This is a genomic window from Janthinobacterium sp. ROICE36, assembly GCF_002869965.1.
In the GTDB taxonomy this organism is placed as follows: domain Bacteria; phylum Pseudomonadota; class Gammaproteobacteria; order Burkholderiales; family Burkholderiaceae_D; genus Janthinobacterium.
The window spans coordinates 1-57,350 of record NZ_PEBS01000015.1; the positions used below are offsets into that span (position 1 = coordinate 1).

General features: G+C 62.6%; 49 protein-coding genes, 1 tRNA gene and 2 pseudogenes (1 of these 52 running past the window's edge). 11 read left to right on the forward strand and 41 right to left on the reverse strand.

From position 1 onward, the window contains the following. Positions 1-164: 164 nt before the first annotated feature. The 7 genes from hpf to CSZ94_RS08450 all read right to left on the reverse strand — a co-directional run bounded on the left by hpf (position 165) and on the right by CSZ94_RS08450 (position 5,663). Positions 165-524 carry a ribosome hibernation-promoting factor, HPF/YfiA family gene (hpf, locus tag CSZ94_RS08420; RefSeq protein WP_102121097.1) on the reverse strand — a complete coding sequence of 120 codons (360 nt, stop codon included), beginning with the start codon at positions 522-524 and terminating at the stop codon, positions 165-167. A gap of 69 nt (positions 525-593) precedes the next feature. Continuing rightward, entirely contained in the window at positions 594-2,072 is a 1,479-nt protein-coding gene (locus CSZ94_RS08425) for an RNA polymerase factor sigma-54 (protein ID WP_102121098.1), read from the reverse strand. A gap of 4 nt (positions 2,073-2,076) precedes the next feature. Next, entirely contained in the window at positions 2,077-2,832 is a 756-nt protein-coding gene (lptB, locus tag CSZ94_RS08430; protein ID WP_102121099.1) for an LPS export ABC transporter ATP-binding protein, read from the reverse strand. Next, a complete protein-coding gene (gene lptA / locus CSZ94_RS08435) occupies positions 2,832-3,413 on the reverse strand; it encodes a lipopolysaccharide transport periplasmic protein LptA (protein WP_102121100.1) in 582 nt (193 codons plus the stop codon). The genes lptB and lptA overlap by 1 nt, the downstream gene beginning before the upstream one ends. A 25-nt stretch (positions 3,414-3,438) precedes the next feature. Further along, positions 3,439-4,050: an LPS export ABC transporter periplasmic protein LptC gene (lptC, locus tag CSZ94_RS08440; protein WP_258000846.1), complete on the reverse strand. Its 612-nt coding sequence runs from the start codon at positions 4,048-4,050 to the stop codon at positions 3,439-3,441. A 45-nt stretch (positions 4,051-4,095) separates the two neighbouring features. After that, positions 4,096-4,629, reverse strand: coding sequence for a KdsC family phosphatase (locus CSZ94_RS08445; RefSeq protein ID WP_102121102.1), 534 nt, complete (start codon positions 4,627-4,629; stop codon positions 4,096-4,098). After that, a complete protein-coding gene (locus tag CSZ94_RS08450; protein WP_374703569.1) occupies positions 4,629-5,663 on the reverse strand; it encodes a KpsF/GutQ family sugar-phosphate isomerase in 1,035 nt (344 codons plus the stop codon). The genes CSZ94_RS08445 and CSZ94_RS08450 overlap by 1 nt, the downstream gene beginning before the upstream one ends. Positions 5,664-5,747: 84 nt before the next feature. Here CSZ94_RS08450 and CSZ94_RS08455 point away from each other — a divergent pair, with 84 nt between their 5' ends. Beyond that, a complete protein-coding gene (locus CSZ94_RS08455; protein ID WP_102121104.1) occupies positions 5,748-7,727 on the forward strand; it encodes a monovalent cation:proton antiporter family protein in 1,980 nt (659 codons plus the stop codon). Here CSZ94_RS08455 and CSZ94_RS08460 read toward each other — a convergent pair whose 3' ends face one another. The 3 genes from CSZ94_RS08460 to CSZ94_RS08470 form a co-directional block, all read right to left on the reverse strand. After that, the gene (locus tag CSZ94_RS08460; protein ID WP_102121105.1) at positions 7,728-8,888 is read right to left on the reverse strand and encodes a GGDEF domain-containing protein; all 1,161 of its coding nucleotides are present in this window, start codon (positions 8,886-8,888) and stop codon (positions 7,728-7,730) included. A 34-nt stretch (positions 8,889-8,922) separates the two neighbouring features. Next, positions 8,923-9,774 (reverse strand): MOSC domain-containing protein, encoded by an 852-nt coding sequence (locus tag CSZ94_RS08465; RefSeq protein WP_102121106.1) that lies wholly within the window; start codon positions 9,772-9,774, stop codon positions 8,923-8,925. Between the two features lie 128 nt (positions 9,775-9,902). Further along, positions 9,903-10,997: a type II asparaginase gene (locus CSZ94_RS08470; protein ID WP_102121107.1), complete on the reverse strand. Its 1,095-nt coding sequence runs from the start codon at positions 10,995-10,997 to the stop codon at positions 9,903-9,905. Between the two features lie 133 nt (positions 10,998-11,130). Here CSZ94_RS08470 and CSZ94_RS08475 point away from each other — a divergent pair, with 133 nt between their 5' ends. Both CSZ94_RS08475 and CSZ94_RS08480 read left to right on the forward strand, forming a co-directional pair. After that, complete coding sequence (locus tag CSZ94_RS08475) at positions 11,131-11,625, forward strand: hypothetical protein (RefSeq protein ID WP_146009773.1); 495 nt, start codon at positions 11,131-11,133, stop codon at positions 11,623-11,625. Then, positions 11,622-12,458, forward strand: coding sequence for a MipA/OmpV family protein (locus CSZ94_RS08480; RefSeq protein ID WP_102121109.1), 837 nt, complete (start codon positions 11,622-11,624; stop codon positions 12,456-12,458). Before CSZ94_RS08475 ends, CSZ94_RS08480 begins: the two co-directional genes overlap by 4 nt. Positions 12,459-12,463: 5 nt before the next feature. Here the strand turns inward: CSZ94_RS08480 and CSZ94_RS08485 are convergent, their stop codons facing one another. The 12 genes and pseudogenes from CSZ94_RS08485 to CSZ94_RS08540 form a co-directional block, all read right to left on the reverse strand. After that, positions 12,464-14,920 carry a TonB-dependent receptor gene (locus CSZ94_RS08485; protein ID WP_102121110.1) on the reverse strand — a complete coding sequence of 819 codons (2,457 nt, stop codon included), beginning with the start codon at positions 14,918-14,920 and terminating at the stop codon, positions 12,464-12,466. 103 nt (positions 14,921-15,023) lie between these two features. After that, positions 15,024-16,007: pseudogene (locus CSZ94_RS08490) on the reverse strand (siderophore ABC transporter substrate-binding protein). A 1-nt stretch (position 16,008) separates the two neighbouring features. Further along, the gene (locus tag CSZ94_RS08495; protein ID WP_102121111.1) at positions 16,009-16,779 is read right to left on the reverse strand and encodes an iron ABC transporter ATP-binding protein; all 771 of its coding nucleotides are present in this window, start codon (positions 16,777-16,779) and stop codon (positions 16,009-16,011) included. Then, complete coding sequence (locus CSZ94_RS08500) at positions 16,776-17,726, reverse strand: iron chelate uptake ABC transporter family permease subunit (RefSeq protein ID WP_102121112.1); 951 nt, start codon at positions 17,724-17,726, stop codon at positions 16,776-16,778. Before CSZ94_RS08500 ends, CSZ94_RS08495 begins: the two co-directional genes overlap by 4 nt. Beyond that, entirely contained in the window at positions 17,723-18,688 is a 966-nt protein-coding gene (locus CSZ94_RS08505; RefSeq protein WP_102121113.1) for an ABC transporter permease, read from the reverse strand. The genes CSZ94_RS08500 and CSZ94_RS08505 overlap by 4 nt, the downstream gene beginning before the upstream one ends. Beyond that, positions 18,685-20,457: an ABC transporter ATP-binding protein gene (locus CSZ94_RS08510; protein ID WP_102121114.1), complete on the reverse strand. Its 1,773-nt coding sequence runs from the start codon at positions 20,455-20,457 to the stop codon at positions 18,685-18,687. The genes CSZ94_RS08505 and CSZ94_RS08510 overlap by 4 nt, the downstream gene beginning before the upstream one ends. Beyond that, the gene (locus CSZ94_RS08515; protein ID WP_102121115.1) at positions 20,451-22,223 is read right to left on the reverse strand and encodes an ABC transporter ATP-binding protein; all 1,773 of its coding nucleotides are present in this window, start codon (positions 22,221-22,223) and stop codon (positions 20,451-20,453) included. The genes CSZ94_RS08510 and CSZ94_RS08515 overlap by 7 nt, the downstream gene beginning before the upstream one ends. Positions 22,224-22,326: 103 nt before the next feature. Next, positions 22,327-23,307 carry a FecR domain-containing protein gene (locus CSZ94_RS08520; protein ID WP_102121116.1) on the reverse strand — a complete coding sequence of 327 codons (981 nt, stop codon included), beginning with the start codon at positions 23,305-23,307 and terminating at the stop codon, positions 22,327-22,329. A gap of 3 nt (positions 23,308-23,310) precedes the next feature. After that, positions 23,311-23,829: a sigma-70 family RNA polymerase sigma factor gene (locus CSZ94_RS08525; RefSeq protein ID WP_102121117.1), complete on the reverse strand. Its 519-nt coding sequence runs from the start codon at positions 23,827-23,829 to the stop codon at positions 23,311-23,313. A gap of 229 nt (positions 23,830-24,058) precedes the next feature. After that, positions 24,059-25,150: a redox-regulated ATPase YchF gene (ychF, locus tag CSZ94_RS08530; RefSeq protein WP_102121118.1), complete on the reverse strand. Its 1,092-nt coding sequence runs from the start codon at positions 25,148-25,150 to the stop codon at positions 24,059-24,061. 152 nt (positions 25,151-25,302) lie between these two features. Beyond that, a complete protein-coding gene (locus CSZ94_RS08535) occupies positions 25,303-25,536 on the reverse strand; it encodes a helix-turn-helix domain-containing protein (RefSeq protein ID WP_102121119.1) in 234 nt (77 codons plus the stop codon). Next, complete coding sequence (locus CSZ94_RS08540; RefSeq protein ID WP_102121120.1) at positions 25,536-26,111, reverse strand: hypothetical protein; 576 nt, start codon at positions 26,109-26,111, stop codon at positions 25,536-25,538. Before CSZ94_RS08540 ends, CSZ94_RS08535 begins: the two co-directional genes overlap by 1 nt. 118 nt (positions 26,112-26,229) lie before the next feature. Between CSZ94_RS08540 and CSZ94_RS08545 the strand changes: the two genes are divergently transcribed. After that, on the forward strand, positions 26,230-27,327 hold the full coding sequence (locus CSZ94_RS08545) for a serine hydrolase domain-containing protein (RefSeq protein ID WP_102121121.1): 1,098 nt from the start codon (positions 26,230-26,232) through the stop codon (positions 27,325-27,327). Between the two features lie 2 nt (positions 27,328-27,329). On the opposite strand, the gene pth is transcribed toward CSZ94_RS08545, so the two are convergent. The 7 genes from pth to CSZ94_RS08580 all read right to left on the reverse strand — a co-directional run bounded on the left by pth (position 27,330) and on the right by CSZ94_RS08580 (position 33,468). Then, positions 27,330-27,914 (reverse strand): aminoacyl-tRNA hydrolase, encoded by a 585-nt coding sequence (gene pth / locus CSZ94_RS08550; RefSeq protein ID WP_102121122.1) that lies wholly within the window; start codon positions 27,912-27,914, stop codon positions 27,330-27,332. 115 nt (positions 27,915-28,029) lie between these two features. Next, a complete protein-coding gene (locus CSZ94_RS08555; RefSeq protein ID WP_102121123.1) occupies positions 28,030-28,641 on the reverse strand; it encodes a 50S ribosomal protein L25/general stress protein Ctc in 612 nt (203 codons plus the stop codon). A gap of 166 nt (positions 28,642-28,807) precedes the next feature. Beyond that, complete coding sequence (locus CSZ94_RS08560; RefSeq protein WP_102121124.1) at positions 28,808-29,758, reverse strand: ribose-phosphate pyrophosphokinase; 951 nt, start codon at positions 29,756-29,758, stop codon at positions 28,808-28,810. 151 nt (positions 29,759-29,909) lie between these two features. After that, a tRNA-Gln gene (locus CSZ94_RS08565) sits at positions 29,910-29,986 on the reverse strand. A gap of 87 nt (positions 29,987-30,073) precedes the next feature. Beyond that, positions 30,074-30,958: a 4-(cytidine 5'-diphospho)-2-C-methyl-D-erythritol kinase gene (gene ispE, locus CSZ94_RS08570; protein WP_102121125.1), complete on the reverse strand. Its 885-nt coding sequence runs from the start codon at positions 30,956-30,958 to the stop codon at positions 30,074-30,076. Continuing rightward, positions 30,955-31,605 carry an outer membrane lipoprotein LolB gene (locus CSZ94_RS08575; RefSeq protein WP_102121126.1) on the reverse strand — a complete coding sequence of 217 codons (651 nt, stop codon included), beginning with the start codon at positions 31,603-31,605 and terminating at the stop codon, positions 30,955-30,957. Before CSZ94_RS08575 ends, ispE begins: the two co-directional genes overlap by 4 nt. A gap of 72 nt (positions 31,606-31,677) precedes the next feature. Then, a complete protein-coding gene (locus CSZ94_RS08580) occupies positions 31,678-33,468 on the reverse strand; it encodes a tetratricopeptide repeat protein (protein ID WP_102121127.1) in 1,791 nt (596 codons plus the stop codon). Positions 33,469-33,635: 167 nt separating this feature from the next. Between CSZ94_RS08580 and mutM the strand changes: the two genes are divergently transcribed. The 5 genes from mutM to CSZ94_RS08605 are packed head-to-tail and all read left to right on the forward strand — an operon-like array spanning position 33,636 to position 39,982. After that, positions 33,636-34,472 carry a bifunctional DNA-formamidopyrimidine glycosylase/DNA-(apurinic or apyrimidinic site) lyase gene (gene mutM, locus CSZ94_RS08585; RefSeq protein ID WP_102121128.1) on the forward strand — a complete coding sequence of 279 codons (837 nt, stop codon included), beginning with the start codon at positions 33,636-33,638 and terminating at the stop codon, positions 34,470-34,472. 21 nt (positions 34,473-34,493) lie between these two features. After that, positions 34,494-36,395, forward strand: a complete 1,902-nt coding sequence (locus tag CSZ94_RS08590; RefSeq protein ID WP_102121129.1) for a dynamin family protein — start codon at positions 34,494-34,496, stop codon at positions 36,393-36,395. A gap of 19 nt (positions 36,396-36,414) precedes the next feature. Then, positions 36,415-37,578, forward strand: coding sequence for an A/G-specific adenine glycosylase (mutY, locus tag CSZ94_RS08595; RefSeq protein ID WP_102121130.1), 1,164 nt, complete (start codon positions 36,415-36,417; stop codon positions 37,576-37,578). Beyond that, on the forward strand, positions 37,578-39,371 hold the full coding sequence (locus CSZ94_RS08600) for a sensor histidine kinase (protein WP_102121131.1): 1,794 nt from the start codon (positions 37,578-37,580) through the stop codon (positions 39,369-39,371). Before mutY ends, CSZ94_RS08600 begins: the two co-directional genes overlap by 1 nt. Beyond that, a complete protein-coding gene (locus CSZ94_RS08605) occupies positions 39,368-39,982 on the forward strand; it encodes a response regulator transcription factor (RefSeq protein WP_102121132.1) in 615 nt (204 codons plus the stop codon). The genes CSZ94_RS08600 and CSZ94_RS08605 overlap by 4 nt, the downstream gene beginning before the upstream one ends. Here the strand turns inward: CSZ94_RS08605 and CSZ94_RS08610 are convergent. The 10 genes and pseudogenes from CSZ94_RS08610 to pilM all read right to left on the reverse strand — a co-directional run bounded on the left by CSZ94_RS08610 (position 39,979) and on the right by pilM (position 53,943). Next, complete coding sequence (locus tag CSZ94_RS08610; protein ID WP_102121159.1) at positions 39,979-43,200, reverse strand: molybdopterin dinucleotide binding domain-containing protein; 3,222 nt, start codon at positions 43,198-43,200, stop codon at positions 39,979-39,981. The two genes, CSZ94_RS08605 and CSZ94_RS08610, sit on opposite strands and share 4 nt — an antisense overlap. Positions 43,201-43,210: 10 nt before the next feature. Then, positions 43,211-44,323, reverse strand: coding sequence for an NrfD/PsrC family molybdoenzyme membrane anchor subunit (nrfD, locus tag CSZ94_RS08615; protein ID WP_102121133.1), 1,113 nt, complete (start codon positions 44,321-44,323; stop codon positions 43,211-43,213). A gap of 3 nt (positions 44,324-44,326) precedes the next feature. Further along, entirely contained in the window at positions 44,327-45,037 is a 711-nt protein-coding gene (dsrO, locus tag CSZ94_RS08620) for a sulfate reduction electron transfer complex DsrMKJOP subunit DsrO (protein ID WP_102121134.1), read from the reverse strand. A 145-nt stretch (positions 45,038-45,182) separates the two neighbouring features. After that, complete coding sequence (locus CSZ94_RS08625; protein WP_102121135.1) at positions 45,183-46,319, reverse strand: deoxyguanosinetriphosphate triphosphohydrolase; 1,137 nt, start codon at positions 46,317-46,319, stop codon at positions 45,183-45,185. After that, a complete protein-coding gene (gene aroKB / locus CSZ94_RS08630) occupies positions 46,316-47,941 on the reverse strand; it encodes a bifunctional shikimate kinase/3-dehydroquinate synthase AroKB (protein ID WP_374703570.1) in 1,626 nt (541 codons plus the stop codon). The genes CSZ94_RS08625 and aroKB overlap by 4 nt, the downstream gene beginning before the upstream one ends. Before the next feature lie 39 nt (positions 47,942-47,980). Further along, positions 47,981-50,173: a beta strand repeat-containing protein gene (locus tag CSZ94_RS08635; protein WP_258000851.1), complete on the reverse strand. Its 2,193-nt coding sequence runs from the start codon at positions 50,171-50,173 to the stop codon at positions 47,981-47,983. A gap of 97 nt (positions 50,174-50,270) precedes the next feature. Beyond that, positions 50,271-51,596: pseudogene (locus tag CSZ94_RS08640) on the reverse strand (type IV pilus secretin PilQ); the annotation flags it as partial. A gap of 107 nt (positions 51,597-51,703) precedes the next feature. Next, the gene (locus CSZ94_RS08645) at positions 51,704-52,738 is read right to left on the reverse strand and encodes a pilus assembly protein PilP (RefSeq protein WP_146009774.1); all 1,035 of its coding nucleotides are present in this window, start codon (positions 52,736-52,738) and stop codon (positions 51,704-51,706) included. 15 nt (positions 52,739-52,753) lie between these two features. Continuing rightward, the gene (locus tag CSZ94_RS08650) at positions 52,754-53,305 is read right to left on the reverse strand and encodes a PilN domain-containing protein (RefSeq protein ID WP_180977405.1); all 552 of its coding nucleotides are present in this window, start codon (positions 53,303-53,305) and stop codon (positions 52,754-52,756) included. A gap of 5 nt (positions 53,306-53,310) precedes the next feature. Then, positions 53,311-53,943 carry a pilus assembly protein PilM gene (pilM, locus tag CSZ94_RS08655; RefSeq protein ID WP_180977406.1) on the reverse strand — a complete coding sequence of 211 codons (633 nt, stop codon included), beginning with the start codon at positions 53,941-53,943 and terminating at the stop codon, positions 53,311-53,313. 301 nt (positions 53,944-54,244) lie between these two features. On the opposite strand from pilM, the gene CSZ94_RS08660 reads away from it, so the two are divergent. Further along, positions 54,245-56,590 carry a penicillin-binding protein 1A gene (locus CSZ94_RS08660; protein ID WP_102121142.1) on the forward strand — a complete coding sequence of 782 codons (2,346 nt, stop codon included), beginning with the start codon at positions 54,245-54,247 and terminating at the stop codon, positions 56,588-56,590. Positions 56,591-56,654: 64 nt separating this feature from the next. On the opposite strand, the gene cyaY is transcribed toward CSZ94_RS08660, so the two are convergent. Continuing rightward, on the reverse strand, positions 56,655-56,984 hold the full coding sequence (gene cyaY / locus CSZ94_RS08665) for an iron donor protein CyaY (RefSeq protein WP_102121143.1): 330 nt from the start codon (positions 56,982-56,984) through the stop codon (positions 56,655-56,657). Positions 56,985-57,024: 40 nt separating this feature from the next. Between cyaY and lptM the strand changes: the two genes are divergently transcribed. Then, the gene (gene lptM / locus CSZ94_RS08670) at positions 57,025-57,207 is read left to right on the forward strand and encodes an LPS translocon maturation chaperone LptM (protein WP_034778304.1); all 183 of its coding nucleotides are present in this window, start codon (positions 57,025-57,027) and stop codon (positions 57,205-57,207) included. Here the strand turns inward: lptM and CSZ94_RS08675 are convergent. Beyond that, on the reverse strand, positions 57,204-57,350 hold the final stretch of the coding sequence (locus CSZ94_RS08675) for a sulfite oxidase heme-binding subunit YedZ (RefSeq protein WP_102121144.1). The gene runs 507 nt beyond the window's last position; only the last 147 of its 654 coding nucleotides appear in the window; its start codon lies off the right edge, out of view; its stop codon occupies positions 57,204-57,206. The genes lptM and CSZ94_RS08675 overlap by 4 nt on opposite strands.

Here is a 57,350-nt window from a genome sequence, read left to right on the forward strand (position 1 = left end):
ATCCTCGGGCTTCTGGTAGTTGGCCAGCAAGCTGTCGGCCAGTTTGAGCAGTTCCGGGTCGGGCTTGGCCCGCTTGTTACGCTTTACAACGGTCATTGTTTCTCCTTGGTGGCGGCAGTGTCCTGCCAAATGACCGTTTACACAAAATTATTTACACCCTCTTCTTAGGCGGCGGCGAAGTCTTCGTCCGAGTTGTCTGGCAGATGCTTGATCGCCTCTTTACCGTGCCCTTGCACTTTGGTTTTGTACTTCATCACTTGCCTGTCCAGCTTGTCGATCAAGGCATCAATCGCGGCATACAGGTCTTGCGCCAGGCTTTCCACATAGACGGTCTTGCCACTCAGACGCAGGTTGACTTCAGCCTTTTGACGTTTTTCTTTCTCTTTGAGGTTATCCACGGTCAGAATCACGGCAATATCGATGACTTGATCGAAATGACGTTTCACGCGCTCCAGCTTCGTTTGTACGTATTCACGGATGGCTGGTGTGACTTCGAGATGATGTCCGCTGATGGTGAGATTCATACACACTCCTAAAGATGATCGGGTTCGTGCGGTCCATCGACTCCGGCCCGCAGAGGAACCGAAAAAAACTTACAAACACTTACGCAGGCTCACTGGCGGAATTTTCAACGCTTCCCGGTATTTGGCAACAGTACGTCGCGCAATCACCATGCCTTGTTCCCCCAGCATGTCCGCAATCTTACTGTCGGATAAAGGATTTTTAGGGTCTTCTGCTCCTGTCAGTTGCACGATCAATGCCCGTATCGCCGTCGATGACGCTTCGCCCCCCGCTTCGGTGGCGACGTGGCTACCAAAGAAATATTTCAACTCGAACATGCCGTGCGGGGTCAGCATGTACTTTTGAGTTGTTACCCGCGAGATCGTACTCTCGTGTAAACCCAGTGTATCAGCTATTTCACGGAGCACAAGGGGGCGCATGGCAACGGCCCCATGCGAGAAAAAGTTCTTTTGTCTTTCTACTACCGCCTGCGCCACGCGCAGGATGGTGTCGAAACGCTGGCGCATATTCTTGATCAGCCACTTGGCTTCCTGCAACTGTGCGCCCATGGCGCCCTCGCCCTTGCCCTGCTTGAGCAAGTTGGCGTACATGGCGTTCACGCGCAGGCGCGGCATGACGTCGTTGTTCAGTGTGACTTGCCAGCCATTGCGCGCGCGCTTGACGACGACGTCGGGCACCACGTAATCGGACACGTCCGAGGCGAAGACGGCGCCCGGATGCGGATTGCACTGGCGAATCACGGTCTGCGCTTCGCGCAAGTCTTCCTCGTCGCAATCGAGGGCTTTTTTCAGCTTGTTGAAATCGCGCTGGGCAAACCAGGTCAGGTGCTTTTCCACGATAGCGAGGGCCATGCGCCGCGTCACCATGGCGATATGCGGCAAACGCTTGATTTGCAGCGCCAGGCATTCGGACGCATTGCGCGCGCCCACGCCGGGCGGATCGAAACTTTGCAGCAGAGACAAGGCGGTGCGCATCTCGTCGGCGTCGATTTCCAGCTCTTGCGGCAGGCGCGCCAGAATGTCGTCGAGCGTCTCTTCCAGGTAGCCATTGTCGTCGAGCGCGTCGATGATCAGCTCGACCAGCGCGCGGTCGCGCAATTCGAGTACCGTCACGCGCATCTGCTCCATCAAGTGTTCGCGCAGCGTACAGTGATGGGCTTCGAGTTGCGGACGGGAATCTTCGTCGTCGGGCGCCTTGCCCCGGCTCGCCTCGCTCCAATCGCTGTCGCCGCCATCCGCTGCGGCCGGGCTGTCGCCAGCCTCGCCATCAAAGGTTTCCGCCTCGGCCGGCGCTGCGGGCGCCTCCTGGCCTGGCGGCTGGGGCGGTGCTTCGGCCGGCGCGGCCGTGGAACTCAAGGCGCCATCGGACAGCAGGCGCAGCGAACGATCGAGCGGATCGTCGAGGCGTTCGAGCAAGGGATTATCCGTCAGCAATTGCTCTAGCTCCTGGTGCAATTCCAGGGTAGACAATTGCAACAGGCGTATCGATTGCTGCAACTGCGGCGTCAGTGCCAGGTGCTGCGAAGTGCGCAGCTGCAATGATTGTTTCATTGGCTCACATGCGGAAGTGTTCGCCCAGATAGACCCGGCGTACCGACTCGTTCGCGATGATGTCGTCGGGGCGTCCCGACGCCAGCACCGAGCCCTGGTTGATGATGTAGGCACGGTCGCAGATACCCAGCGTCTCGCGCACATTATGATCGGTAATCAGGACGCCGATATTGCGCTCCTTCAAGAAGCGCACGATACGCTGGATCTCGATCACGGCGATGGGGTCGACACCGGCGAACGGCTCGTCGAGCAGCACGAAACGCGGATCGGTGGCCAGCGCGCGGGCGATTTCCACGCGGCGCCGCTCGCCGCCCGACAGGGACAGCGCCTGGTTCTCGCGCAACTTTTCAATCTGCAAGTCGGCCAGCAATTTATTCAGGCGCTCCTCGATCTCAGCCTTCTTCAGGGGACGGCCTTCGACGGTCTGAATTTCCAGCACGGCGCGGATATTGTCTTCCACCGTCAGCTTGCGAAACACGGACGCTTCCTGCGGCAGATACGACAGGCCCATCTGCGCGCGGCGGTGGATGGGCAGGCGGGAAATGTCCACGCCGCTGATATCGATGCTGCCGCCGTCCGACGGCACCAGGCCGACGATCATGTAGAACGAGGTGGTCTTGCCGGCGCCGTTCGGGCCCAGCAAACCCACCACTTCGCCGCATTCGACTTGCAGCGAGACATCATGCACGACTTGCCGCTTGCCATAGGTTTTTTGCAGCCCGCGAACGATCAGGGTGCTGCCGCAACGAGTATTGTCCATTATTTATTTCCTGGCGCGGGCGTGGCCGGCGCTTTCTCCGCCGCCGGTGCCTTGGGCTTCGGCTGGATCACCATGCGCACACTGCCACCATCCGGGGTGCTGGTGCCGCTGTTGGAATTTTCCATCGCAAACTCTTCCTTGCGGCTGTCATACGAGATGAAGGCGCCATTCGCCACGTCGGTGACTTTCGTGCCTTCCAGGCGTGTCAGCTTGGCCTTGGAAAACAGTTTCACCACTTCCGTCTTGTTGTTGTATTCCACGCGCTCCGCCTCGCCTTCCACCCACAGCTCGCCCGCGCCATCGCGCTTCTGGCGGAAGGTGGCCAGCTTGCCGGGATCGGCCCAGAAGGTAATGAACTGGTAGCCTTGCGGGTCTTCCGTGATCAGGGCCCGGCCCGCCTTCATGGTCAGAGTCCCTTTCACCAGCACCACGTCGCCCGTCAGCGTACGCACCTGTTTGACGTCATCGACGTGACCGCTACGTGCCGTGATGACGGCTTCCTTCTCGGAATCGGCCTTCTCGGCATGTGCCACGCCCATCATGGCCAGAGAAAATACGGTCAACAGCAAGATGTTCTTCATAGTATGGTTTCCTTGTTTCATTCTGTCATTTTGCCGCCGCGGCCGGGCGCGGTTTCGGCGGGAGGACCATGCGCAGCGCATTCTGCACTTCCACCGCGCCGGTGGCGTTATTGGCCTTCATGCCGACGCCATTGATGCGCGAGGCGCCCGTCAGGATATCGACAGGCACGTCCGTTTCCATTCTTTCCTCGTCCGGGAACACCGTCAGCGCTTGCGTCTTGACTGTCAGGTTCTGCGCCTTCGGACTGGCCACCCGGTCGATCACGACATTGCGGTGCAGTTGCAGCCGGGTATTGTCCTGGTCGATATGCGCCAGTTCCGCATTCATGTTCATCGGCGGCATGCCTGGCGTGAGCTTGCGCACGAAAGGCTGGTCGATATCGGATGAATCGTCCAGCGGATAATGCGTGAGCTTGATGCCCGACACGATATAACTGGGCTTGCCCGTCAAGTCCATGCGTACCAGGCTGAAATTGGTGATGAAATAGTCGGGTTCATCCTGATGCTTGCTGGCCGTGATGTCCTGGGCATTCTTGTTCATCACTTCCAGCAGCCAAAAACTGCCCAGCGCAAAGACGACTGCCCCCAGCACGGTAAAAATCATGCGCCAGCGATGGGCGCCTCCTGGCTTACGCATAGGGACTCACTCTTTCAAATATCACTGGCGGGGAGGCAATGCGCCTCACTCCAGGAACGGCGCCATGACGCGCGCATAATTATCCTGGGCGCGCAGCAGGAATTCACAGATCTCGCGCACCGCGCCGCGGCCGCCGCCGGCCTGCGTCACATGGTGCGCCAGGCCCAACGCTTCCGGACGCCCGCCCGGCACGCTGACGGCAAAGCCCACGCGGCGCAGGATGGGCGCATCGATGACATCGTCGCCGATATAGCCGCATTGCTCTTCCGTCAAGCCCGTCAGCGCCAGCAGTTCGCGAAACGGCGTCAGCTTGTCGTGACCGCCCTGGTGTACATGGGTAATGCCCAGGTCTTGCGCGCGGCGCGCCGTGATGGCCGAGCGACGCGCACTGATGATGGCCGTCTGCACGCCCGATTCCTGCAGCAGCTTGATGCCCAGGCCATCATACACATTAAACGTTTTCATCATCTCGCCATCGGGGCCGAAATGCAGGCTGCCGTCGGTGAGCACGCCATCGACGTCAAAGATCATCAGTCTGACCTTGGCCGCGCGCGCCAGGTTGTCCGCTACGCTGTCCATCAGATCACCTTCGCTTGCGTCAGATCATGGATATGCAGGGCGCCCACCAGCTTGCCGCCGGCATCGACGACCAGCATCTGGTTGATGCGGAACTGCTCCATCACGGCCACGGCGTCGACGGCCAGGCGCTCGGGCGCAATGCTGCGCGGCTGCGCATGCATGACGTCGCGGATCGCCACTTGCGTGAAATCCTGCACGCGCTCGAACATGCGGCGCAAGTCGCCATCGGTAAACACCCCCAGGGGGCGGTCATCCGCATCGACGACGGCCGTCATGCCCATGCCCTTCTTGGTCATTTCTTCCAGCGCCTGCAGCAAGGAAGCGTCCACGGCTACCTTCGGTACCCGTTCGCCGCTGCGCATGACGTCATACACGTGCGTGAGCAGGCGGCGACCCAGGGAGCCGCCCGGGTGCGAGCGGGCGAAATCTTCTTCCTTGAAGCCGCGCAAGTCGAGCAAGGCCACGGCGATGGCATCGCCCAGGGCCAGGGTCACGGTGGTGCTGGCCGTCGGCGCCAGGTTCAGCGGACAGGCTTCTTTCTCAACAGAAATATCCAGGTGCACGTCGGCCAGCTGGGCCAGGCTGGAGTTCGGTTTACCCGTCATGGAAATGAGCACGCCACCCATGCGCTTGACGACGGGCATGATGGCCATCAGTTCCGACGATTCGCCCGAGTACGATATGGCAATAAAAGCATCGTCCGAGGTGACCATGCCCAAGTCGCCATGGGCCGCTTCGGCCGGATGCACGAACAGGGCCGGCGTGCCGGTAGAAGCGAGGGTGGCGGCAATCTTGCGCGCGATATGGCCGGACTTGCCCATGCCGGAGACGACAACACGTCCCTTGCATTGCAGCAACATCGCCACGGCGCGGCCCACGCTGTCGTCGGTGGCCAGGCGCGCGCGCAGCGCAACGATGGCGTCGGACTCGATCTGCAAGGTGGTGCGGGCCAGCGCGACGGCGCGCTCGGTCGTCGCTTGCATGTCAATTCGATCAAAAGCTTTCAGCATTGTTTTTTCATGGGTTACACTCATGCCCAAAGTATAAACGAATTAGGAAAGCAAAAAACTTGCCAGTCACAACAAACAACGATTTCCATTGACCGCACCGGGCAACCCATGTTTTCCTCGCTTGAACTGACCCTGATGTTACTCGGCAGCGCCGTGCTGGGCGTGGTCGCTTTCAGAATGTTGCATTTGCCGCCCATGCTGGGCTACCTGGCCGTCGGCATCGTCATCGGACCCCACGCGCTGGGCCTGGCAGCGGAAAACGAGGCCAGCCACACCCTGGCCGAGTTCGGCGTCGTCTTCCTGATGTTTTCCATCGGGCTGGAATTTTCTCTGCCCAAGTTCCTCGCCATGCGGCGCATCGTCTTTGGCTTAGGGCTGGCGCAGGTGGTCACCACCATCGTCGCCACCGTCATCTTCGGCTGGTTCGTCGGGCGCTACCTGTCCGCCTACATCCACTTGAGCTGGCAAGCCGCCTTCGCCCTGGGTGGCGCGCTGGCCATGTCGTCGACGGCCATCGTCTCGAAAATGCTCACGGAACGGCTGGAACTGGAAAGCGAACACGGCCGCAAGATCATCGGCATCCTGCTATTCCAGGACTTGGCCGTGGTGCCCCTGCTGATCCTTATTCCCGCCCTCACGCGCGATTCGGACAACCTGGCCGAAACCCTGGCCTGGGCGGGCGGCAAGGCCCTGGTCGTACTCATCTTGCTGCTGTTCATCGGCCAGAAGCTGGTGCGCGGCTGGCTGACCATCGTCGCCAAGCGCCGCTCGCAAGAATTGTTCATGCTCAACCTGCTGCTGATCACCCTGGGCGCGGCCTGGATCACCGAACGGGCCGGGCTGTCACTGGCCCTGGGAGCGTTTGTTGCCGGCATGCTCATTTCCGAGACGGAATTCAAGCACCAGGTGGAAGAGGATATCAAACCCTTCCGCGACGTGCTGCTGGGCCTGTTCTTCATCACCGTCGGCATGCTGCTTAATATTCGCGTGGTACTCGACAACTGGTGGCTGGTCTTGCTGCTGCTGTGCGGCCCCGTGCTGCTGAAATTCGCCCTGATCGCGGGGCTGGCCAGGCTGTTCGGCTCCAGCAACGGCGTGGCCCTGCGCACGGGACTGGGGCTGGCGCAGGCGGGCGAGTTCGGCTTCGTGCTGCTGAACCTGGCGGGCGGCATCAAGCTGATGGACCCGTTCGTCGTGCAGGTGGTGCTGGCCTCGATGGTGCTGTCGATGCTGGTGGCGCCCTTCCTCATCGCCAAGTCCGACGCCATCGTCATGAAACTGGCCGCCAACGACTGGATGATGCAATCGCTGGCCCTGACGAAGATCGCCACGCGCACCATGGCGTCACAGAAACACGTGCTGATCGCCGGCTTCGGGCGCAGCGGGCAAAGCCTGGCCACCCTGCTGGCGGAAGAAAAGATCGAATACCACGCGTTGGACCTGGACCCGGAACGGGTGCAGGAAGCGCAGCTGGCCGGCGCCCACGTCTCGTATGGCGACGCGGGCCGGCGCGAAAGCCTGGTGGCGGCCGGCATCTACCGGGCCAGCGCCGTGGTGATTACCTACGCCGACACACCCTCGGCACTGAAGTTATTGCATTTGCTCAAAGAGATGGCACCGACCTTGCCCGTCATCGTGCGCAGCTACGACGATACCGACCTCGACCAGCTGAAAAGCGCGGGCGCGGCCGAAGTGGTGCCGGAATTGATGGAAGGCAGCCTGATGCTCGCTTCGCACGCGCTGATCACGATGGGCGTGCCCCTGCGCCGCGTGGTGCACCGGGTACAGGCGGCGCGCGAGGAGCGCTACGCGTCCTTGCGCGGCTATTTCCACGGTTCCAGCGACGCGGGCGACGATGCCGAGCTGGAACGCCTGCATACGGTCACCGTCAACGAGGGCGCGCAGTGCGTGGGCTTGCCTTTAAGCACGATCGACATAGCCGGCTGCGGTGCGTTTGTGACGGCCATCCGTCGCGGCCGCAGCCGCCTCGATGTCACACCCGAGACGCAACTGGCCGGCGGCGACGTGGTGGTGCTGCGCGGCACGGCCGACGCCGTGGCCAAGGCCGAAACTTTACTACTAAAATAATTAGCCGAGCTGCGTCTGCCAGCTGACGACCTTGTTGCGTCCGCCCGCCTTGGCCTGGTACAGGGCCTGGTCGGCATGCGCCACCAGTTGCTGCGCCACCGTTTCGATCGGTTGCAGCGCCGCGTCCGCCTCAAGGCTGGCCACGCCGATCGATACGCTGACCCACACTTGCGCGACGCCCGGCAAGTCAAACATGGTGCCGGCGATGCTGGCGCGAATGCGTTCAGCAACAAAGGTCGCGCTGTCGAGGTCGGCGTCGATCAGCAGGACGACGAATTCCTCGCCGCCGAAGCGGCCCAGCGCATCGGAGCGGCGCAATTCCGTGCGTATGCGTTGGGCCACTTCGCGCAGCACTTCATCGCCGCCCTGGTGCCCATGCGTGTCATTGACCCGCTTAAAATGGTCGATATCGATATACATGCAAGAAATGCAATAACTCTGGCGCCGCGCGCGGGCGATTTCTTCCAGCAGCCGGCGGTCGATATAGCGCCGGTTATAGACGCCCGTCAAGGAGTCGGTCAAGCCTATGTATTTCAGCATTTCATTGCTGATCACGTTTTCCAGGCAAATGGCGATGATGGAAGCCATGTGCTTGATGAAATCCGTGCCCAGCGCCGGCGTAAAGCGCGTCACGTCGCCGCTGGCCAGGTTCAGGCTGCCAATCAGGCGCTTGTTGCGCAGCAAGGGCACCAGCGCCACGCTGCGCAAGGGCGCGTTGATCTGTGGAAAGCGCGGGCCATGCATGGACGCGTCGAACTGTCCCAGCAGCGGCAACGGTGGCAAGGCCGCTTCCCCCTCGGCTGCGGGCTTTGGTGCAGCAAAACCCAGTTCCGCCACGGCATGCACGAACAGCAACTGCGGAAAGGTGCTGAAATCGACGCCCAGCTTTTCCATCACCAGCACGATATCGTCATCCTCGTCGAGCAGGCTCAAAGTGACGCCGTCGAGATCGGAAATCACGGGCAAGGTGCGAAAGATGGTGCCGATCAATTCGGGAAAGGTGGACGCGCTGACGATTTCCAGGTCAAACGCCTGATGGCGGCACATGATGTCATGGTTGCGCTCGACCTGTTCCAGCAGGAAAGCCATGCGCGCGCGCAAGGCCTGGTTTTCGGCTTCGAGGCTGGCAATGCGCGGGTCCGGCGGTATTGCTTGATTCATAGAAACCTTAAACCCTTGTGTGCGGGCGCCATGCTTAAAATGCCAGTTCGAAACCGATGTCCTGCCCTACCACGATACGCTCATCGCCGCCTTCGGTGACGATGGCGTTCATGCCGAAGCAGATGGCGCCGTCGAGCTCGGGCTTGGCACGATAACCATGCATGACGTCGAGCGGATCCGGTCCGGGCACGCCCGTGGCCTGGTCCACCGAAGGAATCGGGCAGCGCGAGCATGGCTTGACGGGCTTTAATTTGGTGGCGCCCAATTGCAGGAAGTCGGCGTAGTCTTCCTCGAAGGCGCCGATGTCGCCGATCACCAGATTGGGGCGAAAACGGTTCATCGGCAGCGCCTCGCGACCAGCGGCGCGCAGCTTGTCATTGACATCGGCGAGCGAGGCACTGCCGGCGATCAGCACCGGGTAGCCATCGGCAAACATGGTCGAGGCGGCCACGCCGTCCGTCCAGGTAGTGCTGGTGGCGCGCACCACGTCCGGATGAAAGCGCACCAGGCGGCACGGCACGCCGATGGCGTTGGAAAACCAGGTCGCCGTGACCGCGTCGCAATCGTAGGCGCGCACGGTATCGTCCCACACTTGCACTTCCAGCATGGGCGCGCGCTGCGGATGCGGCAAGCCCAGCTCGATTTCCAGGCGCAGCATGCCCGGCGCGCGCAATTCCAGCGTGGTGGCCTTGATGGACGGCACGATCAGCGCCATGCGTGGATGTTCGCGCTGGGTCAGGAAGCGGCCTTGCGCGTCCACCACCATCCATTCGCGGTCGAACACGTGCTCGCTCATCAGCCCGGAATGCGTGAGCACGGCCTCCTGCAAGTGGATGCCGGCGCACGATTTGATCGGATACAGGATGATGTCGGACAGGATAGCCATGGCCAGGGGACAAGGAACAGTATTGCTGCTTCTGCCAGGAAGTTATTCAGAAGCGCAGTATGGCAGCAAAGCGGACAAGCGTAAATCAGCCAGGCTCAACCAATGAGGCTGGCCTGGCGCAACAAGGATCAATACGTGTAGAAAATGCGCTGGATTTCTTGCGTACTGTTGGTCTTGGTCAAGGCCAACATCAGCAGGATACGGGCTTTTTGCGGGTTCAGGGTGTCGGCGACAACACTGTCGAGTTCATCGTCGTTGGCTTCGCCATTGCGCGCCACGATGCCCTGGCCGACGCGGCTGGCACGCACGATCAGTACGCCCTTCTGGCGCGCTTCCACCAGAGCCGGCTTCATTTGCGCGGCCACGCTGCCATCGCCCACGCCGGCGTGGATGATGCCCTTGGCGCCGGCGGCAATGAAGGCGTCCATGCCGACCCGGTTCATATTGGCGTAGCCATAAACGATGTCCACTTGCGGCAGAGCATCGAGCTTGCTGATGTCAAATTCCGATTCCAAGGTGTGCTTGCGCGTCGACTGGCGGTAGAAAAAGGCCTTGCTGCCCTGGATGTAGCCGAGCATGCCCAGCTCCGGCGACTTGAAGGTGTCGGTCGTCGAGGTATTCGTTTTGGTGACTTCGCGCGCGGCGTTGATCTGGTCGTTCAATGCCACCAGCACGCCCTTGCCCACGGCTTCCTTGCTGCCGGCCAGCATCACGGCGTTGTACAGGTTGATGGGGCCGTCAGCCGAGATGGCGGTCGACGGACGCATGGCGCCCACCACCACCACGGGTTTATGGCTTTTCACGGTCAGGTTCAGGAAATACGCCGTTTCCTCGATGGTGTCGGTGCCGTGCGTGACGACCACGCCATCCACGTCTGGCGAGGCCAGCAGCACGTTGATGCGTTTGGCCAGGGCCAGCCAGTGGCTATTGCCCATGCTTTCGCTGGCGATCTGGAACACTTGCTCGCCTTTGACATTCGCCACTTTTTTCAGTTCCGGCACGGCCGCGATCAGGCGCTCGACGCCCACGGTGGCCGAGGTGTAACCGACGGTGGTGGTGCTGTCGGCGCCGCTGCCGGCGATGGTGCCGCCCGTGGCCAGAATCACCACGTTCGGCAATTTGACGACCGCTTGCTGCGCGCGCGCCGGGGAGGCGGCGATAAAGCCCATCAGCAAGGTAGCCAGCATCAGCTGTGCACAAGAATGGAATTTGCGTGAAAACATGGTGCTCCCGTGAGGTGTACTGTCAAAAATAACAAAGTCGTGTGCAAATTATATGTCATCCATGCCGGGGCAAATCCCGAATTCATGCGTATCGCGCAAACGTGCGCACCTTCCCATGCGCTACAGTGGCGCCATGTCCACACTGCTCCCCTTCCGTTCTTGCCTCGTCCTGCCGCTGATCTTGATGACGCTGGGCGCCTGCGCCACGCAGGTGGAACTGCGCATGGCGGCGCAGCAGGAGCAGTTCGCACGCGAGGCGGCCAGCCAGGGCGACTGGGCGCAAGCCATGCGCAGCTATCAGGCGGCCGTCGACAATGTCGCACTGGGCCGGGGCGACTTCGCTTGGCAGGCGCACCTGCATCACCAGGCGGGACGCGCCGCCAGCGGGGCCTGCCGCTACGATGCGGCCGAGTTTCATTTCCGCCAGGCCATCGCGCTTGCAAAGAAGAGCGAATACTCGAGCGCCCTCAGCTACAAGGCGCTGATCGAGCAATATGAACGCCAGGGCAAGGCGACGCAAGCCCTGGCCGTGCGCAATGAGCTGGGCTTTCATCAATCACGGGCGCTGGGCGCCTTTGCCGACCGGGAATCGCTGCCGGTGGGCAAGCCATGCGGAGTTCCTCGATGAACACCGCACCTACCTTGCTTGCCGCCTGCGCCCTCTTTGCCGCCGTGGCACCGGCGCGCGCCGTCGAAGCACCGCTGCCATTATGGGAAGCGGGCGTGTTTGGCGGCACAGCCGTCACCCCCGCCTATCCCGGCGCCAGCGAGCGCACGACGCGCAGCCTGGCCCTGCCCTATTTGATTTATCGCGGGAAAGTCTTGCGCGCCGACCGCTCCGGCGTGGGCGCCCGCCTGCTCGACACGGAGCGGGTGGAGTTCGACCTGGGTTTCGCCCTGTCCTTGCCGGCCAGGTCCAGCGACGTGCCGGCCAGGCGCGGCATGCCGGACCTGGGCACCCTGGTGGAATTTGGCCCGCGCCTGAAAATCAAGCTGGCCGAGCCGACCCGCAACAGCCGCCTTGGTCTGGAACTGCCCTTGCGCGCCGTCATCGAAGCGCGCGGCGGCCTGCGCCGCCAGGGCGCCACGTTCGAGCCGCGCCTCGTGTACGCGCTGCAAGGTGATCAGCAGGCATGGCACCTGGACGCCAGCGTCGGCGCCGTACTGGGCAATGCCGCCATCAATGATTACTTGTATGGCGTCAGCCCCGCGTTTGCCACCGCTCAGCGCCCGGCGTATGCGGCAAAAAGCGGGCTGATGCTCACGCGCCTGGGCCTGGGCGGTTCCTACCGGCTGCAGCGGGACTGGCGCGCCTTGGCCTTTTTGCGCTACGACAACTACGCAAGCGTCGCCAACCGCGCCAGCCCCCTGCTGCGCCAGAACAGCGGCACCTCGGCCGGCATCAGCCTGATGTGGACGTGGCAACGCTCGGATAGTCTGGCACGCGGCCCGGACGGTTAGCCAGCTTAAAACTCCGTCGTGGCCGACAGCATGAGCGTCCGCGGCGCGCCCAGGCCCAGGCTGGTCCATTGCGGTAGCGCCCAGTACGCCTTGTTGCCGACGTTCGTCATACTGGCGCGCACGGTCAGGGGCCGGCCAACCGCCTTCGTCGCATAGCGGGCGCCCAGGTCAAACACGGTACGGCCCGGCACGGACATCGAGTTGTCGGCATTGATGTATTGCTTCGATGCCGCCGTCGCATTCGCCGTCAGGGTCACGCCGGGGATGGCGGGCGTATCCCATTCGACGCCCAGCTTGGCTTGCAGCTTGGGCACGCCCGCAGCCTGCTTGCCCTGGTTGGCGCCACCCACCGTCTTGCTCAAGACGGGATCGACATACGCCACGCCGCCCATCAGGCGCACGTCGCGCAGGGGCGAACCGAAGAAACCCCAGTCAATGCCGCGGTTGCGCTGTTCGCCGCCGAAGGAAAAAATATTGCTGACGGGATCGACATAACTGCTGGGCCGCTTGATTTCATACACGCTGAGCGTATGCGCGAACTCGCCCAGGTAGACCTTGAAGCCAAGCTCCGCCTGCTTCGACTTGTACGGTGCAAAAACCTCGCCCGAGTTGGCCGCCGTCAATGGCGCCGTGGCGCCCTGGCTCAAGCCTTCGATGTAGTTGCCGTACAGGGAAATCGTCTTGCTGGCCTTGACCAGCAAGGCGACGGCCGGCGTGGTGGCGCCTTCGTCATAACGCGAGGTGTGCGCGCCCGTCTTAATGTTGAAGTTATCGCTGAGCACCTGCTGGTGGCGCAAGCCCACCGTCAGCTGCACCTTGTCTTGCGCAAAGGAAAGCGTGTCGACCAGGCCGACACTGGCCAGGCGCAGTTCCGCCTTGGAAATTTGCGGCGCCTCGAAGCGCGTCGCCGGTCCCCAGACGGGGTGATAGATATTCGTGATCCAGTCTTTCGCCAGGGTATTCCTGCGGCCGTACTGCTTGTCCGTATGCTGATAATGGGTGGCGTTCACGGCCCATTGATGGCCGATATCGCCCGTGCGCAGCTTGCCCCGCAAGCCCACTTCGGCCGACTGCTTTTCCACGTCAAAACCCAGGTCGGCAAGATTGGTGCGGTAGTCGCCAGCCGTGTTGAATACCTGGATCAGGTAAGCACCCGTCGACTGGTAGTCGGCCCGGCTGGCGCCCACGGCCGCGTAGGCCATCACTTGCTCATTCAGGTCCAGCTCGCCGCGCAGCATGGCGCCCTTGTCCTTGGTGTCGTAGAACGCCCAGCTGGGATTGAGCAGGGTTTCCGCTTTCGGCGGACGCGGCACTGGCAAGCCGGCGGCCAGGTTGACGCCCCGGTTCAAGCCATCGGCGCGGTCTTCGCTGCTGTACAGGTCGGCGGACAGGCGCGCGCCTACGCCACGCCAGTCCAGGCCCACGGACGCGAGCCGGGTCTTCTTTTTCTGCTGCTCGATGGCGCCTTCACCATCGCGGTAGACGCCGTTGACGCGGATACCGAATTGTTTATGCTCGCCAAAACGCCGGCCCAGGTCCACGTGGCCGCCCCATTGCGAGTCCGACATATATGATGCCGTCACGCGCGCCAGTGGCGCATCGCCCGCGCGCTTGGGCACCAGATTGATGCTGCCGCCTACCGAACCGCCCGGCGGCATGCCGTTGAGCAAGGCCGACGGTCCCTTCTGCAGGTCGATGCGTTCGAACATTTCGGGCGAGGTGCGGTAATAGGGCGAGATGCCGTACAGCCCGCCAAACGCGACGTCACCGATATTCGAACTGAAGCCCCGTATCGAATAATTCTCGCCGATGATACCCGTCATGCCGCTGCTGAAGACGGTAGGGTCGGTGGCGGAAATCACATCGGTGATATCGCGCGCCTGCCGGTCTTCGATGAATTTATCCGTATAGCTGATGGTGTTGAACGGGGTTTCCATGAAGTCCTTGTCGCCCAGGAATCCCACACGGCCGCCGGACGCCACTTGGCCGCCTGCATAAGCATCCGTCACGCTGTGGCCCTTGCCCCACACCGTCACGGCAGGCATGGTCGCGGCGGCCTCGGCGGCAGCGCTATGCGCCGGTTCGCGGCGCAGCGTGTAACTGCCATTGCCTTCGCGCACGGCCTGCAAGCCGTGTCCGCGCAGCAATTCATAAAAGCCTTCTGGCACGCTATAGCTGCCGGACAAGCCCGCGCTATTCTTGCCCTGCAGCAGGCTAGCCTCGACCGTCAATTCGATCCCCGCCGCCGCCGCGAAAGTGTTGAGTGCCAAGCCCAGTGCACCGGCCGGCACGCTGAACGCTTGCCGGGCTTGCGCTGCTTGCGCCGCTTGTGCAAAGGCTGACGGGGCCGCCACGCCCAGCGCCCCCACGCCCACGCCCGTGATGAGCGCCAGTTGCACGGCGGTGGCGATGCGGCTCAGGTTCAAGCTGGGAAGGTGGCGCGTTGGCATGCGTTGTGTCATAGAGTAAATCCTTTCAGATGGATGATTGCTTGTTCTCACCCTATTTCCCGAACGAAAAGGCAAAACCCCCAATGCAAATACGAATCATTACGAAAATTATTGATTACTGATACCCCTTCAGCACGTCGTTGATCACCAACTTGAGTGACGTCACGCTGGCCGCCGTGATGTACCAGGCGTCCGCATCGACGAAGACCACGCGGCCGTTCTTCCAGGCATTGGTTTGGCGCAGCAGCGGATTGGCCATCTGCTCTGCCGTCATGACGGGACGGTGCTCCATCACAGCCGTGCGGTCCACCACATAGATGATGTCAGGATTGGCTTGCTGAATGAATTCGCTGGAAATGGGTTGCCCATGCAAGCCCGCTTCGATGGCCGAGCTGGCCGGTTTCACACCCAGCGCATCAAAAACAAAACCGTAGCGTGACTGCACGCCGAACGCGCTGAAGGCGCCGTTGTTGTGCAGCACGATCAGCGCTCTCTCGGGACGGTCCTGCGTCACCTTGCGCGCGTCCGCCACCTTCGCGTCGAGCTCAGCGGCTTTCTGGCGAGCAAGGTCTTCCTTGCCGAAGATATGCCCCAGTGTCAGCAAATGTTGCTTGACCACCTCGATGTGCTTGCTTTCGCTGTTCTGGTAATCCACGTCGAAATGCAAGGTGGGCGCGATCTGGCTCAGTTCCTTGTAGTGGTTGGCCTGAATCGACGTCATCAGTATCAGGTCGGGCTTGAGTGCGTGGATATGCTCGAGGTTCGGTTGCACGATGGCGCCCAGGTCGCGGATGGCCTGGTCATCCTTGTAACGGGTGAGGAAATGCGGTACGTAATCCTTCACCATGCCGGCCACGGGCACGCCCAGCTGGTCGAGGAAATCGACTTCGTTCATGTCGAGCACGGCCACGCTCTACGGACGATGTTTGAGCACCGTCGTGCCCAATTTATGCACGATGGTGATGGGAGAAAATGTCTGCTGTGTAGCTGCAGCGGCAACTGCCTTCGGCGCCGTGGCCGCCTTGTCGGTGCAGCCTTGCAAGGCGGTCATGGTGGTGAGCAGCACGGCCAGCGCGCAGCGCGATTTGTTCCAGATCATCTCAAGCTCCTGTGGGGGTAAAGTAATTGCAGACGCAGCCGTGCTCGTTGCGCACGATGTGAAAATCGATGTCGTACAGGGCGCGCAAGCGTGCCTCGGTGACGACCTCGTGCGCGGGCCCACTGAAGCGCACGGCGCCGCCCTGCATGGCCACGATGTGGTCCGAGTAATTGGCGGCGAAGTTGATGTCGTGGATCACCAAAATCACGGTGCGGCCCTGCTCGTCGCACAGACGGCGCAAGGCGCGCATGATCTGCACGGCGTGTTTCATGTCCAGGTTGTTGAGCGGCTCGTCGAGCAGCAAAATGTCCGTCTGCTGGGCAATCGTCATGGCCAGAAAGGCCATCTGGCGCTGGCCGCCGCTCAGCTCATCGACGTAGGCCAGGCGCAAAGGTTGCAGCGACAAAAAGGCGATGGCGTCATCGATGGCCAGCCGGTCCTGCGGCGTCAGCGTGCCGCGGCTGTAGGGGAAGCGGCCGAAGGCGACCAGTTCTTCCACCGTCAGGCGCAGCTTGAAATCAGGCGACTGGCGCAGGGTGGCCACTAGTCGCGCATAGTCCTGGATCTTGATTGCCCCGATATCGCGGCCACCGATCAGGATTTGTCCTCCGCCAGGCTCCAACAGGCGCGCGATCAGCATCAGCAAGGTGGTCTTGCCGGCGCCATTCGGGCCGATCAAGGACGTCACTTTCCCCTTGGGAAACTGCGCGCTGACGTCGTTCAGCACGCGCCTGGCGTCGTAGCTTTTTTCAATCTGTTTGACGTGGATCATGCGGTGCCTCGGGTGCGGACCATGAGCGCGAGGAAATACGCGCCACACACCAGGTTGACGAGGATGCCAACGGTAGTCCGGTAGTTGAAAACATGTTCGACCAGCAGCTGGGCGACGAGGAAGATGGCAATGGCGATGACGCAGCCCAGCGGCAGGATGGCACGGTGGCGCGCCGTGCCGGCCAGGGCATAAGTCGTATTCGCCACAAAGATACCCATGAAGGCCGTCGGTCCCAGCAAGCTGGTCGACACGGCTACCAGCACGGCGATCAGCGCCAGCTGCAACTGCACCATGCGCCGGTAATCGATACCCAGCGAGATGGCTTGCTCGCGGCCCAGCACCAGCACGTCGAGCGCCGGCAAAGTTTTCAGCACGGCCACGCAGGCGGCGCCCACCAGCAGGGCTGCGTACAGTAATTGTGCGGGCTGCGCCTTGTTGAACGATGCCTGGCTGAATCCTTGCAGGATGGCAAATTCGCCGGGACTGATGCGCAGCTGGATGAACTGGGTGAACGTGCCGATCACCAGCGTCAGCACGAATCCCAGCAGCAACAGGAAATACACGTTGTTCTTGCCATCACGAAACAGCCAATAATGGATGGCCCAGGAGTAGGCCAGCATCAGCGCCATCGACAGCACGAAGTTGCCGTTGTGTCCCAGCAGCACCACGCTGTGCATGCCCATCGCAAGGATCAGCAGCGACTGCAGCAGCAGGTACACGGCTTCGTAGCCCATGACGGCCGGCGTCAGAATGCGGTTGCCAGCAATAGTCTGGAAAACAATCGAAGACACGGCCACGCAGACGCCGCCGATGACGATGGCGGCCAGCCGCGCCAGGCGCTTGGGGAGGATGTAATCGACATCGAAGTTTGCGCCCGCGCAAAGGAAAACCAGCGCCAGCGCAACGACGAGCAGCCAGAGCGTGCGCTGCTTGAAGATGCGCTTCATCGCCGCCCCCGGATGATCAATATGAGGAACAGCACCCCGCCCACGCCGCCCGCCGTCAGGCCGATCGGCACCTCGAACGGGTAGATCAGCAAGCGCCCGGCGATGTCGCAGGCCAGCAGCAGCGAGGCGCCGCACAGGGCCACGATGGGCAAGGTACGGCCCAGGTTGTCGCCATGGCGCAAGGCCACCAGGTTCGGAATGGCCAGCCCGACGAACGGGATGGCCCCCACCGTGATCACCGTGGCAGCCACGGTGACGGCCACCAGCATCAGGCCCAGCGCCACCATGCCCGCATAATTCAAGCCCAGGCTGGTGGCCATGCCTTCTCCCATGCCCAGCACGGTAAAGCGTTGCGCGTACAAATACGTAAGGACAACGATGGGCAAGATCAGATAAATGATTTCATAGTTGCCCTGCACGATGCGCGAAAAATCGCCGAGCAGCCAGCCCTGCATGCTTTGCAACATATTGTTACGGTAGGCATAAAACTCGGCCACGGCACTAAGCACGCCGCCATACACGAGACCGATCACGGGGACCAGCATCGTATTCTTGAAGCGGATGCGGCGGATCAGGGCCACATACAGTACGCTGGCGACAAGGCAAAAGGCCAGAGCGAAGGCCATCTTGCCGGCCGTGCCCGCCGCAGGCGCCACGGTCAGCGCAACGAGGATGCCCAGCTTGGCCGCGTCGAGCCCGCCCGAAGTGGCAGGTTCGACAAACTTGTTGCGCACAATGTGCTGCAGGATGACGCCACACACGGACAGGCCCACTCCCGTCAGTACCAGCGCCGCCAAACGGGGCAGCCGACTGGCCGTCAAGGTCAGCCAGGTATCGCCGGACAGCGCGCCGGAAGACGACGATAGCGACAGCAGCTGCGCCCACTCCATTTGCCTGGCGCCGACCAGCAAGGATGCCCAGCACAGCAGCAGGAAGACAAAAAACAGACGTGCGCGTGTCAAATGCCGGACTCCGATCCAGGCTGGCGCGCGCGCGCGGCGATGCGCCAGCCCTTGGCCGCTTGGCGCTGGGCCAGGAAACGGGCATACAGGCCGTCCTGTGTGCGCAAGGTGGCTGGCGCGCCCTGCTCGCGGACCGTGCCGCCATCGAGCACGACAATCTGATCGGCCATGGCCACCGTCGACAACTGGTGGGCGATGACGATCAGCGTGCGCTTGCCGCGCAGCCGCGCCAGCGCCTCGGCGATGGCGGCCTGGTTTTCTGCATCGAGCGCAGCTGTCGCTTCGTCGACCAGCAGGATAGTCGCATCCTTGAGCAGCGCGCGGGCAATCGCGATGCGCTGGCGTTCACCGCCGGACAGGCGCGCGCCACCCTCGCCGACCAAGGTATCTTGTCCCTGCGGCAAGCGGGCGATGATCTCGGCCACGCCAGCCAGGCGCGCCGCTTCCAGCACCTCGGCCTCGCTGGCGTCCGGCTTGCCGAGGCGAATGTTGTCGCCGATGCTGCCCTGGAACAGATAACTATCCTGAAATATCTGGCTGATCTGGCCTGCCAATTGCTCGCTGGACATATCACGCACATCCACGCCGCCCACCAGCACAGCGCCTTGGCTGGCGTCAAAGAAACGCGCGATCAGGCGCATCAGGGTTGTCTTGCCGGAGCCGGAAGCGCCGATCAGTGCCGTCATGCTGCCGGGCACGATCTGCAGATTGATGCCCGTCAATACATCGGGCTGGTCCGGTGCATAGCGGAAACTCAGGTCGCGCAGCTCGACCGCACCATTGCGCGGCGCTTGCGGCGCGGGTGCTTCTGGCAGGGGCTGCGCGGCGAAAATATCGCGCGCTGCGTCGAGCGGGCCGCGCGCGCCGCGCAGCACTTCGCCATAGCTGGCCACTTCCTGCAGCGGGTCGACCAGGCGCACCACCAGCAACAGTGCCACGATGACAGCGATGGCCTCTTCCACAGCGGCTGCACCGCCCTGCAGACTGTTGAACCACAGCGCGGCGGCGGCCAGCAAGGCGGCGAAGATGGCTTGCACGGTCCAGGCATTGAGCACCGACGACAGCGCCGACAGGTAAATCAGGCGTGTACCAGCGTGGCGCTGCCGGGCGATGGCTTGCTGCAGAAAACGCGTGCCGTCGCCACCGAATGCGCGCAGGACGGCTTGCGCTTGCGCAAACTCCACCAGGCGCTGGCTGGTCTGCGCAAAATGCTGGTGGTAGGCGTCGTCGGCGCGCTGGCCCAAGTGCGCCGTCAGCCGCAAGGCGCCGGCCAGCAGGGGCAGCGCCAGCAGCGCCAGCACGCCAAGCTGCCAGTGCAGCGCAAACAGCGCGGCCACGAGCACCACGGGCGTGACGGCGCCGCAGATCACGGGCGTCAGTACATGGGCCGGCAGTTGCGCCACATTCATCATGCCCTGTGTAATGACGTGGCCCAGCTTCGCCGTGTTGTCCGGCGTGAACCAGCCGACGGGCAGGCGCGCCACATGGTCGCCCAGGCGCTGGCGCGCCCCTTGCAGCAGCGTCACGCCCACGCGCACGCCCGCTTTTTCCACCTGACGCCGCCAGGCCCAGCAAGCGACCAGCCCGGCCAGCAGCACGATCAGCCACAGGGCCGCGCCGCCCGTATCGCCGGCCAGCAGCCGCCCCAGGGCCAGCACCAGCGTCGTGATCGTCAAGCCACTGAGCACGCCATACGCGAGCGCCATGGCACAGTAGCGGCGGAACACGGGCGCATCGTCGCCCAGCAGTTGAATCAACGTTTTCAGCATGCTCGCACCGCCTCTTCCTGGATATCCTGATAGCCGCCCAGCGCCCACATTTGCGCATAACGGCCCTTGTCTGCGAGCAAGCCGGCATGGCTACCCTGCTCGACGATGGCACCGTTCTCGACAACAACTATGTGGTCGGCATGCATGACGGTGTCGAGCCGGTGCGCGATCACCAGCAAGGTGCGGCCTTGGGCAAAGCGCGACAGCGCGTCCTGGATCGCCACTTCGTTTTCCGCATCGGCCGCAGCCGTCGCTTCATCGAGCACCAGCACGGATGGATCGAGCAGCACGGCGCGGGCGATGCTGACGCGTTGCAACTCGCCGCCGGACAGTTGCGCATCCTCGCCGATCACGGAATCGTAGCCGCGTGGCAAGGCCAATAGGCGCTCATGGATGTTCGCCAGGCGCGCCGCCTCTTCGATCTCGTGTGCACTGGCCGATGGCCGACCCAGCGCGATGTTTTCGCGCACGCTGGCGTGGATCAGCCGCACTTCCTGCAGCACGAAGCCGATGCGCCGGTACAGTTCGGGCATGGCGATGTGCCGCAGGTCGACGCCACCGAGAGTGATGCGCCCTTCGGTGGGATCAAAAAAACGCAGCAGCAGCCGCGCCAGGGTCGACTTGCCGGAACCGGAGGCGCCAACGATGGCCGTCACCGTGCCGGCTTGCAAAGTGAAACTGATGTCCGACAGCACCTTGGTTTTCCCATCGTAGGCATAGCCCACACGCTCCAGCCGAATCTCGGTGCCGTTAGGCAACTGCTGCTGTTCCGGCGCCGGCTGCGCCAGCACTGGCGTATCAAGCAAGGCTTGCACGCGCTGGGCGGCGCCGGTGGCGTTGTTGAGGTCATGCGTCAGGTAATGCAGTAAAAGCATGGGTGCGGAAATACCGGGCGCCACCAGGGCGAACGGCAGGATATCGACGGGCGCCATCGCGCCCAGGGCCACAAACGCGGTGCCGGCGATCACCACCACGCCCAGCACCGCCACGGGCGCGATCAGCGCATTCGCATTCGCCATGGAGCCCACCAGCGGACGCGTAAACGCGGCGAAAGCGTCGGCAAACGCATCGACGGCGGTGCGGTAGCTGCCGTGCGCGCGGCCCGTGGCGCCAAAGGCCTTGACCACGGGAATGCCATTGACGAACTCCACTACGGCATTGTTGATGCGCCCCATGCCGGCGACGAATTGTTCCATATTGCTCCCGCTGGCCTTCAAGGCGCGGCCGAAGAACAGGAAGAAGCCGGGAAACGGCAGAATGGCGACGAGGGCCAGGCGCCAGTCCATGGCGAACAGGTATAGCACCGAGATGGCGATGGCGCCGACGGCGCGCCCCGTCGTCGTATAGAAGTGGGCCGTGAGGCTGTGCAGGGTATTGATGTCGTCCTGCATCGCCTGCTTGACCTCGCCCGAGGCCCGGCTGGTGAACCAACCCAGCGGCACCTGTCCCAGGCGCTGCATGGCCTGCAGGCGCAGTAGATGGGTGAGGCGATTGTCGGCCAGGTGGGCGGCCAGTTCGCCCAGCGAGATCAGGGCCATGCCGGCAAACAGGCAAGCGACGCTGGCGATGATGAGCTGCCAGACAATGCCTTGCGTCAGCGCAGACGCGGGAACGAGGGCCATTTTCGCCAGCTGCGCGATGCCGGCCAGCGGTACCAAGGTGAGCATGGAGCCCGTACCGGCGAGCAACGCAGCGGCGATCAGGCGTGCGCGGATGGGGTGCAGTATCTGGCTGATCGGACCGGCTTGACGGCTTTTGCTACGCATGAGAAGAATGAGAAATAAGGTGCATAAGTTCAAGGAATAAGGGTGGCTCTCACCCTATATCCCGAACGAGAATGCAAAAACCTCAATCGCGCGCGCGAAATTGTCAGGCAGCAGCCTGGGGCATGGCTTGAAGCGTCACCCAGTAACGCGTGCGCGCAACGATCTGCACCGGCAAGGCCAGCGCCAGGTTATGCAGCGCGCGGTCCGTGTCGCGCAGAGGAAACACGCCGCTGACGGTCAGGCTGGCCAGAGTCGGGTCGCAGCGCAGCAAGCCCGGGCGATAGCGGGCCAGTTCCGCCAGCAGATCGTCCAGGCGCATGTTATCGGCCACCAGCATGCCCTGTGTCCAGGCCGCCGCGCTGGCCGGCACGGGGGCGGCAGATTGCACGATGGCGGCCGAGAAGATGGCACTGTAGCCCGTAGCGATGCCCACGGCGTGACCCGGCGCATGCGCAAGGCGTATTTCGACGGCCCCCTCGAACACGGCCACGCGCGACGTGTATTCATCTTGCCGTAAAGTAAAACGCGTGCCCAGCGCCTGCACCGTGCCGTGGCGGCACAGCACGCGGAAAGGTCGCTGCGTCGGATCGGGATCGTGCGCCGTGGTGACGAGGATTTCGCCGGTGCGCAAGACCAGCAAGCGCTCGCTGGCGTCGAAGCGCACGTCGATGGCGGAAGCGGAAGCGAGCATCACGCGCGTACCGTCAGGCAAGGTAATCTCGCGGATCTCACCCGTGCCGGTGCTATACCCTGCCGTGGCGACCTGCCAGGCATCCGTACCGCGCAGCAGGTACGCCAGGCCGCCCACAGGAAGCAGCACGGCCAGCAACTTCAGGGCACGGCGGCGGTTCAGGTAAGCGGCCGGGGCCGGTTCGCGCAGCGCGTGCCGGGCAACGTCGCGCGGCACGCTGTGCAGCTTGCCCTCGAACGCCTGCAAACGCTGCCAGGCGAGCTCGTGGTGCGGATGGGCGGCGCACCAGCGGGCACACGCAGCCCGGTCTTCGTCGCTAGCGTCATCGGACCACAGGCGCGCCATCCACTGGGCCGCCTGCTGCACGATCGCCGGCGCAATCAGCACCTCCATGGTTCAGGCGTCCGGCGCATACAAGCCCTGGTAGCAGGCCAGCAAACCGGCGGCGATGTATTTTTCGACGGACGAGACGGACACCTGTAATTCGGCAGCGATGTCGCGGTAGCTCATACCATCAAGTTTGCACAGCAGCAAGGCCTTGCGCGCCTTGGTGGGTAGCAGGTGCAGCACCGCATCGATTTGCGTCAGCGCCTCGATCACCAGCGCGCGCTCTTCCTCGGACGGGGCCAGCGCTTCGGGCACCAGAACCAGCACTTCCAGATAGGCCGCCTCGATCTGGCGGCGGCGGTACAGGTCGATGACCATGCCGTTGGCGATCTGCGTCAGGTGGCGGCGCGATTCTCCGGCAGGTGGCACGCGCCCCGTCTTCATCAGGTGCAGATACACGTCGTGCGCCAGGTCGGCCGCATCGAAAGCATTACCCAGCTTGCGACGCAACAAGCCCCGCAGCCAACCATGATGGTCGGTATACAGAATGCTGACTTGCTGCTGAAGCGCTAACTCGGCGGTGCTCACGATACCCTTCCTGTGGTCCTTGGTCTGCGAGACAACGGACGCATTAATATAAATGAGAATTATTCTCATTGTATAGGGAAAAGCAAGGCAAAAGCAAGCGGCCAGGACGTAATGCACGACATGGCAAGGCCGTGGAATTAGCCTGGCGGAGAATAAAAAAAACCCTGAAAATCATTGATTTTCAGGGTTTTTTATTGCCTCATGCCCAGGCACGGGGCCGGGTCGAAAATTAGACGTTGAACAGGAAGTTCAGCACGTCACCATCTTTGACCACGTATTCCTTGCCTTCGGCGCGCATTTTTCCCGCTTCCTTGGCGCCCGCTTCGCCCTTGTAGGCAATGAAGTCGTCATAGGCGATGGTTTGCGCGCGGATGAAGCCGCGTTCGAAGTCGGTGTGGATCACGCCGGCCGCTTGCGGTGCCGTGTCGCCCACATGGATGGTCCAGGCGCGCACTTCCTTCACGCCAGCCGTGAAGTAGGTTTGCAGGCCCAGCAGCTTGTAGGCGCTGCGGATCAGGCGGTCCAGGCCGGGCTCTTGCATGCCCATGTCGGCCAGGAAGGCGCCCTTGTCGGCATCGTCCAGGTCGGCGATTTCCGCTTCCAGCGCCGCGCAGATGGCGACGATAGGGGCGTTTTGCGATTGCGCGTAGGCCGTCAGCTGGTCCAGCAACGGGTTGTTGGTAAAGCCCGTGTCGGACACGTTGGCCACGAACATGGCTGGCTTGGCCGTGATCAGGCACAAAGGCTTGATCAATTCCATTTCGTCAGCGTCCAGGCCCATGGCGCGCACCGGCTTGGCGTCGTTCAGGTAAGGCATCATGCGTTCCATGATGGCCAGCAGCTTGGCCGCATCCTTGTCGCCCGAGCGGGCTTTCTTGTTTTCGCGGTGGATGGCTTTTTCCACGGTGCCCATGTCGGCCAGTGCCAGTTCGGTCTGGATGACTTCGATATCGTCGAGCGGATTGATCTTGCCGGCCACGTGGATGACGTTATCATCTTCGAAGCAGCGCACGACGTTGACGATGGCGTCCGTCTCGCGGATGTGCGACAGGAACTGGTTGCCCAGGCCCTCGCCCTTCGAGGCGCCGGCCACCAGGCCGGCGATGTCGACGAATTCCACGATGGCGTTGACCGTGCGTTCCGGCTTGACGATGGCGGCCAGCGCATCCATGCGTGGATCCGGCACTTCGACGACACCGACGTTCGGCTCGATGGTGCAGAACGGATAGTTTTCAGCCGGAATGCCGGCTTTCGTCAGTGCATTGAACAGGGTGGACTTGCCGACGTTCGGCAAGCCGACGATACCGCATTGGAGACTCATGGAAAACCTTTAAATAATCAATATTGCCGGCAAGCGGCTGGTGCAAAACGGCCATTGCGGGCGTTTTCTGGATAATCTTGCTGTATTAGTGCTCTAAGGGTCAATTGTACCTCTATGCACCCTACTCTTCAAAAAAACCACCCCCTGTGCGGCTAGGGCGCGTCATCCCCGTCGTCCGGCTGCGACGCATCGAATTCCAGGATGTCGCCGGGCTGGCATTCGAGCATCTCGCAAATTTTCGACAAGGTATCGAAACGCACACCGCGCACCTTGCCCGATTTTAAGAGGGACAGGTTCTGCTCCGTGATGCCGATAAAGGCGGCCAGTTCCTTCGATTTCACTTTTTTCCTGGCCAGTACCAGGTCGAGGCGCACGACGATGGCCATCAGATGAACTCGCTGTTTTCATCGGCCAGGCGCTGGCCTTCATGGAGGATTTGCGCCAGCGCAAGGAAAACCGTACACAGCAGCAAGGTCCACAAGTCGCCGCCCGTGATGTCGATGACCAGGCGTAACTGGCTCGCCCCCTCGTCCAGCAAGCCAAACAGCATGCCGCGCACGGTCGGCTCCAGCAAAGTCAGCACCGTTCCCAACAGCAAGCCGCCAGCGAAACGGCGAAAGCGCTGCGCCACCTGCGGCGTAAAAAAGACGCCCTGCTCGAACTGATGCAAGACCAGGACCAGCTGGCGCACGGCATCGCCCAGCACCAGCAAGGCTGGCAAGGCCAGCGCCAGGCCAAGACCCCGCTGCCACAAGGGCATGGCGGCCAGACGCTCGAATGGCTGGCTCTGCAATTGCAGCAACAGTTCATACATGCCGGCGCCACCCACGCTGCCGTGCGCGGCAGGCGCGGGCGCCAGCCAGCCCAGCACCGTCAGCAGCAGGTACAGCACAAAGAACGCCGAGACGCCGTAGCGCACGCGCCGGCTCAGTAGCGCTGCTCTCGTCTGATTTTTTTTCATATTCAAAAGTATACGAATGCGTAAAGTGTTGCTAGAATAAATTATCGTAAAACAATAACTAAATCATGTTTTGCGACCATTTTAACATGTTACCCCACCCCTATCGACTGGAGACACCATGAAAACCCTGCTTGCCTCACTCGTTTGCAGCACCGCCTTTTTACTCAGCGGCGCCGCCCGCGCGCATGACTTGCATGCCATGCTGCAACAGGCGCTGGCCGACAAGAGTGTGCCTGCCATGGCCATACTCGTGATCCGCGACGGCACGATCGATGCCCAAGCACAGGCGGGCGTGCGGGCCAATGACGGGCACGATGCCGTGCGCGCCGATGACGTGTGGAATATCGGTTCCAACGGCAAGGCCATGACGGTGACCCTGATCGCGCGCTTGGTGGAACGGGGCGTGCTGTCATGGGACGCGCCACTGTCAAGCATGCTGCCCGCGCTGGCGGGCGGCATGCGTGCCGAGTACCGCGACGTCAACTTGATGGATTTGCTGTCGCACCGCGCCGGCCTGCCGCCGAATCCGGACGAGGGGTGGATCAATTCCACCTACACGGACACGCGTCCATTGCCGCAACTGCGCCAGGAATACGCGCAGCGCGCACTGGCCGACGCTCCCGTTGCCGCGCCGCGCGGCGAATCGCACTACTCGAACAGCGGCGCCATGATCGCCGCCGCCATCGCCGAGCGCGTCACGGGCAAGACATATGAAGAATTGATGCAAACGGAAGTGTTCGGCCCGCTGGGCATGCAGGCCGCGTTCGGCCCCACGGTGCGGGGGCAGAACCTGGGCCACAAGGAAAACAAGCCGATTGCCGGCTTGATGGCCAGCAATCCGCTGATGATGGCGCCCGATGGCGAAATCCACCTGAGCATGCAAGACTGGGCCAAGTTTGCGCTCGATCAACTGCACGGCGAGCAAGGCAAGGGAAAACTGCTGAAACAGGAAACGTATGTCTTGCTGCATACGGCGCAGGGCGACACGAATGCGGCATTGGGCTGGGGCGTGATGCACTTTCCACCACAAGCGCCGCAGCGCGTGCTCACGCACCTGGGCTCGAACGGCTACTGGCACGCGCTGATCGCGTTAGCGCCCGGCAGTGGCGATGGCTTGCTGATCGCCGCCAACGCGGGCGAAGGCAGCAGCGCGCAGGCCAGCCAGCAGCAGATGGCGAAAACCATCATGGCCGGCTTTGGCAAGGCAGGAAAATAGACTCAAGCCGTATGCAGCTTCATGGTCGCTGCCTCGAACTTGCCTTCGACGATCTGCGGCATCACCTGCAAGGATTTGTCGATGGCTTGCTCGATCAGCTCCTGGTCTTCGCGGCGTGGACGGTGCAGCACGAAGTCGGCCACCTGCTGCTGCAGGCTGAGGGTGCGCGGGTGACCGATACCCAGGCGCAAACGCCAGTAATCCTGCGTGCCCAGCGCGGCCGTGATGTCCTTCAAGCCATTGTGGCCGCCGGCCGAGCCGCCCTTCTTCAGGCGCGCAATGCCGGGCATCAGATCGAGCTCGTCGTGCACCACCAGCACTTCATCGGCGGCGATTTTGAAGAAGCGCGCCAGCGTGCCCACGGACTGTCCCGAGCGGTTCATGAAGGTCAGCGGTTCGAGCAGCCAGACATCCTGGCCGGCAATCGACGTTTTCGCCAGCATGGCGTTATAGCGCGAATCGCGCTGCAAGCGCGTGCCGGGCAAGCTGTTGGCAAGATTGTCCACCAGCCAGAAACCGGCATTGTGGCGGGTTTGTTCGTATTCGGGTCCCGGGTTGCCGAGGCCGACGATCAGGCGTATGGGCATGGCTGTGTCTGCAATGAAAAAGAAAACATTATCGGTGAAAACAGGCAGAAAAAAACCCGCGCGGCGAACCTGGCGGGTTTTTCCTTGCGACTACCGCATTGCTGCGGCGGCAAAATTACTTCTTGTCGGCTTCGACAGCAGCAGCTGCTTCAGCTTCAGCGGCAACGTGGCCAGCCGGTATCGAAGCGGTAGCGATGGTCAGGTTGGCGCCGTGGGCGACAACGGTCACGCCAGCTGGCAGGACCAGGTCGTCAACGTGCAGCGAGTGACCGACGTCGATGTTCGACAGGTCAACGTTGATGAATTCTGGCAGTTGGCCTGGCAGGCACGAAACTTCGATTTCGTTGGCTACGTGGCTGATGGTCGCGCCATGCAGCTTGACTGCTGGGGAAACGTCAGCATTGACGAAGTGCAGCGCCACTTTCACGTGGATAGCTTGCTTAGCGTCAACGCGCTGGAAGTCAGCGTGCAGAACCAGTTGTTTGTATGCGTGGACTTGGAAGTCGCGCAACAGAACTTGCTGGGAAACGCCGTCGATTTCCAGATCCAGGATCGACGAGTGGAACACTTCTTTTTTCAACGCGTGGTACAGGGCGTTGTGATCGAGCGAGATCAGCACCGGGGCTTCAGCGCCACCGTAGACGATACCAGGGGTTTGGCCGGAAATGCGCAGGCGGCGGCTCGCTCCGGAACCTTGCAATTCGCGTTTAAATGCGATAACTTTCATGTGAAACTCCAAGAAGAACAAGGCTTGCGCCTTGTGTTATGAAGATTCCCGCGACCAGGAATCTTCGGAAATGGGTGCAGATGCACCCCGAAAACTAAAACACTGCGGCGCAACAGGCAAAAAGCCGGTCGCGCCGCAGGCATTACGTCTGTTTCAATTTACCGAATTAATCGATAAAGAGGGAAATGACCGAATCACCCTTGATGATGCGCTTGAACGTCTCGGCCAGCAGCGGCGCGCACGTCAGTTGACGGATCTTGCCGCAGGCCAGGGCCGATGCGGACAGGGGAATCGTATCGGTCACGACCAGTTCATCGAGTGGCGATGCCGAAATACGGTCGATCGCCGGGCCGGACAGCACCGCGTGCGTGCAATACGCCACGACTTTTTTCGCGCCGCGCTCTTTGAGCACTTCGGCAGCCTTGGTCAGGGTGCCTGCCGTGTCGACCATGTCATCCATGATCACGCAGTTGCGGCCTTCGACTTCACCGATGATGTTCATCACTTCGGACACGTTCGCTTTTGGACGGCGCTTGTCGATGATGGCCAGGTCGCAGCCCAGGCGTTTTGCCAGGGCGCGCGCACGTACCACACCGCCGACGTCGGGCGACACCACCAGCAGATCCTGGTAGTTTTTCTTTTGCAGGTCACCCAGCAAAATTGGCGAAGCGTAGATATTGTCGACTGGGATATCGAAGAAACCTTGAATCTGGTCAGCGTGCAAGTCCATGATCAGGACGCGCTCGACACCGGCTTCTTCCAGCATGTTCGCCACTACCTTGGCCGAAATCGCCACACGCGCGGAGCGCGGACGACGGTCTTGGCGGGCGTAGCCGAAGTAAGGAATCGCGGCGGTGATGCGGCCAGCGGAAGCACGTTTCAAGGCATCAACCATCAGCATGATTTCCATCAGGCTGTCATTGGTTGGAGCACAGGTGGATTGCAAAACAAAAACATCCTTGCCGCGCACGTTTTCGTTAATCTCGACCATTACTTCGCCATCGGAGAATTTCGAAACGTTTGCTTTACCGAGAGGAATGCCGAGGTTTTTTGCGACCCCCTCTGCCAACGCTGGATTCGCGTTGCCGGTAAAAACCATCAGGTTTTCGTAAGCCATGGGAGTCCCAAGAGGTGATATAGAAGTCTTGAAAAGCACTAACCGGGCATAGGCCCGGTCAGTCATTGTTTAGAATATGTCGCGTGGCAACATATCTGCTTTTTCCCGTACTGGACGCTGACTTCGCATCGACAGACTACGGTGAAATGGGTGGCAGGGGAAGAAGGATTCGAACCTTCGCATGCTGGAATCAAAATCCAGTGCCTTAACCAGCTTGGCGATTCCCCTACGTTACTGACTGCTTGCCGTCATGTTGGCCAGTATTATACCGACTATTTGACGCTAAGCAAAATCTTTTTTCTGCCTACTTCTTATTTACAGCACCGTGAGCATCGGGTGGCGATTCAGCGCTTTTGCCTTCCAGGCGATCCAGACTGGTGGCACATTGCTGAGCACCGCATCCGCTTCTTCCTGACTGCCAAACGCACTAAATACACAAGCACCGGAACCAGTCATCCTGGCCTCACCGTAAGCACTCAGCCATTTTACCGCATCTGCTACCGGCTTGAAAAGACTGCATGCTACTTGCTGTAAATCATTCTTGCCAAACCCGCCCGCATCGTTTCCTTCTGCGAGGTACCTGGAAAAGTCCGCTATTGTGACGGGTTCGGTATTTCTCGTCAAGCCTTCCGCGCAAAAAATTGCAGCGGTGGGCACTTGCACGCCCGGTTCGATCACCACATACCAGCATTCTGGCGTAGCGACAGGCTGCAAGGCCTCGCCCACGCCTTCGGCGAAGGCATTCTCGCCAAAGATGAAAAACGGGATATCGGCGCCCAGCGGCAAGCCCAGCGCCATCAATTCCTCGCGCGTCAACCCCGCTTGCCACAAACAGTTCAGCGCCATCAGCGCCGTGGCAGCATCGGAGGAGCCGCCCCCCAGGCCACCGCCCATGGGCAGCACCTTGTCGATGGCGATATCGACGCCGCGCGGCAAGGCGCCCGTGCGGCACAGCACCTCAGCCTGCAGCAGCTTGGCGGCGCGGATGATCAGGTCCTGCTCCTCGGGCACGCCGGCGAGCGCCGTCACGCGGACAATCGCCGTATCGTCGCGCAGAGCGAAGTGCAAGGTGTCACCATGGTCGAGCAATTGGAACACCGTCTGCAGCAGATGGTAGCCATCGGCGCGACGGCCGTTGACGTGTAGAAATAAGTTCAGCTTGGCCGGGGCCGGGCAATGGTTCAGCGTCGTCAGTGTCATGGTGCAGTTGCGGAAGGGGCAGGATCGAGCACGATGCGCAGCGAGACGGCATCGGCCTGCGCGCTGGCATTGCGTTCGGCATCGATACGCCGCGGTTGGGGCAAGGTGCCGGCTACATTTTGGCCCGCATTTTGCACTACTTCTTGCCACGACACATAGCGTAAACGCCAGCCGTCTTTGGTGGTCACGCTGTCGTTGGCGGGCGAAGCGACAAAGCGCTTGCCGTCGGCGCCCACGGCATAGCCTTGCAGCCAGTCGCGCAAGCCCGATACAGGCAAGGACCAGCCCAGCATCTGCGCGCTCAGGGTGTCGACATCGGGCGCGCTGCGCGGCGCCTTGCCGCTTTGCGTCAACACGGCCTGCTGCGGCGTGACGGCAATCGTCGCCAAGGTGCTGCCGACGGGCGAATACAGGGTCACATCCGTGCGCTGCGCCGTCTGTTGCCAGTTGAAATTGACGGTCGCCGATTCGGGCTTGTCATCCTTCTGGTACACCACGTTCAAGCGGCCCGCCAGCTCCACTTGTTCGCGGTAAGGCGCGACGGTTTGAGCGGATGACGCGGCGCCGGACGAGAATGGGGAAGTCAGGGTCGAGCAGGCCGAGAGGGACAGGCACAGGACAGTCAGGGGGATGAAGTTTTTTGGCATGGGGAATTTTTTGAGTTCACCCCAAATGCAAAACCCGGGGTCTGACCCCAGAATTTGCCCTTGGGTTAACAATTACAAACTGACATTCAGGCGCGCCAGGGTGCTTTTCAGCGCATCGTTTTTCGGGTCCTTGCTTTGCGCATCGCGCCACAGTTTTTGCGCTTCATCCTTGGCGCCCTTCTGCCACAGCACTTCGCCCAGGTGGACGGCGATTTCCGGATCGCTGCGCACGGCATAGGCGCGGCGCAGCGCGCTTTCCGCCGCCGCCAGGTTGCCCATGCGGAACTGCACCCATCCCATGCTATCCATGATAAACGGGTCGCCCGGCGCCATCTGCAAGGCTTTTTCGATCAGCGCATACGCTTCCTGCAGGCGGATGCCCCGTTCGGCCAGCGAATAGCCCAGGGCGTTGTACGCATGCTGGTTGTCGGGCGCCAGCGCCATCACGCGGCGCAGGCTGGCCTCCATCAAATCGAGTTTATCCAGGCGCTCGGCCAGCAAGGCGTAGTCGTACAGCAGTTCCGGATTGTCGGGGAAGCGCAGCAAGGCGTTTTCCAGCACCGTATAGGCGCTTTGCACATAGCCGGCGTCGCGCAGGAATTGCGCATCGACCAGCAGCACCTGCGCCTGGCTTGCCGGATCGTCCGTTTCGATTTCCGTCAGCGCCTTGCGCGCCGCATCGAGATTGCCACCACGCGCGATCAGCTGGGCGCGGCGCAAACGCGCCTCGACATAACCGGCAGAAGCGCTGTTGTCGACCTTGTCCAGCCAGGCGATGGCGCCGGCCGTATCGCCGCGCGTCTCGGCGATCTGCGACAAAATCATCAGGGCCTTGAACGGATCGCGCGTGTCGCCAGGGGATTTTTCAAGCACGGCCAGGAAGCGCTTGAAGTACTGCTCGGCGCCCTTGCTGTCTTCCAGCTGCAGCGCCACGATGCCCAGCGCATATAGAGCGCCGACGTTATCGGGCTGGCTTTTCAGCAGCAGCATGAATTGATCGCGCGCCGGCTCCAGCTGTTTTTGCTCAACCAGCAGGCGCGCATACGCGCCGCGCACTTCGACGGCGTCCGGATTCTTCTGCAGGAAAGTGGCCAGCACCTTGCCTGCCGCCTCTGGTTCGCCCGTCACCTGCGCCAGGGTCAGCGCAGCCAGCTCGGAGTTCGGCTTGATCACCAGCGCCTTGTTGGCTTCGCCGATGGCGCGCTCGCGCTCGCCGATCGACAAGGCGCCCTGCGCCAGCACCAGATGCGCTTCGAACATGTCCAGGTAGGGCTGCGCCAGGCGCGTCACCATCGAGTAGGCATACAGCTTGTCATTCGAGCGTGACAGGATCTGCTGCATCTGGAACAGGGCCACGCCGCGCGCGCCGGCTGGCGCATTGGCCAGGCGTTCGGCAAAAATCGGTTCCGCTTCTTCGATCTTGTCCGTCAACACGACGAAGCCGAGGAAGAACTGCGTCGCCTCGTCCGAGTCGGGCGCCAGCTCGCGCCACAGGCGGATAGCCGCCAGCGCTTCGCCGCCCTGCTTGGCGGCCAGCGCCATTTCGGAAGCGCGGCGCGCCAGGCGCGGGTCGCGCGTCTGCTGCGCCGCCACCATCATCGTCACGTACGGCCCTTGCCACTGGCCGCTCTTGAATTCCATTTCAGCCTTGGTCAGCTTGTACAGCAAATCGCTGCTCAATTCGACCTTCGGCAGCTCGCCGCCGCCGGCCCGCTCCTTGGAGGTGGCGTCCGGCGCCTGCGGAGAGGCGGGCGCGGCCGCAGAGGGGCCGGCCGCGGCATCGGCGGGGGCGACTGGCGTCTGCGCCATGGCATGCGTGGCCATCAGGGCGGACAAGGTTACAATGGCGAAAGCGTTTTTCAAAGGCTGATCCTGGCTAAACGGCAAAGTTTGATTCTACGCCCAACGCGGCTACTGCGTACTTCACGTATGTAACGAAATATATACGTCGTGGCGGCATAGCGTGCCCAGGCCAGCCATCCGCCGGCAACCTGCCTGTTTTTTACCCGGTTTTCAACCATTCGAGCCTTATGCCAGAATTACCAGAAGTCGAAGTCACACGGCGCGGTGTCGCGCCCCACATCGAGGGCCGCGCCGTGCGCGCCGTCGTGCTGCGCCGCGACGGCCTGCGCTGGCCCTTCCCGCCTGCACTGGGCGAACAATTGTCGGGGCAAACCATCGGCCTGACGGGGCGGCGCGGCAAATACCTGCTGATCCACTTCCGCCACGGCACGCTGATCATCCACCTTGGCATGTCGGGCCATTTGCGCGTGCTGCCGACGGGGACGGAAGCGCAAAAACACGACCATTTCGACCTCGTCGTGGAAGATGCGAATGGCGGCAGCCAGGTGCTGCGCATGACGGACCCGCGCCGCTTCGGCGCCGTGCTGTGGCACGACGAGGCCGACGGCCCGCTGGACGGCCACGCGCTGCTGCGCGGCCTGGGCACGGAACCACTGGAAGGCGGTTTCACGGGCCAACTGCTGTTCGAGAAAACGCGCAGCAAGGGCACCAATATCAAACAAGTGCTGATGGCGGGCGACATCGTCGTCGGCGTGGGTAATATCTACTGTTCCGAGAGTCTGTTTCGCGCAGGGATCAACCCGAAGACGCCGGCCCGGCGCATCGGTCTGGCCCGCTATGAGAAACTGGCGCAATCGATACGCGACGTGCTGGCCGAAGCCATCGTGCAGGGCGGCAGCACCTTGCGCGACTTCATCGGCGTCAATGGCCAGTCCGGCTACTTCCAGCAAACGTATTTCACCTACAACCGCGCGGGCAAGCCATGCCGCGTGTGCGGCGCGACTATCCGGCAAATCGTGCAGGGACAACGTTCCACGTTTTACTGCGTGCATTGTCAAAAGTAAGTCATAGGCAAAGGGAGCCAGATGGTCAGAGACCTGGAACAATACAGCGCATGGCGCCAGGACGTGCTGGCGGCCTTGCAGGCATACCGGCAAGCCGCCAGCGCGGCGGGCCTGGTCGACGGCGCCTCCGCGCTGCGCCTGGCCCGCTGTGGATCCCGCCTGCTCGACGACCGCCTGTCCGTGGCCTTCGTGGCGGAATTCTCGCGCGGCAAATCCGAGTTGATCAACGCCATCTTCTTTGCCGACTACGGCCAGCGCATCTTGCCCTCGGGCGCGGGCCGCACCACCATGTGCCCTACCGAGTTGCTGTACGACGCAGCCTGGCAGCCATCGATCCGCCTGCTGCCCATCGAGACGCGCGCGCAGAACCTGTCGACCAGCGACTACCGCGAGCTGCCCGCCGCCTGGACCGTGCTGCCCCTGAACATCGATGCGGGCGGCGACATGCAGGAAGCCATCCGCCAAGTCAGCCTGACGAAAAAAGTCAGCGTGGAAGAAGCAGCGCGCTACGGCCTGTACGACGCCGACGATGCAGACGCCCCCGCCATGCTCGACGAGGACGGCCAGGTGGAAATCTCGATGTGGCGCCACGCCATCATCAACTTCCCCCATCCGCTGCTGAAACAGGGCCTGGTCATCCTCGACACGCCGGGCCTGAACGCCATCGGCACGGAGCCGGAACTGACCTTGAACCTGATCCCGAATGCGCACGCGGTGCTGTTCATCCTGGCGGCCGACACGGGCGTCACGCGCAGCGACATCGAGGTATGGCGCAACCATATCGGCGCCGGCGCCGGGCGCCTGGTGGTGCTCAACAAGATCGACAGCATGTGGGACGAATTGCGCGGCGACCTGGAAGTGGAGCAGGCCATCGAGCGCCAGCAGGCCAGTGTGGCGCACCTGTTGACGCTGGACGCTGGCCAGGTGTTTCCCGTCTCGGCGCAAAAGGCCCTGGTGGGCAAGATCAACCACGATGCGGCGCTGCTGAAAAAAAGCCGATTGCAGGCGCTGGAGACAGCCTTGTTCGATGAGCTGATCCCCGCGCGCAAGGACATCATCCGGCGCCAGCTGGCGTTCGACCTGGACGCCATCGCAGCGGCGCAGCAGGTGCAGGCGGCGGCCCGTGCGCGCGGCATCGCCGAGCAGTTGCACGAGCTGCACAGCCTGCGCGGCAAGAACCAGAGCGTGATCGCCCACATGATGCGGCGCATCGATATCGAGAAAAAGGAATTCGATAGCAGCCTGTTCAAGCTGCAAGCCACGCGCGCCGTATTTACCCGCCTGTCGACGGAACTCTATACGAGCCTGGGCATGGACATCGTGCGCGACGATATCGATGGCGTGCGCGCCGCCATGCAGCGCAGCCGCTTTTTCACGGGCCTGCGCGAAGCCGTACGCCAGTATTTCGAACGCATCACCCAAAACCTGGACCGCTCGGAAGGCAAGACGGCCGAGATCACGGAAATGATGCAGGTGATGTATCGCAAATTCGCCACCGAACATGGCCTGGCGCTGGCCGTGCCGATGCCGTTTTCGCTGGCCCGCTACCGCCAGGAAATCGCCGATATCGAAGCCGTCTACCATAAACAATTCGGCACGGCGACCCTGCTGACCACCAGCCGTGTCGTGCTGATGGAGAAATTCTTCGACACCATCGCCTCGCGCGTGCGCCGCAGTTTTAATGCCGCCAACGACGATGCCAGTGCCTGGCTGAAAGTCATCATGGCGCCGCTCGAAGCGCAGATCGTCGAGTACAAGGAACAATTGAAACTGCGCTTTGCCTCGATCCAGCGCATCCACGACGCCACCGGCAGCCTGGAGCAGAAAATCGCCGGCTTCGAGGCCAGCCTGGCGGCGCTCGAACGCGACAAGGCGCAGCTGGTGCAATTGCTGGCTGCCTTGCGCATGGCCAGCGCCACATAACACGATACTGGAATCCTGCATGAAACGTCTGCTGCATCCGCTCTCGCCCGTCCCGGGCGTGGCACCCTTTGAAGACTATAACGACCCGACTTTTTCCGCCACCGTCATCGCCTGGCAAAAGCAGCATGGCCGCCATGCGCTGCCATGGCAAAACACGCGCGACGCCTACCTGATCTGGCTGTCCGAAATCATGCTGCAGCAAACGCAGGTGACGGCCGTGCTGGGCTATTACGCGCGCTTCCTCGAACGCTTCCCCACCCTGCGCGATTTGGCGGCAGCACCGGCGGAAGACGTGATGGCGCAATGGAGCGGCCTGGGCTACTACACGCGGGCGCGCAACCTGCACAAGTGCGCGCAGCGCGTGGTCGCCGAATACGATGGCGTCTTCCCCAGCGACCCGGCCTTGCTGGCCGAGCTGCCCGGCATCGGCCGCTCGACGGCCGCCGCCATCTCCGCGTTTTCCAGCGGCACCCGCGCGGCCATCATGGACGGCAACGTCAAGCGCGTCTTTGCGCGCACCTTTGGCATCGACGCCTATCCCGGTGAAAAGCGCGTCGAGGAAGCCATGTGGCGCCGCGCCGAGGCGCTGCTGCCTGAATCGGGTATCGAATCCTACACGCAGGGCTTGATGGACTTCGGCGCCACCCTGTGCACGCGCAGCAGCCCCGATTGCGGCCGCTGCCCCTTGCAAGCGCGCTGCGTGGCCTACGCCACCCATCGGGTCAAAGACTTACCTGTGCGCAAACCGAAGAAAACCAGCCCGGAAAAACACGCGGTCATGCTGGCCATCATCGACGACGGCCAGGTGCTGCTGGAGCAGCGCCCGGGCTCCGGCATCTGGGGCGGCTTGCTGTCGCTGCCCGAACTCGATGGCCACGTACTGGCCGATGAAGACTCCCCGCGAGAGATAAACCAGCAGACGCTGGCACGCTTCGTGGCGCCGTTCGGCGAGATCGAAACGCAGGAACGGCTGCTGCCCATCGCACATGTGTTTACCCACTACAAACTGCACATCGTTCCCTGCCGCATCACCCTGGCGCGCCGCCTTGCGCTGGCCGGGGAAGCGACCCACGTCTGGTACGACGGCGCGAAAATTGCGGATGCCCCGCTGCCCGCGCCCATCAAGAAACTGCTGCTGGACCTGTTCGGCGATGCGCGCGCGGCGCAGCGCAGCATGTTCTAGTGCGCAGGCTTGCCTTACTGGCGCTGGCGGCGCTGTGCCTGCACGGCGCGCAAGCGGCTGACGAGCTGCCAGAGGTCCGCATTGGCGTGCTGGCCTACAAGGGCAGCGACGCCGTGCAGCAGGACTGGTCATACGTGACGCGCCACCTGCAGGCCAGCATTCCCGGCATCCGCTTCGTGCTGGCCGACTACGACCAGGCGGGATTGACGCGCGCCGTGCAATCGCAGGCAATCGCCTTCGCCATCACCAGCAGCGGTCATTACGTGGCGCTCGAACACAGCGACGGCGCCAGCCGCATCGCCACGCTCGAATCGCCATGGACAGACTCGCCGCGCCAGGCCATCGGTTCGGCCATCGTCGTGCGCAATGCATCGCCGCTGCACGACCTGGCCGACCTGGCGGGCAAGAACGTGATGGCGGTAGCGCCCGATGCGTTTGGCGGTTACCAGATCGCCGCGCGCGAACTGCTGGAAGCGGGCATCGATCCCGCGCACGATTTTTCCAGCCTGCGCTACAGCGGCTTTCCGTCGCAGCAGATCGTCGACGCCGTGCGGTCCGGGCACATGGATGCCGGCATCGTGCGCACCTGCCTGCTGGAACAGATGGTGGCGCGCGGAGAATTGCCGGCCGACGCACTGCGCGTAATCACCACGCGCCCGATTCCCGGCTTTCGCTGCGCCAGCTCGTCGCGGCTGTATCCGGACTGGCCCTTCGTAGCCCTGCGCCAGACGCCGCCGGCGCTGGCGAAAAAAGTGGCGCTGTCCTTGCTGGCCATGCCGCGCACCAGTGAGGGCTACAGCTGGACGGTGCCCAGCGATTACCAGATCGTCGATGAGCTGTTCCGCGAACTGCGTATCGGCCCCTACGCCTACCTGAACAAGCTGACGTTCGAGACGGCCCTGCGCCGCTACTGGGGCTGGATGCTGCTCGCGCTGGCCTTGCTGGTGGCCTGGGCCGTGCATACAGTGCGCGTGGAATACCTGGTCAGCCGACGCACGGAACAATTGCGCGCGGCCCAGCACCAGCAGCGCGCGCTGGAAGAACAGGCGCGCCAGCGCCAGGCCACGCTCGATCACACGGCGCGCCTGGCCATCCTGGGCGAGATGGCCAGCGCCATTGCGCACGAATTGAACCAGCCGCTGGCCGCCATCGGCAATTTCGCACGCGGCATGGCGCGCCGCATCGCGGCGGGCCGGCTGGATGCGGCGCCCCTGCTCGACGGCGCGCAGGAAATCGCCACGCAAAGCGAGCGCGCCGGCGCCATCATCCGCCATATTCGCGCGATGGCGCAAAAGCGTCCCGCGCACAGCACCGCCTTCGCCCTGGCCGACGCCGTGGCGCAAGCCGTGGCCCTGTTCCGCGCGGCCCATCCACAAGCCAATATCAGCTGGCGTCACGACGCCGCCAGTCCTGACGCGCGCGTGCTGGCCGACCCGCAGCAAGTGCAACAGGTGCTGCTCAATTTGCTCAAGAATGCGCTCGATGCGCAGGCGGAGAACGATCATCCCGGGCACCCCATCGGCGTGCTGCTGCACCGGGAAAACGGCGCCTGCACGGTGGCCGTGCGCGACGCCGGCTGCGGCCTGCAAGCGGCGCAGATGGCGCGCCTGTTCGAACCCTTTTTTACCACCAAGGCCGAAGGTCTGGGCCTGGGCATGTCGCTCAGCAAAAGCATCATCGAATCGTTCGGCGGCAGCCTGTCGGCGCATGCCAACGCCGATGCGCCAGGCTTGACGGTCTGGTTCCGCCTGCCCGAAGATAGCGGTATGGATGCAAACAAGGAAACACCATGAATGAAAGCGATGCGATTATCTTTGTCGTCGACGATGATGCCGCCATGCGCCGCTCGCTGGCCTATCTGTTCGATTCGGCCGGCTGGCAAGTACAAACCTTCGAATCGGCGCGCGACTTCCTGCAGCGCTATGATGGCCATGCGCCGGGCTGTTTGCTGCTCGACGTGCGCATGCCCATGATGAGCGGACTGGAACTGCAACAGGAGCTGTCGCGCCACGCCATAGCATTGCCCGTAATTTTCCTCAGTGGCCACGGCGACCTGGCCATGGCCGTGCAGACGATGAAGGCCGGCGCCTGCGACTTCCTGGAAAAACCGTGCAAGGACCAGGTGCTGCTGGACGCTGTCAGCCGGGCCGTAGCCCGCAGCGTGGACGAGAGCCGCAACGCCGCCAGCACGAATACGGCGCAATCGGCGCTGGCCAGGCTCACCGCGCGCGAGCGCGAAGTGGCGTTGCTGATGGCCGAAGGCAAAGCCTCGAAAGTCATCGCCCGCGAGCTGGGCATCAGCGACAAGACGGTGCAGGTGCACCGCCATAACACGATGGAAAAACTGGGCCTGCACTCAGCAGCCGAGGTGGCCCGGCTGCTGATGGCCAGCGGCGAGATTTAAGCCCGCACGATGCGCGCCGGCAGTCCCTGCCGCACTGACGTGCCGGACACGGGGTCGACAAACACGTTCTTGTCGCCGCGGCTCGGGTCAGTCAATCCCAGGTCGTTCAGGTTGATGCCCGCGCCGATGGCCGGCTCGTCGGGCTGACGCGACTTGCCGATGCGGTGGGCCCGCGCGCCATGCTCCTTGTGGCCAAAGCCGTGCTCAATGGCGATCACGCCGCGCTGCACGCCATGGCGCAGCATCACCGTGGCCCTGGCCCTGCCGCCCGGCGTTTCCAGATAAATCTCATCGCCATTTTCCAGCTTCAGACGCGCTGCATCATCAGGATGCACGGCGACGGGATTGTCGGGATGGATGCCGCGCAAGCGCCGTGCGCCGATGCTGTAGGAGTTCTGCAGCGCCGATTTAAAACTGATCAACTCGAATGGCCACTCGCTGGCCGGGTAGGCCTTGCGCACGGGCGTGCCGTCGGCAAACGCCGCCACCCGCCAGGCGGGCGTACCGGGGAAGCGTTTTCCGCTCAAGCTGTTCTTGCTCACGCCCAGGCCCTCGTTGTACAGCATCATCGGTTTCAGGTAGCGGTGCGTGGACCAATCCTGCGGATACGGCGTCCCATCGGCCACCGGGGCAGGAGCTGCCGGCGCCTTGGCATTCGCGGGCGGCGGCAGACGCAGGCCGAACATCTCGCCATAGCTCTGATAACGTCCTCCCCGCGCCAGCATGAAGGCCACCTTGCGCCATTCTTCCGGCTTCAAGGTGCGCTCCAATTCGGGGCGGATGCGCGCCACGCCGGAAAGTTCGATGTCGTCGTCGCTCGCGTCAGGCACGGCCGTCTTGCCCTGCCAGGCGATGTTGGCGCCGCCGCGCAGATACCAGTCTTCCGCGCGCAGCAAGGGGAAGCGCTGGCCATCCATGTCCTGCAAAGCCTCCGGGCCGAAGCCCGGCAAGGCCATCGTTTTGGCCAGCGCGATGAAGAACGATTCCATGCAGATGGTCTGGCCGTCCGGCGTTTTCTGCACGCGCGGCTCGACCACGGGCCAGCGCGCCGTGCTCATTTTGACGGGCATGCCACCCCAGGCGCCGGCCCAGCCCCAGCTTTCATACAGCAAGGTATCGGGCAGCAGGTAGTCGGCAAACGCCGAGCTTTCATTGATGAAGGGGTCGATGGCGACGATCAGGGGAATCTTCTTCGGATCGGCCAGCTCTTTGCCGATCTGCGCGCGCAAGCCCGTGATACCGTAGACGGGATTGCAGCTCCACAGTATCAGCGCCTTCAAGGTGTACGGGTAGCCGTTCATGGCGCTGGTGAGCCATTCGGTCGCCAGCGCAGGCGCATTCGGATACCACGGCGCCCTGGCCGGATACGCCTTGCCCGCTTCCTTCTTCAGCTTGAATTCCGTGGTCTTTTCATAGGGCACATTGCGCCCGATCGGCATGCCCGTCGCCTTGATCTCGCCGTCGAAACTCTCCAGGTTATAGCGCGGCCCAGGCCCCGCATCCTTGAAGCTGCCGCCATTGACCAGGGTGCCGCCCTTGCGGTTCAAATTGCCGATCAGGGTATTGAGCATGACCAGTGCATAGGCGTTATAAAAACCGGCGCCCGACATCATGCCGCCATGCGCATTGACGGCCGCGCGCTTGCCGTGGCTGGCGAGTTCCTGCGCCAGGCCTTCGATGATGTCGCGAGGGATGCCGCAAGCGCTTGAATATTCATCCATGCTGTGGCGCTGCGCTTCCTCATTGAGCATCGTCATGGCCGTCTTCAGGTGCAGCGGCGTGCCGGCCACGTCCAGCGGACCATCGAAGAACAAGCGACCCTCGCCCTTGGCGGCATTGTGCGGCACGATGGCTTGCGTGGCAGCGTCGATCACGCAAAATGCGTCGCCATCCTTGTAGCGCTCTTCTTCCGCCAATGCCACCGCGCCGATGTCGGACGCGCGCAGGTAGCGGCCGTCGCGCGGATGGCCTTTCTCATTGATGATCAAATGCGTGGCATTGCACCAGGCGGCCTCGCCTGCCGCTTCCGCCACCTTCAAGTTCGGCTGCGCGAGGAAGTGGCGATCATAGCGTTCGTGCTCGATGATCCAGCGTATCATCGCCATGGCCAGCGCGCCATCCGTGCCCGGCTTGATCGGCACCCAGCGGCTGCGGTCGCCCGCCGCCAGGCTGTCCGCATTCGTCAGCACCGGGTCGACGACGACGTAGCTGAAATCGCGCTTGCCCGAGCGGGCTTTCGCAATCAGCGTGCCCTGGCGCTTGAACGGATTGCCCGCGTTGCCCGGCGCCGTGCCCACAAAAATGCAAAATTCCGTATTCTCCAGGTCCACTTTCGCATGCGGCATTTTCTTCATGTCGCCGAACATGGCGCCCGAGCCGCTGCGGTAGGCGCCGCCGCAATACGAACCGTGATTGACCAGGTTCAAACTGCCGTACGACTGCTTGAAAAAGCGCGTGCCAAACGCCAGGCGGCCATCGTCGGTGCTGCACATCAAGCCCACCTGATTGACTTGCGGGCCCAGTTCCGGCTGCGCCGGATCGATGGGCTTTTCCAGCTCGCGCAAGGCACGCAAGCCCTGCACATGGCCTTCGCCAAACAGGTCGCCACCTTCCGTCACTTCCTTCACCAGCTGGTCGAAGGCGATCGGTTCCCACTGGCCTCCGCCGCGCGGTCCCACGCGCTTCATGGGCGCCAGCACGCGGAACGGCGACTCCATCTGCTCCAGCACGCCATTGCCGCGGCCGCAAGCGGTGGAGCGCCCTTTCAAGCCCTTTTCCTGGAAGCGCGAGAGCGACACAAAACTGTCGCGTATCGAGGTCTGGTATGGCAGTGCCGGGTCGGCCGACATGGGGCTGTAGGGATTGCCCGCCACGCGCAGCACCTTGCCGCTTTTTTTATCCAGGCGCACGCGCACGCCGCAAAACGTGGTGCAGCCCATGCACATGGTGTAGCTGACCTGCTGCTCGGGATTGACCGTCAATTTTCCCGTGGCGGTATCGACGGAAAACTCGGGCGGCAGAGAATTGCCGTGCAGTTTCTGCACAGGCTTGTCCTTGCCCAGCGCATGGTCGACCATGCGGCCTGCCGTGGTGGAAAAGCTGGCGGCAAACGCGGCCAGGCCGCCGCCGATGGCGCCGTAGCGCAGCAGCTTGCGGCGCTTTTCGTTTTCGTCTTCAGGGACGTCGTTGCGGTCGTCGTTATTTGTGCGTTCGTTCATCATTAACTCCTCAGTGCGTGGCCATGGCAGGACGGCTGCGTGTAGCGATCGCGCGTCCCGCCCATGGCAAAAATTCCAGCATCAGCAACAGCAGCGCGATCCACAGGCCGGCCGTGCCGATGATCCCCAGCAAGCCGTCGTTCCCCATCGGCAGGTGGTAGTCGTACAGGCCCGCGCCCGTTTTCGGGATCGTCTGGCCGCCGATGAAAATCGTCCAGCGCATCATCCAGGCGCTATGCAGCGCGATCAGGCCATTCACCAGGCCACTACTGGCCGGGCGCCAGATGGCCAGGGCCATCGGCACGATGGACGACAGCACGGCCCAGACAGCTGTGAACTGCCATTGCGGCATGCCGGCCACCTGGGTAAAGGCCATGCTATGGCTGGCGCTCACGCCAGAGAGACTGACGAACAGCCAGCCGCCGCCCAGGGCCAGCACCAGCGCCAGCGACAGGGCCAGTGCGCGGTTCAGCGACACTTCCAGGGCCTTGTCGCGGCCTGGCAGGAAGCGGTTGAACAGCAGCGCCAGGCCAATGGCCCCGACAAAGGCCGTGGCGGCAAATTGCGCCGGCAGGAACGGCGTATACCACAGGGGACGGGCACGCACCACCATCACTTCCATGCCCGTGTACAGGCCCACAACAAAGGCGGCGAGCAAGGTGAAGGCGGCGGCAAAGCGGATGGCCCGCAGGGAGGCGGCGCCACCGCGCCCGGCCAGGCGGTACAGAAAGGCCAAACGGTCCTGGCCCTGGCCCCGTGTGGCGAAGTCCGGGCGCAGCGCCAGCCATGCGTACAGCATCAGACAGCCCAGGTAGAGGGGAATGAAGAACGAGCCCCACGACATCCACGACTGCGGCTGGAAGTAAATATAGAAGTGATAGAAGCGGCCCGGCCCGTGCAGGTCGGCCAGCAGCGCCACGGGCGCCGTCATGCCGCACACGAGAGATGCCAGCAGCGCGATGCGCCCCAGACGCTCATACGCCTTGCGGCCGAAGACGAAGTACGGCAAGGTCAGCATGAAGCTGCCATAACTGAGGCCGATGAGGAAAAAATACTGCACCGCCCACGGCAACCATGCTGCTTCGCGCGTGACGTTGATAATTTCGGTGATGTGGCTGTCCATGGTTTATTTCCCGTGTTTGCTCGGTTGCCAAAGTGTCGCTTCGCCCTCGACGTGACCGGCGAAGCGCGTGTCCAGTCCCAGGTAAAACACGTGGGGCTGGGTACCCTGTTCGGGTTTCAGCACTTTCACCTTGTTCTCGGCGAGCAGCTGGTGCACCATGCTTTCCGGGTCGTTCAGGTCGCCGAAGATGCGCGCGCCGCCGACGCAGGTTTCCACGCAGGCCGGCAGCAGGCCTTCGTCGACGCGGTGCGCGCAGAACGTGCATTTGTCGGCCTTGCCCGTTTCGTGGTTGATGAAACGTGCGTCGTACGGGCAGGCTTGCACGCAGTAGGCGCAGCCCACGCAGCGGTCGCCGTCGACGACGACAACGCCATCCTTGCGCTGGAAGGTGGCGCCCACGGGACAGACGGGAATGCAGGGGGGATTGGCGCAGTGGTTGCACAGGCGCGGCAGCATGTAGGTGCCGCAGCGGTTCTCTTCCTTCACTTCATAGGTCGAGACGACGGTGCGGAAGCTGTTTTCCGGCACGGCGTTTTCCATGATGCAGGAGACCGTGCATGCCTGGCAGCCGATGCATTTCTGCACATCGACCACCATCGCCCAGCGCTGCCCGCCATCGCCCTTCGTTGCAGCCTTGCTGGGCAGCGGCGCGATGGCCGCCCCGATGGTGACGGCTGGCAAGGCGCGCAAGAAACTACGGCGCGATTCAATCATGACACTCTCCTTGACTATGGGCGGCAAGCCCTTGTTGACTTGCTGCCATGATAGAAAAGAAGGTGCTACGGGGCTATTGGGGTGATAGTGCGGGAGCCTAGATGATCATGCCAATTGACAGAGGGAATGAATGGGGGTAATGCGCTTACAATTCGTCGAGCGAATACAGACGGCGGTGCTCGCGGATCGCGTAGCGGTCCGTCATGCCGGCGATGTAGTCGGCGATCTTGCGCGCCTGCAGCGTGACGTCGCCATCCTTGAGCTGATAGTCGGGCGGCAGCAAAGCCGGTTCGGCCATGAAGCTGTCGTACAGTTCGCGCACGATGCGGCTCGCTTTCACGCGCATGCGGTTGACCTGGTAGTGGCGGTACAGATTGGCCCGCAAGAAGCGCTTCAGCTCTGTCGCATCCGTTCGCATGGCGTCCGAAAAACGGATCAAGGGGGCACTGGCACGCACTTCGCTGACGTCGCGCGGCGCGGCGTCAGCTATCAAGCCTGTCGACGTGACGATCAAATCGTCGGCCAGCGCCGTGATCAGGCGACGCAGGGTTTCGTAGATGGCGCGCCGGCCCGACAGGCCTGGAAACGCCTGCTGCACCTCGCGCCACAAACGGCCGAAGAATTCCACCTCTTCCAGCTGGGCGATGGTGATCAGACCGGAACGCAGGCCGTCGTCGATATCGTGGCTGTTGTAGGCGATTTCATCGGCCAGGTTGGTCAGCTGCGCTTCCAGCGTCGGTTGCGTGCGGTCGATGAAACGCTGGGCCACGGGACCCAGTTCGCGCGCATGCGCCAGCGAGCAGTGTTTCAAAATACCTTCGCGCGTCTCGAACATCAGGTTCAAGCCGTCGAAGGCGCCGTAGTGCTCTTCCAGGGTATCGACCACGCGCAGGCTTTGCAGGTTGTGCTCGAAGCCGCCGTGCGCCTGCATGCATTCATTGAGCACGTCCTGGCCCACGTGGCCGAATGGCGTGTGGCCCAGATCATGCGCCAGCGCGATCGCTTCGACCAGGTCTTCGTTCAGGCGCAGGTTGCGCGCGATGGAGCGTCCCACCTGCGCCACTTCCAGGCTGTGGGTGAGGCGCGTGCGGAACAGGTCTCCCTCGTGGTTGAGGAAAACCTGGGTCTTGTATTCAAGACGGCGGAAGGCCGAGGAATGGATGATGCGGTCGCGGTCGCGCTGGAACTGGCTGCGCGAGGCGTGTGCCGCTTCGGCAAAGCGACGTCCCTGCCCCTGTGCAGAATGGGCCGCATACGGGGCGAGGAAGTCTTCGGGGGTCATGCTTGCTGTACTCCGGCGGCCAGCGTGGCCAGCACCAGTTCATGCGACGCAGACGTGATGCACGGGCTACCCAGTGGTTTCAACAGGATGAACTTGATGGCGCCGCCCTCGTTTTTCTTGTCCACTTCCATCAGTTCCAGCCAGCGCTCGACACCCAGATCCGGCGCCTTGATCGGCAAGCCGGCGGCGGCGACGAGCTTGCGCACGCGCTCCACGGCTGCCTGGTCGATATAGCCCATGCGGCAGGACAGGTCGGCCGCCATCACCATGCCGCAGCCGACGGCTTCGCCATGCAGCCAATGGCCATAGCCCAGGCCCGCCTCGATGGCGTGGCCGAAGGTGTGGCCGAAATTCAGGATGGCGCGCAAGCCGCCTTCGCGCTCGTCCTGGCGCACCACGTCAGCCTTGATTTCGCACGAACGGGCAATCGCATACGCCAAAGCCCCCTTGTCGCGTGCCATCAGCTTGGCCATGTTCGCCTCGATCCAGTCGAAGAAGCCAGCATCGATGATGGCGCCATGCTTGATCACTTCGGCCAGGCCGGCCGACAGCTCGCGCGCCGGCAGGGTTTCCAGGGTCGAGGTGTCGGCGATCACGGCACGCGGCTGGTAGAAGGCGCCGATCATGTTTTTGCCCAGCGGGTGGTTGATGCCCGTCTTGCCGCCGACGGAGGAATCGACCTGCGCCAGCAAGGTGGTGGGCACCTGCACGAAGCCGATGCCGCGCATGTAGCTGGCAGCCGCATAGCCGGTCAGGTCGCCGATCACGCCGCCGCCCAGCGCCACCAGGGTAGTCTTGCGGTCGCATTTATTGGCCAGCAGCGCATCGAAGATCTGCATCAGGCTGGCCCAGTTTTTATATTCTTCGCCGTCCGGCAGGACGATGCAGATCACTTCGCGGCCATCGCTGGCCAGCGCCGCCTGCAGGCGGCCCAGGTAAAGGGGGGCGACGGTGGTATTGGTGACGATGGCCACCTTGTGCCCGCTGATATGGCGCAGCAGCGCATCGGCGTCGGCCAGCAAGCCGGGACCGATGGCGATCGGATAACTGCGTTCGTCGAGGTCTACGCTCAACAACATTTTGGATTGCTCGTTCATCGAAGGCTCTGCATGAATGACGCAGTTGGGCGAAGCCTCGCATTCGAGACTGGCCAGCTGCATCAGGATGGTCTGAACCATCGATTGTACGTTAGGACGGCCCGTGTCGATCACAATGTCGGCCACTTCCATGTAATGGGGCTCGCGCTGTGACGTCAATTCTTCCAGCTTGCGGCGCGGGTCGGCCGTCTGCAGCAGGGGGCGGTTCTTGTCGTGGCTGGTGCGCGCCAGGATGTTGCTGACGCTGGCACGCAGGTACACGACCGTGCCCCGCTCCTTCAGATAGGCGCGGCTGTCGGCGTTGAGGATGGCGCCGCCGCCGGTGGCCATGACGATGCCTTCCTGGGCGCTCAGGTCGCGGATGACCTCGGCCTCACGCCGGCGAAAGCTCGCTTCCCCCTCGATTTCAAAGATCCACGGGATGGTCGCTCCCGTGCGTGCCTCGATTTCGTGGTCGGAATCGACAAAGCGCAAGCCCAGTTTGCGCGCCAGAATGCGCCCGATCGTGGTTTTTCCTGCGCCCATGAGGCCTACTAAAAACAGATTTTGCATTTGCTGCGACAGTTATTTTGAATCACTACAATCATTCGCCTGCCCGTACGGACTCTTCACGCCCGGTGGAGAAACATCCTGGCGGTTGAAGTCCGAGAACAGTCCCGGAAGCAAAGTGTAACCGACATAAGTTGCCTCCGTCCCGGAACTGTTGCCACGGATTGTCAATTCGACGTTCAGCCAGTTGGCCCTGTCGCGCGGATAAGTCAGTGTCACGGTAGTGGTACCGCTGCTGTCGGTCTTGCCTCCGGTGGACAGATTGAGCGGGATGCCGGGATCGAGGAAGCCGTTTTTATTCTCGTCTTCGTTCGCGTCGAGCATGCCATTGCGATTCTGGTCCTCATTCCTGCATTCCACATGCTGCGCCACGATCCAGTTTGTTGCCGCTGTGGAAAACTGCAGATTACCCTTGTAATACGCCTTGGGCCAGGCCGCAGCAGTGATGATCACGTCAGGCACTGGATTTCCCGCAGCGTCCGTTACAAACACGGTATAGGTCTTGCGATAGGTGCTGCTGTCGGCGCCGTCGAGCACATTTCCGCTGCCGGCGCTGATGAACAGCGATTTCTTCGTCACTGTCAGCTTGGCCGTGGCGCTGCTGGTCGATACGCCCTGCAACTGTGCCTGAACAATTACGCCATCGACACCGGTGCTGGCCTGACCGGCGACATAGCTGACCGTGGCCATGCCGTCGCTATCGGTATTGACCACAGACGGCGAACTCAAGGAACCACCGCTGGCATCGCTCTGGATGGTAAAGCCGACCTGGGCATTCTTGACGAGGTTGTTTTCCGCCGTGCCATCGCGCACCACGGCGCGCAGGGAGCTACGCTGGGAGGTGCTGCCTGACGTATTGGCCCCGATCACCGCCGGGTCGGCCTGCAAAGTGATGGTTGCCTGCGGCGTCAGCGGGGCGACGAATTCCACGTCCGCCTGCACCGACACACCCATGGCCTCGTTTCTGGCAATCAACGACGTCCGGCCCGCGCCGGAAGCCTGCACATAGGCAATGGCATTGCCGCCAACGAGCGCCAGCGGCGCCAGCAAAGGCGTGGCGCAGCCTGCATCCTGGTAAATCGCGCCGCGCGACGTGCTGAAACGGACAGTGCCAGTTTGCGGCGTGCCGGCCACATCGCTGTGCACGCTGATAGCGTAGCAGGTCTGCGTTGCCAGTGTTGTCAGCGCGACATTGGCGCCAGAGACGGCATTGATCGTAAAATTGGCAGTATTGATCGTCACGGGTATGACCAAGCTGTCGCCCTGGCCCTTGATGGTGATCGTATCGCTGGTGCCGGACTGGGCGTTGTAGCTCAATACCAGTTGCCCATTATTGTCCGTCAATGCCGTGCTGGCTGCGCCGCCCTTGACCGTCAGCGGATTGACCTGTGCGCTGAAAGTCACCGGCTTGCCCACCAACGCATTGCCGCTGGAGTCGACCAGCTTGACCACCATGTCGGTACTCGTTTTCAGGTTGATCGACGAGAAAGCATTGACGGCCAGTTTCGTGCCACTGACGCCGATGTCGGTACTGGCCGTTTGCGCGCCGGCACTGGCACTGACCTTGATCGTGCGCAGGCTGGCGTCGCCTCCCGTATTCAGGCTGACAGTGGCCTGCCCTTGCGCATTGGTACTGACCACCGTCGCGCCCAACGCACCGGAATCAGCACTGAACGTCACGCTGGCATTCGGCACGATGGCATTGCTGGCATCCTTGACAAACGCGATGACATTGACTGCGGTACCGCCTGATGATGCGAGGGTGCCACCGGAGGAAGTCAGCAGCAAAGTCGCGATACCGGACGTGACTGGTACCACCTTGACCACGACCGGAGCAGACACGATGCCGCCGCTGCTGGCCTGAATCGTGATGTCGCGCAAGGTCGCGTCGCCTTTTACGCTGAGCTTTTCAACCACGGTGCCGTTGGCATCCGTAACGCGCGTCGTATTGCTGATCGTACCAGAACTGGCAGTGAAGGCGACCGTCTGGCCGCTTATGGCATTGTTGCTTGCATTTTTGACAATTACCGTCAGCGTGACTTCCGTGCCATCGGCTCCCGATGCAACAATGGTCATGGCGCTGGCCACGAGCGAGACGCTGGCAACGCTGCTGTTCGTACCGCCAGGAGTACCGATGGTCGGATCGCCGCCACCGCCACCGCAAGCGGCTAGTACCGTGCTCAAGACCAACACAGTCAGCCAATTCAATGCCCGACTCCAATAATTATTGCCCCAAGATACATTCCGCATAGTCGCCATCAGTCCGCTTTCGTTTGCATTGTTACTTAAACGTAAAGATGTGACATTAACGCGTTGCTGGCCGATCTGCCACTATTTTCGGCGTAATAAACACCATCAGTTCCGTTTTTTCTTGACTGCGGCCCGTGCTGCGGAAAAAAACACCAAGCAAGGGGATGTCGCCAAGAATCGGCACCTTGCTGTCCGTGCCCCGTTCGGACTGCTGATAAATGCCGCCCAACACCACCGTGCCGCCGTCTTCTACCATCACTTGCGTGCGCACGTGCTTGGTGTCGATGGCGAAACCGGAACGCGTTTCCTGCCCCACGCTATCCTTGTTGACGTCCACTTCCAGCACCACGTTGCCGTCCGGCGTGATCTGTGGCGTGACCTCCAGGCGCAGGTTCGCCTTGCGGAACGTGATCGACGTGGCACCGCTACTGGTGGCCACCTGGTACGGCAGTTCGATGCCCTGCTCGATCAGCGCCAGCACCTTGTCGGCCGTTACCACGCGTGGGCTGGAAATGATCTTGCCCTTGCCGTCCGCTTCCAGCGCGGACAGTTCCAGATTCAGAAAACGGTTGGCGGCGGCCGAAAACAGGCTCAGGGCGAAGCTGGCCGGCGGCAAGCCGTTGATGCTGGCGGCCGGCAAGTTGACGAATTGCGTGTTCGGCACGAAGGCGCCGGCGCCGGCCACCGTTTGCCCCGTCGCCTCGCCCACACCCTGGTAGCTGCCGCCGATGGCCGCGCGGCGTCCGCTGCCGCCCAGGGAAAAACCGGGTAGCTGGCCCGCTGCCTGCCGCTGGTCCGTAAAACCCAGGCGCACGCCCAGGTTGCGGCTGAAACTGTCGTTCGCTTCGACGATGCGCGCCTCGATCATCACTTGTCGCGTTGGAATATCCGTCTTGGCGATCAGCTGACGGATCTGCTCCAGCCGCGCCGGCACGTCGGTCACGAACAGCTGGTTCGTGCGCGGCTCGATCAGCACGCTGCCACGGCGCGACAGCAAGCGGCTGCGCGCCTCGCCCGCGTCCAGGCCGAACACGCTGCGGAACGCTTCCGCCTTCTGGTAGTTGAGCTGGAAGATGGCCGATTGCAAGGGTTCGAGTTCCGCGATCTGCGCGCGCGTTTCGAGCTCCAGTTTTTCGCGCGCCAGCATTTCCTCGCGCGGCGCAATCCACAGCACGTTGCCATTGCGCCGCATGTCCAGTCCCTTCGCCTGCAGCAGCACGTCGAGCGCCTGGTCCCACGGCAAGTCGCGCAGGCGCAGGGTCAGGTTGCCCGCCACGCTGTCGCTGGCGATGATGTTTTGCCCCGACGCGTCGGCCAGAATGTGCAGGGCTGCGCGCACGCCCACGTTCTGGAAATCGACGGAAATTTTCTCGCCGGCATACAGGCGCGGCGCCGTCACCTGCACCACCACCGCATCCCCGGCCAGGACGGCGCCGTGCAGCAAGATCCAATATATCGCGCACATCGAGCACATCCACACTGACGGCTTCATGGCGCGGCCTCCGGCACGCCGGCTTTGGCGTCACCCGTTTTTTGCAGGGACAGGCTACCGTGCCGTTCGCGCCACCCGCCACCCGCGTCCGGCAGCAACTCTTTGTACTGCAGCGCCTGTTCGCTGATCCGCGTGACCCGGCCGTGGTCTGGCCCCAGATACTGGCCTACCGCCACCCGGTACACGCGCTGGCCCGCCAGCAGCAGCGCGCTCAGGCGCCCGGCCTGTTGCACGCTACCGACCATGCTGATAGCCGGCAAGGCGACGCTCTCCAGCGCTTCGCGCACACGTTGCGGGTCGGGCCCGGCCACGCTGCCACGTTGACCCGGCGCGCCGGCGGCCGGCAATGCATCAAAAGGATCGGCCAAGGCGGCGGCTTCGTAGGGAGAGGGCGCGACAGCGGCAAGCGGGCGCCATGCCGGTGCGGCTGCAGGCGCGCCTGCCTTGGGCGACAAAGCCGCTTGCGCCGCCCGCTCCCCCGCGTCGGGCAAGCGATACGCCTGCAGCACGGCATCGAGCGTCAGCAGGCGATCCTTGCCGAGGGTCAAGGCCAACTCATGCACCGTGACGATGCGCGGCAAGCGCGCCAGGTCTGCCAGCAGCGCGCCCATGGCGTGATAGCCGCCGCGCAACTGTATGGCGATCGGCAAGACCACGTAGGGCGCTTGCGGACGGGCCGCCCCCGGCTTGAACAGCGAAAATTGCAGACCGCGCGACTGGCCTGCGGCGTTGATGGCCGTCAACAGCACCGCCATCGCCTGCTGGTCGGGCAACTGCTGTTCCAGGCGAGCCAGCTCGGCGCCAGCCTGGCGCTGCTGCGCACGCCACTGCGGCAACAGGCTGGCCCTGGCCTGCGCCGACAGATACTCGGCGCGCAAGCGGCCTTCTTCCCTTTGCGCCGCCTGCACGGCAGCCAGCATGCCATCCAGCCAGGCGGCGTGCAGCAGGGCGGCCACCAGCAGGCCAGACAGGGCAGCACAAGCGAGGCGCACCGGTAGCGGCCACAGCGACGCAGTCTTCAAGCTCAGCATGATCAACCTCCACGACTAAGATTGCCCAGCGCTTTCCAACGCCAGCCGTATCGTCCATTCCACCGCGCCGCGCACTTCCAGCCGCACTTCCACCAATTCCGGCCGGGACCAGGGCGCGGCCTGCTCCAGCGCCTGCAGCAATGCCGCCACCTGTTCCTGCGAGACCGCGTGTCCTTGCAAGCGCACCATCGCCGATTCCTGGCGCACACTGTGCAGGGCCACACCGGCCGGCATCACCCGCGCCAGCGCGTCCAGCATGCGTACCCAGGCATTGCGTTGTTCTTGCAAACTGGCAATGGCCTGCTGGCGCAGCACCAGCGCCGCCGTCTCGTTCTGCACCCGCTTGCCGGTGACAAGGATGGCATTGACTTGCTGCATGGCATTGCGCCAGCCCGCCTGGCGGCGCAGCTGCGCGTCGAATTGCTGTTGCAGCCAGACGCCCACCGCCAGCACCAGCAACAAGCCCAGCAGCGCCCCACCGGCCAGTTGCCACAGCAGCATCTGCATACGCCTGCGCCGCACTGCCTGGCGATGCGGCAAGAGGTTGATGCATGGCACTTGCGTCATGCTCTTCATCGGGCGTACCGGTGCAAAGCCAGCCCCCAGGCCAGCTGAAATGCCAGTCCGTTGTTCGGCAAGGCTTGCCATCCCCCTTGTGCAACGGCCGCCTGGCGTGCCAGCGCCTCGCTATCCATGACGACGGGCGTCAAGCCGGCCGCCGTAGCCGCATCGAGGCGGCGCTGCACGCTGGCGCGGCGCGCCGCCACCAGCAACACTTCGATCTCCGGCTGCGTCTGGCTGGCAAGCGGTGGCGCCGGCCCCAGCTGGTAAAAATCCAGGCTGGCGTCTTCCAGCGCAAACGGCATGTATTGCGCCGCCTCCAGTTCCACCAGGATTTCCAGTTGTTCCTCGGGCAAGCCCGCCTGCAGACGGATCACATGCGCGATCAAGGCCGTGGCCGGCATGGCCAGCGCCACGCGGGTGCAGGCGCTGCCACTGTTGCGCCATGCCTGGCGCACGGCATCAGCCAGGCCGGGCAAATCTTCGACATTGCCTTCAAGCATCACTCCTGCCGCCAGTGCGGCACTGCCGCAATGCCGGCACGACAGTTTTCCCCGCCGGCGTCTCAACTCGACCACGCGCACAGCATCATCCGCCAGGTCGACGCCCAGCAAGCCGATGCCAAGAAAACTGCGGATGGACATGTTTTTCATAGAGAAACGTGACTGGGCGAGGGGTTCTTGCCATGCGAAAGCCTAGTCCTGGCAGCGCTGGCTTGTAAACGGATTTCACGCTGCTGTCTGCGGCACGCTGCGCCTATCTGGCCCGGCTATGATCTGGCGCAGAATAATTGTTACCAAATCCTGGTTGCCAGCGGGCCAATACACGTTTATATAGAGTATCGACAAGATTCGATACTCCCCCCGGCAAGCGCCACGGCGCGCTGCCACCCCGGCAAGCTCGCTTATAATTGACCGGCATAATTAACCGAAAGACATACGACGCATGACATCTTCAAACACCGCTGGCTCCGCTGGCTCGAAGCCGCCCACCAAGGGCAGCAAACCCAAACGTTTTCTGCTGATGGCGCTGGTATCGCTGCTGGGCCTGGGCATCGTCGGCGTCCTGCTGGTGGTTTTTGGCCTGGCCATGGCCTATCCGAACCTGCCCGCGCTCGATACCTTGACCGATTACAAGCCGAAAATGCCGCTGCGCGTGTTCACGTCCGACAGTGTGCTGATCGGCGAGTTCGGTGAAGAACGGCGCAACATGGTGCACATCAAGGATATTCCCGATGTCATGAAGAAAGCCGTGCTGGCGATCGAAGATGACCGCTTTTATGAACATGGCGGCGTCGATTACCTGGGCATCACCCGCGCGGCCCTGCACAACCTGACGGGCGGCGCCAAGCAAGGCGCCTCGACCATCACGCAGCAGGTGGCGCGCAACTTCTTCCTGTCCAGCGAACAGACCCTGAAACGCAAGGCGTATGAAGTCTTGCTGGCCTGGAAGATCGAGAAAAACCTCAGCAAGGACCAGATCCTTGAAGTGTATATGAACCAGATTTATCTGGGACAGCGCGCCTACGGCTTCGCCTCGGCCGCGCAAATCTATTTCGGCAAGAATATCCAGGATCTGACCGTGGCCGAAGCGGCCATGCTGGCCGGCTTGCCGAAGGCGCCGTCCGCCTACAACCCCGTCGTCAATCCGAAACGCGCGCGCATGCGCCAGCAATACATCCTGCAGCGCATGGCGCAGCTGGGCTACATCACGCCAGCGCAGTACGAAGAAGCGAAAAATGAAGAGCTGAAAGTGAAAACCGACAGCAGCGCCTTTGGCGTGCACGCGGAATATGTGTCGGAAATGGCGCGCCAGCTGGTCTACGAGCAATTCAAGGAAGATACCTACACGCGCGGCCTGAACGTCTACACCACCATCACCAAGGCCGACCAGGATGCTGCCTACATCGCCTTGCGCAAGGGCGTAATGGATTACGAGAAACGCCACGGCTACCGCGGCCCGGAAGCCTACATCGAGATTCCGAAAACCAAGGCCGAAGCGGACGACGCGATCGAAACGGAACTGGCCGACCACCCGGACAGCGACGACATCATCGCCGCCATGGTGCTGCAGGCGTCGCCAAAAGCGTTGCAGGCGGTCACTTCGGCCGGCGAGGAAATCACGATCACGGGCCCCGGCCTGACCTTTGGCGCGGCCTGGCTGTCGGAAAAAGCGGCACCGAACCGCCGCATCAAGCGCGGCGCCGTGATCCGCGTCATGCAGGAAAACAACAGCTGGGTCTTGACGCAGATGCCGGAAGTGCAATCGGCCTTCGTTTCGGCCAGCACCACCGACGGCGCCATCCGCGCCATGGTGGGCGGCTTCGATTACAACCGCAACAAGTTCAACCACGTCACGCAAGCGTGGCGACAGCCCGGTTCGGCCTTCAAGCCCTTCATCTATTCCGCTTCGCTGGAACGGGGCCTGTCGCCGGCCACCATCATCAACGATGCACCGATTTCATTCGACGCGGGCCAGACGGGCGGTCAGGCCTGGGAACCGAAGAACTACGACAGCAAATACGATGGCCCGATGACCATGCGCAAGGGCTTGATGAAATCGAAAAACATGATTTCCATCCGCATCCTGCACAAGATCGGCGCCAAATATGGCCAGGAATACGCGACGCGCTTTGGTTTTGACGCGGACAAGAACCCGCCGTACCTGACCCTGGCCCTGGGCGCCGGCAACGTGACGCCGCTGCAGATGGCAGGCGCCTACGCCGTGTTCGCCAATGGCGGCTACAAGATCAACCCGTATCTGATCGCCAAGGTGACCGATAGCGACGGCAATATCCTGTCGCAAGCCAAGCCGGACCTGGCGGGAGAGGAAGCCAACCGCGTCATCGACGAGCGCAATGCCTTCATGATGAACAGCATGCTCAACGACGTCGTGCGCTTCGGCACGGCCAACAAGGCCATGGCTCTGAAGCGCCCTGACCTGGCCGGCAAGACGGGCACCACCAACGATTCCATCGATGCCTGGTTCGCCGGTTATCAGGCCAAGCTGGTGGGCATCGCCTGGATCGGCTACGACCAGCCGCGCAACCTGGGCAACCGGGAAACGGGCGGCGGCCTGGCCTTGCCGATCTGGATCAGTTACATGGCGAAAGCCCTGAAAAGCATTCCCGTCGAGGAACGCGCCGTGCCGGAAGGCCTGATCCGCGTGGGCGACGAGTATTACTACGCGGAAAATCCGCCAGGCACCGGGGTGGGCAGCCTGGAAGGCGCGGCGCGCGGCACGCCAGAGGAAGAAAAAGCCAAGGAAGCCGTCAAGAACGAGCTGTTTTAAGATCATTTGATGCAAAAAGGGCAGCCTGCAAAGGCTGCCCTTTTTTATTGCCGCGGCGAAAAGCTTATTTCAGGACCACGGGCGCGCCCGCCTGCTCGCTGGCCATGGCCGACAGGGCCGCAAACAGTTCCGAGTCGTCGCGCGTGTTGCGCCACTCGTCGCCCACGCGTTTGTAATGAAAACCGCCCGAGCGCGCTGCCACCCACATTTCGCGCATGGGAGCCTGGCTGTTGACGATGATTTTCGTGCCGTTATCGATGAATTCGATTTCCAGCACATTGCCGCTGCGGCTGCATTCGACGTCGAGCACGTCTTCATCGTTCAGGCGGTCCAGCGCCGCAGCGATCTGGGTCAGGGTGGCTTCGGCCAGGGCCAGGAATTCCGATTCGCTCATGCTACACTCCAAAGATCTTAATCAAACCGTGATTCTAATCGTGAAGTCATCCTCAGCGTTTTATATCGGCACCGCCATTGTGGTTTCTAGCGTCCTGGCCGGCTGCGGCCAGCCCGGTCCCCTGTACCTGCCCAAGCCGCCTGCGGCCAAGGGCGCGCCCGCCAAAGGCCCGGTTGAACCGGCCCCCGTGCCACCGCCACCGGTGATCGTGCCGGCCACCTAAGCAGAACGCACCGGGGTGGCGGCATGCGCCGCCCTGGCGCTTTTCACACGCTTGTTCCAGGCGAAAACCACGCGTATTAACAACAGTAGCGCGACGATACTGCCAAACAGGATAGGTTGCGCGAAATTGTGCTTGCCCGCCTT

What these genes read in the sequence shown, in the direction of transcription:
- hpf (WP_102121097.1), bottom strand. Translation starts at nt 524, where the DNA reads ATGAATCTCACCATCAGCGGACATCATCTCGAAGTCACACCAGCCATC.
- CSZ94_RS08425 (WP_102121098.1), bottom strand. Translation starts at nt 2,072, where the DNA reads ATGAAACAATCATTGCAGCTGCGCACTTCGCAGCACCTGGCACTGACG.
- lptB (WP_102121099.1), bottom strand. Translation starts at nt 2,832, where the DNA reads ATGGACAATACTCGTTGCGGCAGCACCCTGATCGTTCGCGGGCTGCAA.
- lptA (WP_102121100.1), bottom strand. Translation starts at nt 3,413, where the DNA reads ATGAAGAACATCTTGCTGTTGACCGTATTTTCTCTGGCCATGATGGGC.
- lptC (WP_258000846.1), bottom strand. Translation starts at nt 4,050, where the DNA reads ATGCGTAAGCCAGGAGGCGCCCATCGCTGGCGCATGATTTTTACCGTG.
- CSZ94_RS08445 (WP_102121102.1), bottom strand. Translation starts at nt 4,629, where the DNA reads ATGGACAGCGTAGCGGACAACCTGGCGCGCGCGGCCAAGGTCAGACTG.
- CSZ94_RS08450 (WP_374703569.1), bottom strand. Translation starts at nt 5,663, where the DNA reads ATGAGTGTAACCCATGAAAAAACAATGCTGAAAGCTTTTGATCGAATT.
- CSZ94_RS08455 (WP_102121104.1), top strand. Translation starts at nt 5,748, where the DNA reads ATGTTTTCCTCGCTTGAACTGACCCTGATGTTACTCGGCAGCGCCGTG.
- CSZ94_RS08460 (WP_102121105.1), bottom strand. Translation starts at nt 8,888, where the DNA reads ATGAATCAAGCAATACCGCCGGACCCGCGCATTGCCAGCCTCGAAGCC.
- CSZ94_RS08465 (WP_102121106.1), bottom strand. Translation starts at nt 9,774, where the DNA reads ATGGCTATCCTGTCCGACATCATCCTGTATCCGATCAAATCGTGCGCC.
- CSZ94_RS08470 (WP_102121107.1), bottom strand. Translation starts at nt 10,997, where the DNA reads ATGTTTTCACGCAAATTCCATTCTTGTGCACAGCTGATGCTGGCTACC.
- CSZ94_RS08475 (WP_146009773.1), top strand. Translation starts at nt 11,131, where the DNA reads ATGTCCACACTGCTCCCCTTCCGTTCTTGCCTCGTCCTGCCGCTGATC.
- CSZ94_RS08480 (WP_102121109.1), top strand. Translation starts at nt 11,622, where the DNA reads ATGAACACCGCACCTACCTTGCTTGCCGCCTGCGCCCTCTTTGCCGCC.
- CSZ94_RS08485 (WP_102121110.1), bottom strand. Translation starts at nt 14,920, where the DNA reads ATGACACAACGCATGCCAACGCGCCACCTTCCCAGCTTGAACCTGAGC.
- CSZ94_RS08495 (WP_102121111.1), bottom strand. Translation starts at nt 16,779, where the DNA reads ATGATCCACGTCAAACAGATTGAAAAAAGCTACGACGCCAGGCGCGTG.
- CSZ94_RS08500 (WP_102121112.1), bottom strand. Translation starts at nt 17,726, where the DNA reads ATGAAGCGCATCTTCAAGCAGCGCACGCTCTGGCTGCTCGTCGTTGCG.
- CSZ94_RS08510 (WP_102121114.1), bottom strand. Translation starts at nt 20,457, where the DNA reads ATGCTGAAAACGTTGATTCAACTGCTGGGCGACGATGCGCCCGTGTTC.
- CSZ94_RS08515 (WP_102121115.1), bottom strand. Translation starts at nt 22,223, where the DNA reads ATGCGTAGCAAAAGCCGTCAAGCCGGTCCGATCAGCCAGATACTGCAC.
- CSZ94_RS08520 (WP_102121116.1), bottom strand. Translation starts at nt 23,307, where the DNA reads ATGGAGGTGCTGATTGCGCCGGCGATCGTGCAGCAGGCGGCCCAGTGG.
- ychF (WP_102121118.1), bottom strand. Translation starts at nt 25,150, where the DNA reads ATGAGTCTCCAATGCGGTATCGTCGGCTTGCCGAACGTCGGCAAGTCC.
- CSZ94_RS08535 (WP_102121119.1), bottom strand. Translation starts at nt 25,536, where the DNA reads ATGGCCATCGTCGTGCGCCTCGACCTGGTACTGGCCAGGAAAAAAGTG.
- CSZ94_RS08540 (WP_102121120.1), bottom strand. Translation starts at nt 26,111, where the DNA reads ATGAAAAAAAATCAGACGAGAGCAGCGCTACTGAGCCGGCGCGTGCGC.
- CSZ94_RS08545 (WP_102121121.1), top strand. Translation starts at nt 26,230, where the DNA reads ATGAAAACCCTGCTTGCCTCACTCGTTTGCAGCACCGCCTTTTTACTC.
- pth (WP_102121122.1), bottom strand. Translation starts at nt 27,914, where the DNA reads ATGCCCATACGCCTGATCGTCGGCCTCGGCAACCCGGGACCCGAATAC.
- CSZ94_RS08555 (WP_102121123.1), bottom strand. Translation starts at nt 28,641, where the DNA reads ATGAAAGTTATCGCATTTAAACGCGAATTGCAAGGTTCCGGAGCGAGC.
- CSZ94_RS08560 (WP_102121124.1), bottom strand. Translation starts at nt 29,758, where the DNA reads ATGGCTTACGAAAACCTGATGGTTTTTACCGGCAACGCGAATCCAGCG.
- ispE (WP_102121125.1), bottom strand. Translation starts at nt 30,958, where the DNA reads ATGACACTGACGACGCTGAACCATTGCCCGGCCCCGGCCAAGCTGAAC.
- CSZ94_RS08575 (WP_102121126.1), bottom strand. Translation starts at nt 31,605, where the DNA reads ATGCCAAAAAACTTCATCCCCCTGACTGTCCTGTGCCTGTCCCTCTCG.
- mutM (WP_102121128.1), top strand. Translation starts at nt 33,636, where the DNA reads ATGCCAGAATTACCAGAAGTCGAAGTCACACGGCGCGGTGTCGCGCCC.
- CSZ94_RS08590 (WP_102121129.1), top strand. Translation starts at nt 34,494, where the DNA reads ATGGTCAGAGACCTGGAACAATACAGCGCATGGCGCCAGGACGTGCTG.
- mutY (WP_102121130.1), top strand. Translation starts at nt 36,415, where the DNA reads ATGAAACGTCTGCTGCATCCGCTCTCGCCCGTCCCGGGCGTGGCACCC.
- CSZ94_RS08605 (WP_102121132.1), top strand. Translation starts at nt 39,368, where the DNA reads ATGAATGAAAGCGATGCGATTATCTTTGTCGTCGACGATGATGCCGCC.
- CSZ94_RS08610 (WP_102121159.1), bottom strand. Translation starts at nt 43,200, where the DNA reads ATGAACGAACGCACAAATAACGACGACCGCAACGACGTCCCTGAAGAC.
- nrfD (WP_102121133.1), bottom strand. Translation starts at nt 44,323, where the DNA reads ATGGACAGCCACATCACCGAAATTATCAACGTCACGCGCGAAGCAGCA.
- dsrO (WP_102121134.1), bottom strand. Translation starts at nt 45,037, where the DNA reads ATGATTGAATCGCGCCGTAGTTTCTTGCGCGCCTTGCCAGCCGTCACC.
- CSZ94_RS08625 (WP_102121135.1), bottom strand. Translation starts at nt 46,319, where the DNA reads ATGACCCCCGAAGACTTCCTCGCCCCGTATGCGGCCCATTCTGCACAG.
- aroKB (WP_374703570.1), bottom strand. Translation starts at nt 47,941, where the DNA reads ATGGGCGCAGGAAAAACCACGATCGGGCGCATTCTGGCGCGCAAACTG.
- CSZ94_RS08645 (WP_146009774.1), bottom strand. Translation starts at nt 52,738, where the DNA reads ATGCTGAGCTTGAAGACTGCGTCGCTGTGGCCGCTACCGGTGCGCCTC.
- CSZ94_RS08650 (WP_180977405.1), bottom strand. Translation starts at nt 53,305, where the DNA reads ATGACGCAAGTGCCATGCATCAACCTCTTGCCGCATCGCCAGGCAGTG.
- pilM (WP_180977406.1), bottom strand. Translation starts at nt 53,943, where the DNA reads ATGTCCATCCGCAGTTTTCTTGGCATCGGCTTGCTGGGCGTCGACCTG.
- CSZ94_RS08660 (WP_102121142.1), top strand. Translation starts at nt 54,245, where the DNA reads ATGACATCTTCAAACACCGCTGGCTCCGCTGGCTCGAAGCCGCCCACC.
- cyaY (WP_102121143.1), bottom strand. Translation starts at nt 56,984, where the DNA reads ATGAGCGAATCGGAATTCCTGGCCCTGGCCGAAGCCACCCTGACCCAG.